51 protein-coding genes and 1 riboswitch (2 of these 52 only partly in view) are annotated in these 57,525 nt (G+C 75.1%); of the genes, 28 read left to right on the forward strand and 23 right to left on the reverse strand.

All coding sequences use genetic code 11. From position 1 onward, the window contains the following. Positions 1–1,711: the 3' portion of a polyribonucleotide nucleotidyltransferase gene (locus tag SK069_RS00545; protein WP_319952219.1), read on the forward strand. Its footprint begins 557 nt before the window's first position; the window shows 1,711 of its 2,268 coding nt (coding positions 558–2,268); its start codon lies beyond the left edge, outside the window; it ends in the stop codon at positions 1,709–1,711. Positions 1,712–1,776: 65 nt separating this feature from the next. Beyond that, positions 1,777–3,027, forward strand: coding sequence for a M16 family metallopeptidase (locus SK069_RS00550; protein ID WP_319952220.1), 1,251 nt, complete (start codon positions 1,777–1,779; stop codon positions 3,025–3,027). Between the two features lie 97 nt (positions 3,028–3,124). On the opposite strand, the gene SK069_RS00555 is transcribed toward SK069_RS00550, so the two are convergent. Next, positions 3,125–5,302: a hypothetical protein gene (locus SK069_RS00555; RefSeq protein WP_319952221.1), complete on the reverse strand. Its 2,178-nt coding sequence runs from the start codon at positions 5,300–5,302 to the stop codon at positions 3,125–3,127. A gap of 88 nt (positions 5,303–5,390) precedes the next feature. On the opposite strand from SK069_RS00555, the gene SK069_RS00560 reads away from it, so the two are divergent. Both SK069_RS00560 and SK069_RS00565 read left to right on the forward strand, forming a co-directional pair. Continuing rightward, positions 5,391–6,062 (forward strand): 4-hydroxy-tetrahydrodipicolinate reductase, encoded by a 672-nt coding sequence (locus SK069_RS00560; protein ID WP_319952222.1) that lies wholly within the window; start codon positions 5,391–5,393, stop codon positions 6,060–6,062. A 3-nt stretch (positions 6,063–6,065) separates the two neighbouring features. Continuing rightward, complete coding sequence (locus SK069_RS00565) at positions 6,066–6,593, forward strand: GNAT family N-acetyltransferase (protein WP_319952223.1); 528 nt, start codon at positions 6,066–6,068, stop codon at positions 6,591–6,593. Positions 6,594–6,662: 69 nt separating this feature from the next. On the opposite strand, the gene recD2 is transcribed toward SK069_RS00565, so the two are convergent. Continuing rightward, complete coding sequence (gene recD2, locus SK069_RS00570; protein WP_319952224.1) at positions 6,663–8,849, reverse strand: SF1B family DNA helicase RecD2; 2,187 nt, start codon at positions 8,847–8,849, stop codon at positions 6,663–6,665. 105 nt (positions 8,850–8,954) lie between these two features. Between recD2 and dapA the strand changes: the two genes are divergently transcribed. Further along, positions 8,955–9,806: a 4-hydroxy-tetrahydrodipicolinate synthase gene (gene dapA, locus SK069_RS00575; RefSeq protein ID WP_319952225.1), complete on the forward strand. Its 852-nt coding sequence runs from the start codon at positions 8,955–8,957 to the stop codon at positions 9,804–9,806. Between the two features lie 299 nt (positions 9,807–10,105). Further along, positions 10,106–11,779, forward strand: coding sequence for a ribonuclease J (locus tag SK069_RS00580; RefSeq protein WP_319952226.1), 1,674 nt, complete (start codon positions 10,106–10,108; stop codon positions 11,777–11,779). Between the two features lie 14 nt (positions 11,780–11,793). On the opposite strand, the gene SK069_RS00585 is transcribed toward SK069_RS00580, so the two are convergent. Together SK069_RS00585 and SK069_RS00590 are read right to left on the reverse strand one after the other, a co-directional pair. After that, complete coding sequence (locus tag SK069_RS00585; RefSeq protein ID WP_319952227.1) at positions 11,794–13,629, reverse strand: ATP-binding protein; 1,836 nt, start codon at positions 13,627–13,629, stop codon at positions 11,794–11,796. 7 nt (positions 13,630–13,636) lie between these two features. After that, positions 13,637–14,326: a response regulator transcription factor gene (locus SK069_RS00590; protein ID WP_319952228.1), complete on the reverse strand. Its 690-nt coding sequence runs from the start codon at positions 14,324–14,326 to the stop codon at positions 13,637–13,639. Between the two features lie 135 nt (positions 14,327–14,461). Between SK069_RS00590 and SK069_RS00595 the strand changes: the two genes are divergently transcribed. The 7 genes from SK069_RS00595 (at position 14,462) to SK069_RS00625 (ending at position 24,226) form a co-directional block, all read left to right on the forward strand. Next, positions 14,462–17,257: a DNA translocase FtsK gene (locus SK069_RS00595; RefSeq protein ID WP_319952229.1), complete on the forward strand. Its 2,796-nt coding sequence runs from the start codon at positions 14,462–14,464 to the stop codon at positions 17,255–17,257. Positions 17,258–17,352: 95 nt separating this feature from the next. After that, a complete protein-coding gene (locus tag SK069_RS00600; protein WP_319952230.1) occupies positions 17,353–18,183 on the forward strand; it encodes a helix-turn-helix domain-containing protein in 831 nt (276 codons plus the stop codon). Then, the gene (locus SK069_RS00605) at positions 18,180–19,484 is read left to right on the forward strand and encodes a competence/damage-inducible protein A (RefSeq protein WP_319952231.1); all 1,305 of its coding nucleotides are present in this window, start codon (positions 18,180–18,182) and stop codon (positions 19,482–19,484) included. Before SK069_RS00600 ends, SK069_RS00605 begins: the two co-directional genes overlap by 4 nt. A 249-nt stretch (positions 19,485–19,733) precedes the next feature. Continuing rightward, positions 19,734–20,813 (forward strand): recombinase RecA, encoded by a 1,080-nt coding sequence (gene recA, locus SK069_RS00610; RefSeq protein WP_319952232.1) that lies wholly within the window; start codon positions 19,734–19,736, stop codon positions 20,811–20,813. Beyond that, positions 20,810–21,391, forward strand: coding sequence for a regulatory protein RecX (locus tag SK069_RS00615; protein ID WP_319952233.1), 582 nt, complete (start codon positions 20,810–20,812; stop codon positions 21,389–21,391). Before recA ends, SK069_RS00615 begins: the two co-directional genes overlap by 4 nt. Positions 21,392–21,619: 228 nt before the next feature. Then, positions 21,620–22,741 carry an HtaA domain-containing protein gene (locus SK069_RS00620; RefSeq protein WP_319952234.1) on the forward strand — a complete coding sequence of 374 codons (1,122 nt, stop codon included), beginning with the start codon at positions 21,620–21,622 and terminating at the stop codon, positions 22,739–22,741. 69 nt (positions 22,742–22,810) lie between these two features. Further along, on the forward strand, positions 22,811–24,226 hold the full coding sequence (locus SK069_RS00625) for a MiaB/RimO family radical SAM methylthiotransferase (RefSeq protein ID WP_319952235.1): 1,416 nt from the start codon (positions 22,811–22,813) through the stop codon (positions 24,224–24,226). Positions 24,227–24,314: 88 nt separating this feature from the next. On the opposite strand, the gene SK069_RS00630 is transcribed toward SK069_RS00625, so the two are convergent. Further along, entirely contained in the window at positions 24,315–25,106 is a 792-nt protein-coding gene (locus SK069_RS00630) for an SDR family NAD(P)-dependent oxidoreductase (RefSeq protein WP_319952236.1), read from the reverse strand. A 142-nt stretch (positions 25,107–25,248) separates the two neighbouring features. Then, entirely contained in the window at positions 25,249–26,409 is a 1,161-nt protein-coding gene (locus SK069_RS00635) for an FIST signal transduction protein (RefSeq protein WP_319952237.1), read from the reverse strand. 22 nt (positions 26,410–26,431) lie between these two features. Here SK069_RS00635 and SK069_RS00640 point away from each other — a divergent pair, with 22 nt between their 5' ends. The 3 genes from SK069_RS00640 to dapD all read left to right on the forward strand — a co-directional run bounded on the left by SK069_RS00640 (position 26,432) and on the right by dapD (position 29,457). Next, a complete protein-coding gene (locus SK069_RS00640; protein ID WP_319952238.1) occupies positions 26,432–27,355 on the forward strand; it encodes a tRNA (adenosine(37)-N6)-dimethylallyltransferase in 924 nt (307 codons plus the stop codon). 143 nt (positions 27,356–27,498) lie between these two features. Next, a complete protein-coding gene (gene dapF, locus SK069_RS00645) occupies positions 27,499–28,386 on the forward strand; it encodes a diaminopimelate epimerase (protein WP_319952239.1) in 888 nt (295 codons plus the stop codon). A 57-nt stretch (positions 28,387–28,443) separates the two neighbouring features. Further along, complete coding sequence (dapD, locus tag SK069_RS00650; protein WP_319952240.1) at positions 28,444–29,457, forward strand: 2,3,4,5-tetrahydropyridine-2,6-dicarboxylate N-succinyltransferase; 1,014 nt, start codon at positions 28,444–28,446, stop codon at positions 29,455–29,457. Between the two features lie 33 nt (positions 29,458–29,490). On the opposite strand, the gene SK069_RS00655 is transcribed toward dapD, so the two are convergent. The 4 genes from SK069_RS00655 to dapE form a co-directional block, all read right to left on the reverse strand. Then, positions 29,491–30,789, reverse strand: a complete 1,299-nt coding sequence (locus tag SK069_RS00655; protein WP_319952241.1) for a pyridoxal phosphate-dependent aminotransferase — start codon at positions 30,787–30,789, stop codon at positions 29,491–29,493. A 55-nt stretch (positions 30,790–30,844) separates the two neighbouring features. Beyond that, entirely contained in the window at positions 30,845–31,522 is a 678-nt protein-coding gene (locus SK069_RS00660) for a hypothetical protein (protein ID WP_319952242.1), read from the reverse strand. Beyond that, positions 31,519–33,036, reverse strand: a complete 1,518-nt coding sequence (locus SK069_RS00665; protein WP_319952243.1) for an alkaline phosphatase family protein — start codon at positions 33,034–33,036, stop codon at positions 31,519–31,521. The genes SK069_RS00660 and SK069_RS00665 overlap by 4 nt, the downstream gene beginning before the upstream one ends. 156 nt (positions 33,037–33,192) lie before the next feature. After that, positions 33,193–34,275 (reverse strand): succinyl-diaminopimelate desuccinylase, encoded by a 1,083-nt coding sequence (dapE, locus tag SK069_RS00670; RefSeq protein ID WP_319952244.1) that lies wholly within the window; start codon positions 34,273–34,275, stop codon positions 33,193–33,195. A gap of 113 nt (positions 34,276–34,388) precedes the next feature. On the opposite strand from dapE, the gene hflX reads away from it, so the two are divergent. After that, a complete protein-coding gene (gene hflX / locus SK069_RS00675) occupies positions 34,389–35,717 on the forward strand; it encodes a GTPase HflX (protein WP_319952245.1) in 1,329 nt (442 codons plus the stop codon). Between the two features lies 1 nt (position 35,718). Beyond that, complete coding sequence (gene dut / locus SK069_RS00680) at positions 35,719–36,153, forward strand: dUTP diphosphatase (protein ID WP_319952246.1); 435 nt, start codon at positions 35,719–35,721, stop codon at positions 36,151–36,153. A 37-nt stretch (positions 36,154–36,190) separates the two neighbouring features. Here the strand turns inward: dut and SK069_RS00685 are convergent, their stop codons facing one another. The 8 genes from SK069_RS00685 to SK069_RS00720 form a co-directional block, all read right to left on the reverse strand. Then, positions 36,191–37,054: a hypothetical protein gene (locus tag SK069_RS00685; protein ID WP_319952247.1), complete on the reverse strand. Its 864-nt coding sequence runs from the start codon at positions 37,052–37,054 to the stop codon at positions 36,191–36,193. A gap of 101 nt (positions 37,055–37,155) precedes the next feature. After that, the gene (locus SK069_RS00690; protein WP_319952248.1) at positions 37,156–38,142 is read right to left on the reverse strand and encodes a glycine betaine ABC transporter substrate-binding protein; all 987 of its coding nucleotides are present in this window, start codon (positions 38,140–38,142) and stop codon (positions 37,156–37,158) included. Continuing rightward, complete coding sequence (locus SK069_RS00695) at positions 38,139–38,897, reverse strand: ABC transporter permease (protein ID WP_319952249.1); 759 nt, start codon at positions 38,895–38,897, stop codon at positions 38,139–38,141. Before SK069_RS00695 ends, SK069_RS00690 begins: the two co-directional genes overlap by 4 nt. Beyond that, positions 38,894–39,610: an ABC transporter permease gene (locus tag SK069_RS00700; protein ID WP_319952250.1), complete on the reverse strand. Its 717-nt coding sequence runs from the start codon at positions 39,608–39,610 to the stop codon at positions 38,894–38,896. Before SK069_RS00700 ends, SK069_RS00695 begins: the two co-directional genes overlap by 4 nt. Beyond that, positions 39,607–40,791: an ABC transporter ATP-binding protein gene (locus SK069_RS00705; protein ID WP_319952251.1), complete on the reverse strand. Its 1,185-nt coding sequence runs from the start codon at positions 40,789–40,791 to the stop codon at positions 39,607–39,609. The genes SK069_RS00700 and SK069_RS00705 overlap by 4 nt, the downstream gene beginning before the upstream one ends. A gap of 129 nt (positions 40,792–40,920) precedes the next feature. Then, complete coding sequence (locus SK069_RS00710; RefSeq protein ID WP_319952252.1) at positions 40,921–41,664, reverse strand: type 1 glutamine amidotransferase; 744 nt, start codon at positions 41,662–41,664, stop codon at positions 40,921–40,923. Then, positions 41,657–42,457: a class I SAM-dependent methyltransferase gene (locus tag SK069_RS00715; protein WP_319952253.1), complete on the reverse strand. Its 801-nt coding sequence runs from the start codon at positions 42,455–42,457 to the stop codon at positions 41,657–41,659. Before SK069_RS00715 ends, SK069_RS00710 begins: the two co-directional genes overlap by 8 nt. Beyond that, entirely contained in the window at positions 42,454–43,881 is a 1,428-nt protein-coding gene (locus tag SK069_RS00720; RefSeq protein WP_319952254.1) for a MurT ligase domain-containing protein, read from the reverse strand. The genes SK069_RS00715 and SK069_RS00720 overlap by 4 nt, the downstream gene beginning before the upstream one ends. A 103-nt stretch (positions 43,882–43,984) precedes the next feature. Here SK069_RS00720 and SK069_RS00725 point away from each other — a divergent pair, with 103 nt between their 5' ends. Further along, the gene (locus tag SK069_RS00725) at positions 43,985–44,755 is read left to right on the forward strand and encodes a peptidylprolyl isomerase (protein WP_319952255.1); all 771 of its coding nucleotides are present in this window, start codon (positions 43,985–43,987) and stop codon (positions 44,753–44,755) included. Between the two features lie 89 nt (positions 44,756–44,844). Here the strand turns inward: SK069_RS00725 and SK069_RS00730 are convergent, their stop codons facing one another. Continuing rightward, a complete protein-coding gene (locus SK069_RS00730; protein ID WP_319952256.1) occupies positions 44,845–45,393 on the reverse strand; it encodes a GNAT family N-acetyltransferase in 549 nt (182 codons plus the stop codon). 94 nt (positions 45,394–45,487) lie between these two features. Beyond that, a complete protein-coding gene (locus tag SK069_RS00735) occupies positions 45,488–46,141 on the reverse strand; it encodes a hypothetical protein (RefSeq protein WP_319952257.1) in 654 nt (217 codons plus the stop codon). A 77-nt stretch (positions 46,142–46,218) separates the two neighbouring features. Between SK069_RS00735 and SK069_RS00740 the strand changes: the two genes are divergently transcribed. Continuing rightward, positions 46,219–47,385 (forward strand): metallophosphoesterase, encoded by a 1,167-nt coding sequence (locus tag SK069_RS00740; protein ID WP_319952258.1) that lies wholly within the window; start codon positions 46,219–46,221, stop codon positions 47,383–47,385. Positions 47,386–47,391: 6 nt separating this feature from the next. Here the strand turns inward: SK069_RS00740 and mscL are convergent, their stop codons facing one another. Then, positions 47,392–47,754: a large conductance mechanosensitive channel protein MscL gene (mscL, locus tag SK069_RS00745; RefSeq protein ID WP_319952259.1), complete on the reverse strand. Its 363-nt coding sequence runs from the start codon at positions 47,752–47,754 to the stop codon at positions 47,392–47,394. A gap of 117 nt (positions 47,755–47,871) precedes the next feature. Here mscL and SK069_RS00750 point away from each other — a divergent pair, with 117 nt between their 5' ends. After that, the gene (locus SK069_RS00750) at positions 47,872–48,489 is read left to right on the forward strand and encodes a J domain-containing protein (protein ID WP_319952260.1); all 618 of its coding nucleotides are present in this window, start codon (positions 47,872–47,874) and stop codon (positions 48,487–48,489) included. 143 nt (positions 48,490–48,632) lie between these two features. On the opposite strand, the gene SK069_RS00755 is transcribed toward SK069_RS00750, so the two are convergent. Then, the gene (locus SK069_RS00755) at positions 48,633–49,097 is read right to left on the reverse strand and encodes a nucleoside 2-deoxyribosyltransferase (protein WP_319952261.1); all 465 of its coding nucleotides are present in this window, start codon (positions 49,095–49,097) and stop codon (positions 48,633–48,635) included. Positions 49,098–49,309: 212 nt separating this feature from the next. Between SK069_RS00755 and SK069_RS00760 the strand changes: the two genes are divergently transcribed. Further along, positions 49,310–50,206 (forward strand): DUF7065 domain-containing protein, encoded by an 897-nt coding sequence (locus SK069_RS00760; protein ID WP_319952262.1) that lies wholly within the window; start codon positions 49,310–49,312, stop codon positions 50,204–50,206. 62 nt (positions 50,207–50,268) lie between these two features. After that, the gene (locus SK069_RS00765) at positions 50,269–50,976 is read left to right on the forward strand and encodes a DUF3159 domain-containing protein (protein ID WP_319952263.1); all 708 of its coding nucleotides are present in this window, start codon (positions 50,269–50,271) and stop codon (positions 50,974–50,976) included. A 12-nt stretch (positions 50,977–50,988) separates the two neighbouring features. Here SK069_RS00765 and SK069_RS00770 read toward each other — a convergent pair whose 3' ends face one another. Then, positions 50,989–52,035: a DNA topoisomerase IB gene (locus tag SK069_RS00770; protein WP_319952264.1), complete on the reverse strand. Its 1,047-nt coding sequence runs from the start codon at positions 52,033–52,035 to the stop codon at positions 50,989–50,991. Positions 52,036–52,149: 114 nt separating this feature from the next. Continuing rightward, positions 52,150–52,305, forward strand: a riboswitch (cyclic di-AMP (ydaO/yuaA leader). Positions 52,306–52,310: 5 nt separating this feature from the next. Between SK069_RS00770 and SK069_RS00775 the strand changes: the two genes are divergently transcribed. The 5 genes from SK069_RS00775 to purU form a co-directional block, all read left to right on the forward strand. Continuing rightward, a complete protein-coding gene (locus SK069_RS00775; RefSeq protein WP_319952265.1) occupies positions 52,311–53,129 on the forward strand; it encodes an NlpC/P60 family protein in 819 nt (272 codons plus the stop codon). A 222-nt stretch (positions 53,130–53,351) separates the two neighbouring features. Beyond that, the gene (locus SK069_RS00780) at positions 53,352–55,295 is read left to right on the forward strand and encodes an acyl-CoA dehydrogenase family protein (protein ID WP_319952266.1); all 1,944 of its coding nucleotides are present in this window, start codon (positions 53,352–53,354) and stop codon (positions 55,293–55,295) included. A gap of 127 nt (positions 55,296–55,422) precedes the next feature. After that, positions 55,423–55,923: a hypothetical protein gene (locus SK069_RS00785; protein WP_319952267.1), complete on the forward strand. Its 501-nt coding sequence runs from the start codon at positions 55,423–55,425 to the stop codon at positions 55,921–55,923. Positions 55,924–55,993: 70 nt separating this feature from the next. Further along, entirely contained in the window at positions 55,994–57,016 is a 1,023-nt protein-coding gene (locus SK069_RS00790) for a spirocyclase AveC family protein (RefSeq protein WP_319952268.1), read from the forward strand. A gap of 61 nt (positions 57,017–57,077) precedes the next feature. Then, positions 57,078–57,525 carry the 5' portion of a formyltetrahydrofolate deformylase gene (gene purU, locus SK069_RS00795; protein WP_319952269.1) on the forward strand. Its footprint extends 440 nt past the window's final position, so the window shows 448 of its 888 coding nt (coding positions 1–448); it begins with the start codon at positions 57,078–57,080; its stop codon lies beyond the right edge, outside the window.

The following is a 57,525-nucleotide window of genomic DNA, read 5'->3' on the forward strand; positions in this document are numbered from 1 at the left end:
CGACGCGATCCTCATGGTCGAGGCCGGCGCGAACCTCATCCCCGAGGCCGAGATCCTCGACGCCCTGGACATCGCCCACAGCGAGATCCAGAAGCTCGTCGCCGTCCAGGTCGAGCTGCGCGAGAAGGCCGGCAAGCCCGCGATCGTCCACGAGCCGCCCGTCATCGACGAGAAGCTCCAGAAGAAGATCGAGAAGGCCCACGGCAAGGCCGTCCAGAAGGCCACCGAGGTCGTCGACAAGCTCGAGCGCCAGGACGCCGTCGAGGCGGCCAAGGCCGCGATCCTCGAGGAGTTCGGCACCGACGGCGAGGAGCCGGACGTCGACAAGCAGGTCCGCTCGATCGCCGCGGCGCTCGAGAAGGCCGCCGTCCGCAACCGGATCGCCGTCCAGAAGGTGCGCCCCGACGGGCGCGAGGCGACCGAGATCCGCCAGATCACGATCGAGACCGGCATCGCCCCGCGGACGCACGGCTCGGCGCTCTTCACCCGCGGCCAGACGCAGGCGCTCTCCGTCGCGTCGCTCGGCACGCTGAAGGAGGAGATGCGCGTCGACGGGCTCGGCCTGGAGACGAACCGCTACTACTGGCACCACTACAACTTCCCGCCGTTCTCCGTCGGCGAGGCGGGCTTCATGCGCGGCCCGAAGCGCCGCGACATCGGCCACGGCGCCCTCGCCGAGCGCGCGCTCGTGCCGGTCGTGCCGCCGATCGACGAGTTCCCGTACTCGATCCGCGTGGTCTCCGACATCCTCGAGTCCAACGGCTCGTCGTCGATGGCCTCGGTCTGCGGCAGCTCGCTGTCGCTGATGGACGCGGGCGTGCCGATCAAGGCGCCGGTCGCCGGCATCGCGATGGGCCTCATCAAGGAGGGCGACGACTACATCGTCCTCACCGACATCGCCGGCGTCGAGGACCACCTCGGCGACATGGACTTCAAGGTCGCCGGCACGTCGGAGGGCATCACCGCCCTCCAGATGGACATCAAGATCACGGGCGTGACGTTCGAGATCCTGCGCGACGCGCTCGCGCAGGCCCGCGACGCCCGCCTCGAGATCCTCGGCAAGATGGCCGAGATCATCGAGGGCCCGCGCGAGGAGCTCTCGGTCTACGCGCCGCGGATCCTCAGCCTGAAGATCGATCCCGAGAAGATCGGCATGGTCATCGGCAAGGGCGGCGAGACGATCCGCGGCCTGCAGGAGGAGTTCGAGGCCCAGATCGACATCTCCGACGACGGCACGGTCAACGTCTACTCGTCCTCGGGCGAGAAGGGCGACCAGCTCGTGCAGCGCCTGTCGGCGATGACCCGCGACGTCGTGCTCGGCGACGAGTTCGAGGGCAAGGTCGTGAAGACGACGACCTTCGGCGCGTTCGTCGAGCTCATCAAGGGCACCGACGGCCTGCTGCACATCTCCAACGTCTCCCCGGGCAAGCGCGTGGAGACGGTCGACGAGGTCCTGAAGCAGGGCGACGTCATCAAGGTCCGCGTCGCCGAGCTCGATCGCGAGCGCGGCCGGATCGGGCTGCGGCTCGCCGACGACCCCGACGTCGCCGGCAAGACGGTCGAGGAGCTGCAGGCCCTGTCCGCGGCGAAGTCGAACGGCGGCGGCCGTCGCGAGCGTCGCGACGGCGACGGCGGCGGCCGCGAGCGCGGTGGCCGGGACGGGGACCGCCCGCGGCGCCGCCGCGATCGCGATCCCGAGCGGTCGCGGTAGGACCGATGGCGGAGGAGCGCCCCGGCGGAGCCTCCGCCGCGACGGTCACCCGGCTCCCGTCCGGCGTGACCGTCGCCACCGAGGCGATCGACACCGCGCTGTCGGTCGCCACCGGCGTCTGGATCGGCACCGGCGCGCGCCACGAGCGCGACGCCGAGGCCGGCCGGGCGCACCTGCTGGAGCACATGCTGTTCCGCGGGACCCGGAGCTTCGCGTCGGTCGACATCGACCGGCGCTTCGACGCGCTGGGCGGCGACCTCAACGCGGCCACGAGCCGTGACGAGACGGCCGTCGTCGCGCGCGTGCTCGCCGAGGAGCTGCCCGACGCGTTCCCCGTGCTCGGCGAGATGGCGACCGAGCCGCTCCTGCAGGACGCGGACCTCGAGCTCGAGCGCCGGATCGTCCTGGAGGAGATCGCGATGATCGAGGACGACCCGGAGGAGCTCGTCTTCGAGCTGCTGCCGCGCGCCGTCTTCGGCGTCCACGCGCTGGGCCGGCCCGTGATCGGCAGCCCCGACGTCGTCGCGGGGACGAGCGGCGACGAGCTGCGGGCGTTCCACGCGCGCCGCTACGGCGCCGACCGGATCGTCGTCGCGGCCGCGGGCGCGGTCGACCACGAGCGCCTGTGCGCGCTGGCCGAGCGGCTCGTCCCGCCGGCCCCCGCGGCCGGCCCCGACGACCACGACCCGGGCGTCGCGGGCCCGAGCGCCCCGGCCGTCGTCTTCCGCCGCCGGGACACCGAGCAGGTGCAGGTGGCGATCGCCGGCCGCGGACCGGCCATGGGCGACGAGCGGCGGTTCGCGCTGCGGGTCCTCGACACGATCCTGGGCGGCACGCCCTCCTCGCGCCTCTTCCAGGCGGTGCGGGAGGAGCGGGGCCTCGCGTACGCGGTCTCGACGTTCGACGACCAGCACCGCGGCGGCGGGCTGGCGGGCGTCTACCTCGGCACCCGCGCCGAGAACCTCCGCGAGGCGCTGTCGGTCGTGGGCGACGAGCTGGGACGGATCCGCGAGGAGCCGGTCGGGGACGACGAGCTCGAGCGGGCCAAGCAGCACGCCCGGGCCCGCGTCCTGCTGGCGCTCGAGTCGACCCACGCCCGGATGCACGTGCTCGGTCGCGCGGTGCTCCACGGGCTGCCGCGGTTCGCACCGGCGGAGATCGCCGCGCGGATCGACGCGGTGACGGCGGACGAGGTCCGGGCGCTCGCCGCCGACCTCTTCGCGCCGGACGCCCTGAGCGCCGCGGGCGTCGGACCGGACGAGGACGCGTTCCGCGCCGCGCTGACGCCCGTCGCCGGTCCGCTGACCGTCGCCTGAGGCGGCCGTCGCGCGCCGCGCCCGTCGGTCGGGGCCACGCCCCGCGCCGCCGGGCGGCGGCCTCTGCGGCGGGTCCGCCGCACGACCGCGTCGACGGTCAGGGCGCGACGGGGCGGCCGACCGGCTGCAGGCGGAGCACCGTCACCGCCGTGAGGTGCAGCTCCGACCGTCGCGGCGGCCCGCCGATCCGGTGCTCGATCTCGCGGATCCGCAGCGGCGTGGCGCCGACGAGCAGCGCCGCGAGCCGCCGGAAGTCCGTGCGGACGTCGACGACGCCGTAGCCGGCGAGCACGAGGAAGACCGGCCGCCGCGAGGCGACGTCGACGAGCCAGCGCACGAGGGCCGGGTCGTCGAGGGGCGCGCGGTCCCGCTGGAAGGCCATCCGGCCCGCGCCGATCATGAGCACGTGGCGCTCCTGGCGCAGCGCCAGCGCGGGACCGAGCGCCGACCAGGCGCGCTCGCTCGGTCCCATGATCACGAGCGGGTCGCTCCCGGTGATCTGCGCGTCGACCGCCTCGACCTGCGCGGGCACCCCGTGGAACTCGGTCGTCGACAGCGCCGGCCACGCGTTGCGCAGCCCGACGGCGCCGGCCGCGAGGGCGAGCAGCAGCGTCGCCGCCACGACCGGCCGTCGCCGGTCGCCGGGCCAGTGCCAGGCGACCGCCACGGCGATCCCGGCCAGGACGGCCGCCACCGGCAGCGCGGCCGGGAGGAACCGGCGCGCGGTCCAGTACTGGTCGGGCTGCAGCACCTGCGGGTCCCCGGCGACGAGCCCGAGCGCGAGCGCCGCGGCGAGGAGCAGCGGGAGGGCGGCCCAGCGCCCGTCCGGCGTCCCGGCGCGCCCGAGCAGCAGGGCGACCGCGCCCAGCGCGGCGAGCACGAGCCCGGGCGCCGTGGCGTAGGTGCGGAAGATCTCGAGGCCCTCCGCCGGCGGCGCGACGGCCACGACGAGGCCGGCGAGCCCCACGAGCGCTGCGAGCGCGACCGGCAGGCGCCGCGCCGATGCGGCACGCACCACGCGCGCCGGCCAGGCGCCCGGCCAGGGAACGGCGGCGACGAGCAGGACGAGCCCGAGGGTCGCGGCGGCGATCACCGCGACGAGCGCGTGGCCGGAGACGCCGCCGAGGACGTGACCGACGCTCTCGTCGGTGTAGGCCCGGGTGATCGTCGAGGCGCGTGCCGCGGCGTAGGCGAGCGGCAGCGCGAGCCCGGCGGCGAGCAGGAGGACCGCCCGGCGACCGCGATGGCGCAGGAGCGCGGCGACGAGCACCGCGACGGCCACGAGCGGCCACGCGTCGGGGCGCAGCAGCCCGAGCGTGCCGAGGGCGGCGCCGGCCGTGACCGTCGCCGCGTGCGCGCGGCGGGCGATCGCGACCCAGCCGGCGAGGCCCGCCGTCAGCAGCACGACACCGGACGGGACCTCCGTCATCGGGTAGCGCGAGAAGTAGAGCAGCGCCGCGTCGGTCGCCACGAGCGTACCCGCCGCCACCGCCGCCACCCGCGCGAGCCGACCGCCGGCGAGCAGCGCGGCGGCGACCGCCACGAGCAGCGCGAGGACGATCCCCGCGAACGTGATGACCCATTGCCCGCCGCCGCCGGTGACCGTCGCGCCCGCCGCGAGCAGCGCCGGCGTGGCGTGGTAGCCGTGCGGGACGGTGGCGCCGCTGCGCGCGAGGAAGAAGCCGGGCAGGACCTTGTCGCGGTCGAAGCCGAGCTCGTCGCCGCCGAAGCGCGCCATCCCGGCCGCGACGTCCGGGTCGGGCTCCAGCTGCAGCGTCCCGGTGGCCCGCAGGTGCTCGCCGGCGAGGACGTAGAACCCCGCGTCGCGGCCGCCGAGGTCGAACGCGTACGCGGGGAGCGTCGCCGCGACCGCACCCGCGAGCGCGACCGCCAGCAGCGCGCGGCGCGAGACCCGCACGGCACCGGCGCCGCGCCCGCCGGCCCACGTGGCCGCGGCCACGAGCACGAGCGCCACCACGACGACGCCGACGACACCGAACCGGCGCGTGTCGGCGAGCGCCTGGAAGGCCAGCGCGGCGGCCGCCAGGGCAGTGCCGAGCGCCAGCGCGGTGCCGGCCGGACGCGGCAGTCCCGCCGTCCACCGCCCGGTCAGCCCGCGTCCGACCGCGAGCAGCAGCACGGCCACCGCCGCGGCGCCGAGCGGGCGGACCGGCTGCAGCGCGGCGAGCGCGCAGGCCACGAGCGCGACGAGGGCGGTCCGGGCGACCGGCCACGACGGGCCGGGGGCGAGGAGCGGGAGGAGGCGACGGACCACGGCGATCGGCGCAGTCTGCCGCACCGCCCGCCCCGGCCGCGACGCGACGCGCCGGTCCCGCGCGGGACGACCTGGCACGATGGCCGCCATGAGCAGCGAGATCCGCGTGGCCGTGGCCGGCGCCGCCGGCCGGATGGGAGCGACCGTCTGCGAGGCGGTGGAGCAGGCCGAGGGCCTCGTCCTCACCGGTCGCGCGGACCCGGCGCTGGGCACGTCGCTCGAGGAGGTCCTGCCGGGCGCCGACGTCGTCGTCGACTTCACGCGCCCCGACACCGCCCTGGGCAACGCGATCGCGTGCGTCGAGGCGGGCGTGCACGTCGTGATCGGCACGTCGGGCTTCGACGTCGACCAGCTCGCCGGCCGCGGCCCCGGCAAGGCGTTCTTCGCACCGAACTTCGCGATCGGCGCCGTCCTCATGATGCGCCTGGCCACCGAGGCCGCGCGGCACATGCAGCGGGCCGAGATCATCGAGCTGCACCACGACAAGAAGCTCGACGCGCCCTCGGGCACCGGCAAGCACACCGCGGACCTGCTCGAGGCGGCGACGGGGACCCGACCGCCGATCCACTCCGTCCGCCTGCCCGGCCTCGTCGCGCACCAGGAGGTCCTGCTCGGGGGTCGCGGCGAGACGCTGACCATCCGCCACGACTCGATCGACCGCTGGTCGTTCATGGACGGCGTGGTGCTCGCCGTGCGCCGCGTCGGCGACCTGCCGAGCTCGCCGACGATCGGGCTCGACGCGCTCCTCTTCGCGGACTGAGCCGTGGCGGTCGTCCTCGAGCCGGCCGGGCCGTCCGACGCCGCGGCACTCGCCGAGATCCAGGTCGCGGCGTGGCTGCGCGCCTACCAGGACGTCCTGGACCCGCTCGAGCTCGCGGAGCGCACCGACGTCGAGGCGCGCCGGGAGGCGTGGGCGACGGCGCTGAGGACGCCGGCCACGGGCGAGGCGACGGTCGTCGCGCGTCTCGGACCGCGCGCCGTCGGGCTCTGCGTCGTGCGCGAGGCCGGGACCGAGCCGGACCTGCCCGGCGTCCCCGAGCTCCGGGCGCTCTACGTCCATCCCGTGGCCCAGGGCGCGGGCGTCGGCGGGGCGCTCCACGACGACGCGCTGCGCCGGCTGGCAGGCGCCCGGGCCGTCGAGGCGACGCTGCGGGTCTTCTCCGCGAACTGGGCCGCCCGGCGCTTCTGGGCCGGACGCGGGTGGTCGCAGGACCAGGGCGCGCCGCCGCTCGAGACGGCGGGCGTGGCGACGGAGCGCTGGCGACGGCCGCTCGGCCCGGTGTCCGCCTGAGCGGTCCGTGATGGCCCGCCCGCGCGGACCGCGCCGCGGCCGGTCGCCCGCGCCGCGCCCGGACCGCCGTCAGCCGGCGAGGGCCTCGCGGATCCGGTCGGGCAGCGCCGTGAAGCGCGTCGCGCCGTCCACCCGACGCAGCGCGCCGGCGATCGCCCCGCGGTCGCCGACGACGACGCAGGCCTTCTCGGCCCGCGTCACCGCCGTGTAGAGGAGGTTGCGCGTGAGCATGTGGCGGTGCTCGGCGAGCACCACCACGACGACCACGGGCACGCTGGACCCCTGCGCCTTGTGCACCGTGCAGGCGTACGCGAGGTCCCACGTGTCCATCCGCTGCGTCGGGAGGCGGATGGTGCGCCCGTCGTCCATCGCGACCGTCGCCTCGCCGGCGTCGCCGTCGACGCGCACGAGCATCCCGAGCTCGCCGTTCATGACCTCGGCGTCGTGGTCGTTGCGCGTCTGCATGACGCGGTCGCCCTCGCGCAGGCCGTGCAGCGGGCCGCCGATCGCCGGCCCGTCGCCGGGGTTCAGCTCGTCGCGCAGCATCCGGTTCAGGGCCTCGACGCCCGCCGTGCCGCGGCGCTGCGGCGCGAGCACCTGCACGCCGCCGACGGCCGGCACGTCGTAGTGGCCCGGCAGGCGCGTGGTCACGAGCGTGCGGACCTCCTCGACCGCCGTCTCCGCATGGGGACGGTCGATGAGGAAGAAGTCGCGGATCGTGTCCTCCGGCAGGCCGGCGGTGCCGGTCGGCGGCAGCTCGCCGCGGTTGATCGCGTGGGCGGCGCGGACGATGAGCGAGCGCTCGGCCTGGCGGAAGATCCGGGTCAGCCGGACCGCCGGCACCTCGCCGGAGTCCAGGAGGTCCTGCAGCACCCGCCCCGGGCCGACCGGGGCGAGCTGGTCGACGTCGCCGACGAGGAGGACGTGGCTGCCCGGGCCGACCGCGCGCAGCAGCGCGACCGCCAGATCGAGCGACAGCATCGAGGCCTCGTCGACGACGAGCATCACGCCGTCGGCGATGGGCGCGTCCTCGTCGTGGGCGAAGCCCTCGCCGGGGACGTAGCCGAGCAGGCGGTGGATCGTCGTGGCCTCGGCGCCGGTCGTCTCGGCCAGGCGGCGGGCGGCCTTGCCGGTCGGGGCGCAGAGCACGGTGCGCCGCTTCGCGGCCCGCAGGGAGGCCACGAGCGCCCGCATCGTCTGCGTCTTGCCGGTGCCGGGCCCGCCGGTGAGGATCGAGAGGCGGTGCGCGACGGCGCTGCGCACGGCCGCCCACTGCTCGTCGCTCGGCGCGGGGTCGAGGTCGGCCGGCGCGTCGTCGGGCAGCTCGACGTCCAGCGACGGCGCGTCGGTGGCGAGCCCGGCGACGAGCGTCGCCAGGAGCGCCTCGTCCTCGTCGAGCTCGAGCGTCGCGATCCGCTCGTCGCGCTCGACGACGGCGCCCCGCTCGACGAGCCGCTCGACTGTCGCCGCGACGGCCTGCGGCACCCCGTCGCGCCCGAGCAGCCGGACGGTCCGCCGGACGAGCTCGGGGCGGGGGAGGTGGCAGTGGCCGTCCTCCTCGGCGAGGCGCAGCGCGTGGAGCGTCGCGGCCTGCCGGCGCGGCTCGCCGTCGGACGGCTCGCCCAGCGCCAGGGCGATCGCGTCGGCGGTGGGGAACCCGATGCCGCTGCGCTCGGTGAGCCGGTACGGCGCCGCCTGCAGCGCCGCGACGTCGGGCTCCTCGCCGAGCGCGCGGATCACCCGTCCCACGGTCGCCGCGTCGACGCCGTGCCGCTCCAGCAGCAGCCGCACCGCGCGCGGTCCCGCCTCGCTGCGCCAGTGCTCGACGGCCTCGGTGAGCTTCTCGCCCTGCAGGCCGCGGACGCGACGCAGGACGTCGCGCGGATCGGCGTCCAGGCGCGCCAGCAGGTCGTCGCCGAAGCGCTCCAGCAGCGACTCCGCCGACGCCGGGCCGACCCCGGGGATCCGCTGCAGCGTGCGCAGCAGCGCCTCGTCGTCCGGGTCGAGGCTCTCGAGGGCGCGGACGCGGAAGCGGACGCCGTGCTTCGGGTGCTGCTGGTGCTCGCCGGTCGCGCGGACGCGGTCGCCGGGCTCGAGATGGCCGATCGGCCCGACGAGGACCTCGTGGGTCCCCGCGGCCGCGTCCGGGCCCTCCCCGGCGACCGAGAGCGCGTCCACGACGGCGAAGGCCCCGTCGTCGCTCACGAAGCGGACGCCGGCGACCTCCACCTCGAGCGTCTCGTTCGCCGCAGCCACCCGGCGCAGGGTACGTCACCGCCCGGCGCGGGCCGCGCCGCGGCGCGTCCGCCGTCACCGACCCGCAACGCCGGCCGACCGTCCGCTCTGGGAGGATGAACAGCCGTGTCCGGGCTCGGGACGATCATCACCGCCGTCGTCACGCCGTTCGACGCCCAGGGGCGCGTCGACGAGGCGTCCTTCGTCGACCTGCTGGCGCACCTCGCCGCCAGCGGCTCGGACGGCTTCGTCGTCGCCGGCACGACCGGCGAGGGCTCGACGCTCAGCGACGAGGAGCATCTCGCGCTCGTCGAGCTCGCGATCCGCGAGAAGCCGGCCGGCACGACGATCATCGCGAACGCCGGCTCCAACGACACGCGCCACTCGATCCACCTGACCGAGCGGGCGACGGAGCTCGGCGCGGACGCCACGCTGAACGTCGTCGGCTACTACAACCGCCCGAACCGGGCCGGGATCGTGGCCCACTACGAGGCGGTCTCGAGCGCGACGGACAAGCCGATCGTCCTCTACAACATCCCGAGCCGCACGACGCTCAACATCGATCCGGAGCTCCTCGCCGAGCTCGCGCAGATCCCGCACGTCGACGCCGTCAAGCAGGCCAACAGCGCCGAGCTGCAGCTCGTCGACGGGCTCGAGGTCTACGCCGGCAACGACGACATCCTCGCCCGGACGCTCGACCTCGGCGGCGCCGGCGGCATCCTCGTCGCCAGCCACCTCGTCGGTCCGCAGCTCGCGGAGATGGCGACCGCGACGCCGGAGCGCCGTGCCGAGATCGACGCGACGCTCCGCGACCTCTACGCGATCCTCGGCATCACGGTGAACCCGATCCCGATCAAGGCCGCCCTCGCGCTCGCGGGCCGGCCGGTCGGCGGCCTGCGGCTGCCGCTCGTCGAGGCCGACGAGGACCAGCGGTCGGAGATCGCGCGCGTGCTCGACGGCCTGGGGCTGCTGGCCTAGCCCGTTCGATGCCGGATCGCCGCATCAGCACCCGCACCACGACCGTCGCGCACCGTCGCGCGACCACGGCGGCCCCGCGGACGGCGCGCGCATCGCGCGTCGATGGTCGCCGGCCGCGCGCGGTCGTCACCGGGACGCCACCCGCGCGCGTGCCCGATCGCCGACGCTTATCCGCGAGCCCGCGGACCGACGCACCACGACGGCGCCCGACAGGGGCGGCCGGAGGGGTCGCGTTCCGGCGCGGGTCGCACCACCCCGTGCGCGACCGTCGGTCGCGCCGACCGACAGGACCCCATCGCATGACCAACTCCGCCACGCTGCGCGTGCTGCCCCTCGGCGGCCTGGGCGAGATCGGCAAGAACATGACGGCCGTCGAGTACGACGGCAAGATCGTCGTGATCGACGCCGGCGTCCGGTTCCCGACCGCCGAGCAGGTCGGCATCGACCTCGTGCTGCCCGACTTCAGCGTGCTGAAGGACCGCGCCGACGACATCGAGGCGATCGTCATCACGCACGGCCACGAGGACCACCTCGGCGGCCTCCCCTACGTCATCAAGCAGCTCGGCGGCGCCCGCAAGGCCCCGAAGATCTACGGCCTGCCGCTGACGATGGCGATGGGTCGCAGCAAGCTCGACGAGCACCGCCTGCGCGAGGCCGAGCTCACCGACGTCAAGCCCGGCCAGACGGTGAAGACCGGGCTCTTCGAGCTCGAGTTCATCCACGCCACGCACTCGATCCCGGACGCCTGCAACGTCGCGGTGAAGACCCCGCTGGGCACGCTGCTCTTCACCGGCGACTACAAGTTCGACCAGACGCCGGTCGACGGCGGACCCGCCGACTTCCTGCGCCTCGCCCGCTTCGGCGAGGAGGGGCTGCTCATGCTCCTCGGCGACTCGACGAACGTCGACCGTCCCGGCTGGTCGCCGAGCGAGGCGCTCGTCGGCCCCGAGCTCCTGCGCGTCTTCGGCGGGCTGCGCGGCCGGATCATCGTCACGTCGTTCGCGTCGAACCTCCACCGTGTCCAGCAGGTCATCGACGCGGCGATCGAGCTCAACCGCAAGGTCTGCCTGCTCGGGCGCTCGATGCGCAAGAACGTGAACATCGCGAAGTCGCTGGGGCACCTCGACGTCCCCGACGGGCTGATCGTGCAGCCGCGCGAGCTCGAGCACCTGCCCGACCACCGCGTCATCGTCATGTCGACCGGGTCCCAGGGCGAGCCGCTGTCGGCGCTGCGGCGGATGGCGTTCCGCGATCACCCGCAGGTCCGGATCCGCCCGGGCGACACGGTGGTCTTCTCGGCGACGCCGATCCCGGGCAACGAGCGCGCCGTCAACGAGACGATCGACAAGCTGTACCAGGCGGGCGCCGAGGTGGTGACCCACAAGGACGCGCCGATCCACGCCTCCGGCCACGGCTACCAGGAGGAGATGAAGCTCATGCTGAACCTCACCCGGCCGAAGTACGTCGTGCCGCTGCACGGCGACTTCCACCGCCTGGAGCTCCACAAGCGCCTGGCGGTGAAGCTCGGGATCCCCGCCGACAACGTCTTCTGCGCGGAGAACGGCCTGCCGATCGAGGTCGACGCGAAGGGCGCCCGCTTCGGCAAGCCCGTCCCGTCCGGCGTCATGTACGTCGACGGCACCGACATCGGCGCGACGGCCGACGCCGCGCTGCGCGACCGCCGCTCGCTGTCGGCCGACGGCCTGTTCGTCGTCGTCGCGACGATCGGCGACGACGACGGCAAGTCCGTCGCGGAGCCGGAGCTGCTCTTCCGCGGCGTCCCGTTCGAGCACGACGAGGCGTTCCTGAAGGCCGTCCGCGACCAGGTCGACGCCTCGGTCGAGCGCGCCGCCGCCGACGAGATCCACGACCTCGACGAGATCCAGCGGATCCTCCACGACGACATCGCCCAGCTGACCTGGGAGAAGCTGAAGCGCCGGCCCGTCGTGCTGCCGGTCGTCGTCGCCGTCTGAGCGAGCGCGCCGGGTCAGGCGCCCGGCGCCGGCGGCCGGCCGTCCGGCGGCGAGGCGGGAGGATCATCGCCCGCGTTCGGCGGCGCGTCGGACGCCGTCGCGTCGTCCCCGCCGCCGTCGGGGCCGTCGAGCTCCCGCGCCGGCCCGCCGCCGTCCTCGGACGCGGGGGGCTCGCCGGCGTCGGAGGCCGGGGGCCCGTCGTCCGGCGCCGCGCCGCCGAGGCGCTCCTCGGGATCCCGGGCGCCACGGCGCGTCACGCCCGACGAGCGCAGGCGGCGACGGATGCCCTCCGCGGCGCGGCGCGGCGTCCGCAGGAGCCGCCCGTCGCCGCCCTCCTCGGCCGCGTCGCCCGCCGCGGACTGCTCCTCCGGCTCGTCGGGATCCGGCGCGTCGCCGCGGACGGCGAGGGTCACCACGAACCGCGCGCCGCGGCCGTCCTCGTGGGTCGGCTCGACGTGGACGTCCCCGCCGTGCCGCTGGGCCGCCGCGCGGACGATCGCCAGCCCGATGCCGGTCGAGCCGGCGCCCTCGCCGCCGCGGCGGACGAACCGCTCGAAGATCCGCTCGCGCAGCTCGTCGGGGATGCCCGGTCCGTCGTCCTCGACGATGAGGCGCGCCCGCGTCCCCGCGCGACGCAGGACGATCCGGATCTCCGTTCCGTCTGGCGTGTGGCGCAGGGCGTTGGAGAGGAGGTTGGCGACGAGCCGCACGAGCTCGTCGCGCACGCCGTCGAGCGTCACCGGCTCGAGGTCGAGCTCGACCTCGTGCCCGCCGAGCTGCGGCTCGAGCTCGTCGACGGCCTCGAGGATCGCGCGATCGAGGTCGACGGCGTCGCGGGCGGCCTCGCGGCGCGCGTCCATCCGGGCGAGCAGCAGCAGGTCGGCGACGAGCCGCCGCATCCGGCGCGCCGAGCGCAGGGCGGACTCCGCGGCCTCGCGGTCCTCGCCCTCGGTCGAGAGCGCGAGCAGCTCGAGGTTCGCCTGGACGGCGGTCAGCGGCGTGCGCAGCTCGTGCGACGCGTCGGCGACGAACTCGCGCTGCCGCTGCAGCGACTCGTCGATCCGCGCCTGCGAGGCCGCGAGCTCGTCGAGCATGTCCTGGAGCGTTACGGCGAGCTCGGAGATCTCGTCGCGCACGACCGGGACCGGCATCCGGGCCTCGAGGTCGCGCGTGCGAGCGATGTGGCGGGCCGCGCCCGTCATCCGCCGGACGGGACGCATCGCGCGCTGACCGACGGCGAGGCCGGCGAGCAGCGCCAGCAGGGTGCCGCCGATGACCCCGAACGTGAGCGCCGTCTCGACCCGCCGCTCGGTGCTCGCGACGGTGTCGTAGCTCCGTCCCACCTGGATGACGAGGGGGATGCTCGACGTGATGCCGACGAGCGACTGCAGCGGCCGGCCGTCGGCGTCGGTGATCGCCTGGTTGATCTGCCGGGTCTCGACCCGGAACGAGGCCACCGCTCGGTCCTGCCGTCGGGGCGGCCCAAGATCGATGCGCGGATTCGAGCTCGCCAGCCGCTCGAGCCGTCCCGACACCCGCCCCCAGACGGCCACGACCGTGCCGCGCTCGCCGCGCAGGTCGCGCAGGTTCGTGTAGACCCGATAGCGCAGGATGCCGTCCGAGCCCTGCTCGAACCCGACGCGCAGCTGGTCGCGGATCGCGTCGAAGCGCGCCGCGGTCTGCGTGGAGAAGTCGCCCCGGACCCGCTGGATCGTGTAGATCCCGCTGACGAGCGCGAACAGCAGCAGGATCAGGCCGGTCAGGCCGGCGGTCGCGACCGCGAGCCGCCACCGGATCGGCAGGCGGTCCAGCCACCGCAGCCAGCGGACGCGCTCGCCGGACGACGTCACGGGCGCGTCAGCGAGCCGCGCGCAGCACGTAGCCGGCGCCGCGGATGGTGTGCACGAGCCGCTCCTCGCCGCCGGACTCGAGCTTCCGGCGCAGGTTCGAGATGAAGACCTCGATCGTGTTCGTCGACGCGAGCGGGTCGTAGCCCCAGACCTCCTCGAGCAGCCGCTGCCGCGGCACGACGAGCTTCTCGTTGCGCATGAGGTACTCGAGCAGCTCGAACTCGCGCTGGGTCAGGTCGATGTCGCGCTCGCCCCGCCGGACCTCGTGGGTGGCGGGGTTCAGGACGAGGTCGGCGACGACGAGGGCCGCCTCGCCCCGCGGGGGACGCCGCCGCAGGAGCGCGCGGATCCGCGCGAGCAGCTCGTCCCGCTCGAACGGCTTGACGAGGTAGTCGTCGGCGCCGCTGTCCAGCCCCGCCACGCGGTGCTCGACCGCGTCGCGGGCGGTGAGGATGAGGATCGGCACGTCCCCGCCCTCCCGCAGCCGCTGCGCCACCTCGAGCCCGTCGATGTCCGGCAGCCCGAGGTCCAGCACCACGACGTCGGGCATGTACGTGCGGGCCTCGGTCAGGGCACTCTCGCCGTCGCGCGCGATCCGCGTCTCGTAGTCCTCGAGCCGCAGCGTGCGCCCGAGGACCCCGGCGATCTCCTCGTCGTCCTCGACGATGAGCACGCGCGCGCTGCGACCGCTGTCCATGCGCGGGATCGTAGAGCGTGGACATTCACGGACGCTCAAGCGATCGCCCGTCTGGACGGGCCCCGTGCCGGGCGCCGCGCACCGCGTGAGCGGCGGGAAGGAGCCGACGGCGCGGCGGCGAACGGGAGTCCGAGCATGAGCCGTAGCCGGACCCCTGCCCGAACCGCCGCATCGAGCCGTCGCTCGGCGCCGAAGCGCGCCGGGAAGGAGGCGCCGTCGGGCTCCCTGCGGTCGTGGCGCCAGCTCGAGCAGCGCCAGTTCGACCAGATCGGGCTCGGGCTCCTGGCGCTCTCGGTCTTCCTCGTCTTCCTCATGTACCTCGGCGCCTGGGGCGGCGCGATCGGCGACGGGCTCGTCGACGGGTTGCTGTCGCTCTTCGGGCAGGTCGCCTACATCGCGCCACCCGCCGTCGCCGCTGCCGGCCTGCTGCTCATCCTGCGGCCGCTGCTGCCGGCCATCCGGCCGTTCCGGACCGGGGCGCTGCTGCTGCTCTCGGCGCTCATGCTCCTCTTCGCCACCGGGACGTTCGGCCTCGGCGGCGGGACCGGGCGCGACGAGCTCTTCACCGCCGAGGTGGTGCGGCCGCGCGGCGGCGTCCTCGGCGACGCGCTGTACTGGGCGCTCTCGTCGGCGCTCGGCGACATCGGCGCCCACGTCGTGGGCGTGACGCTCCTGCTCGGCGGGGTGCTCCTGCTCACCGGCGCCTCGATCGCGTCGATGGTCTCGCGCACGGGGGAGGGGCTGCGGCAGACGACGACCGCCCTGCGCCGCGTCCCCTCCGGGACGACGAGCGACGAGCCGGCGATCCCGGTCGAGCGCCCGGCGCGTCGCCGGGCCGCTCCGCCCGCCGAGGACCCGACGTCGGGCCCGACCCCGCCCCGGCCCCGCCGACGCACCCCGGACGCCGCCACCGCGCCCGACGAGGACCGCACGGGCGAGGAGCCCGTCGTGCGCCGCGCGCGACCGGCCCGCGTCAGCGAGCCCGACGCGGGGACGGGCGAGGTGCGCGCGACCCGCGGGGCGCCCGACGACGCGCCCGCGACCCCCGAGCTCGACGGCGCCCGCCGCTACCCCGACCTCTTCGGGGAGGCGCCGCCGATGACCTTCGAGCCGCCCGCCCCCGTCCCGGACGAGCCGGAGCCCGCGGTCGACGAGGAGCCGCCGACGCAGATCGCGCCCCGTGCCGCGGCCCGCGCCGCCGCTGCCGCCGCCGCGGCCGCGGCCCGCGAGGCCGCCGAGCGGGACGACGAGGAGCCCGCGACCGCCGACGAGGAGCCGACGGAGCGCGACGCGCCCGCCGAGCGCCCGTCGCTCCAGGAGCTGCGCGAGCGCCAGCCGATGGGCGGATCGCCCGAGGGCGCGCCGGAGGACGGGTACGTCCTGCCCGACCCGTCGCTGCTGAAGGTCTCCGCCGCCGACCAGCTGCGCCCGGACACCGCCGGGCAGGAGGAGACGGCCGCGGCGCTCGTGGAGGCCCTGCAGCACTTCAAGGTCGAGGCGAAGGTCATCGGCACGATCGCCGGCCCGCACATCACCCGCTACGAGCTGCGCCTGGCGCCCGGCATCAAGATGTCGAAGGTCGCCCAGCTGAAGGACGACCTCGCCTACGCGCTGGCGGCGACCGACATCCGGATCCTCGCGCCCGTGCCCGGCAAGACCGCGGTCGGCGTGGAGGTCCCGAACAAGCGCCGTCGCGTCGTGCACCTCGGCGACGTCTACGACGATCCGCCCCAGGGCGAGACGCCGCTGACGGTCTGGCTCGGCAAGGACGTCTCGGGCGCCCCGATCCACGCCGACCTGGCGAAGATGCCGCACCTCCTCGTCGCCGGCACCACCGGCGCGGGCAAGTCGGGCTGCGTCAACGCGATGCTCAGCTCGATCCTCCTGCACGCCACGCCGGACGACGTGCGGCTCGTGCTCGTCGATCCCAAGCAGGTCGAGCTGAACCACTACGAGTCGGTGCCGCACCTGCTGACGCCGGTGATCACGAGCCCGAAGATGGCCGCCAACGCGCTGCAGAACCTCGTGCGCGAGATGGAGTGGCGCTACGGCGTGATGAGCGTCAAGAAGACGCGCAACCTGCCCGAGCTCAACCGGGTGCGGATCGACGAGGGCGACGAGCCCCTGCCGTACATCCTCTGCGTCATCGACGAGCTCGCCGACCTCATGATGGTCGCGCCGGCCGACGTCGAGGACGCGATCATCCGGATCGCGCAGAAGGCGCGCGCGGTCGGCATCCACCTCGTGCTGGCGACGCAGTCGCCGCGCGTGGACGTCATCACGGGCATGATCAAGGCGAACGTCCCGTCGCGGATCGCGTTCTCCGTCTCCTCGCAGACCGACTCGCGCGTCATCCTGGACCAGAACGGCGCCGAGTCGCTGCTGGGACGCGGCGACATGCTCTTCAACCCCGTCGGGTCGTCGAAGCTCACCCGCATCCAGGGCGCGTACATCGACGAGGCGGAGATCGCGGCGCTCACGCGCCACTGGGCGACGCAGGGCGAGCCCGAGCTCCGCGAGGACCTCCTGGAGGCCGCGGAGGAGGAGCCGGCGGACGACGCCGGCGGAGACGACCTCGACAACGACAGCGATCCGCTGCTCGCCGACGCGATCGAGCTCGTCGTCGAGATGGGCGCGGCGTCGACGTCGGGCCTGCAGCGGCGCCTGCGCGTGGGCTACACCCGCGCCGGCCGGCTCGTGGACATGATGGAGCGCCGGGGGATCGTCTCGGCCTTCGAGGGCTCGAAGGCCCGCCAGGTCCTCATCTCGCCGATGGACCTCCCGCGCGTGCTCGCGCAGGCGCGCGGCGATGCGTCCGCCGCCGCGTCGGCGGACGAGCCGACCGGGCCGAGCGCGCCGCCGACGGACGACGCCGGCGACGACGACGACCGCACCGGCGAGCACGCGGCGCTCTCCTCGGCGGGCGCGTGAGCGGTCCGCGGACGAGCTCGCCCGTCGCGGCCGGGCGGGCTCCCGCAAGGGGCCGGCCGAGCCCGGCGGCGGCGGGCCAGTAGCCTTCCCCGCCGATGGCGGAGATCGGTGCCACCCTGCGCGAGGCGCGCATGCGCGCGGGGATCGACATCGCCGAGGTCGAGGCGCGGACGAAGATCCGCGCCAAGTACCTCCGCGCGCTCGAGAACGAGGAGTGGAACCTGCTCCCAGGTCCCACGTTCGTCAAGAGCTTCCTGAAGACGTACGCTGAGGCGCTCGGACTGGACGCCAAGCTCCTCGTCGAGGAGTACAAGTTCCGCCACGAGCCCTACGAGGGCGGCGCCGCCGGGGCCGGTCCCCGACGCGGCGGCCCGCGGCGCCCCGGGAGCGGTGGCGGAGGCGGGGGCGCGTTCGGACCGCCGAAGCGCGCCGGGGCGCTGCCCCTCGTGCCCCTCGTCGTGGTGGTCGGCGCGATCATCTACGCCGTCTTCGCGCTGTCGCAGGGCGAGCGGGACGCCACCCCGCCCCCCACGACGACCGAGCAGGAGAGCGCCGCCGAGCAGCTGCGCCGCGAGGCGCGCGAGGAGCGGGCGCAGCGTCGCGAGCGCGCCGAGCGCCGCGAGCGCCGGCGCGCGGCGCAGATCGTGAAGCTCCGGATCGCCGCCGGCCCGACCCCGGTCGTGGCGTGCGTCGTGGACGCGACCGGTCGCCGGGTCCTGGACGATCGCGAGATCCAGGCCGGGCGCAGCGCCGGCGGGCTGCGGTCGCAGCGGTTCCTCGTCGCGATCCGCGGCGCGGGGGCGACCGTCACCGACGCGGGTCGCGTGCGCCGCCTCCAGGCGGCCGCCGACGGCGTCGTCGCCTACCGGATCACGAAGCGCCAGAGCGCCCGCCTCGAGCCCAGCGAACGGCCCACCTGCGAATGACCACCACCCCGAGCGCCGTCGTCGTCGTCACCGGGACGGAGGTCCTCGGCGGGTGGGTGAGCGACCGCAACGGCCCGTGGCTCGCCCAGCGCCTCGGGGCGATCGGCGTCCGGCACCTGTCGACGGTCGTGGTCGGGGACCGGCCCGGGGACCTCGTGCTCGCGCTCGAGCAGGCGCGCGACCGCGGGGTCCAGCTCATCGTCACCTCCGGCGGGCTCGGCCCGACCGAGGACGACCTGACCGCCGCGGTGGTCGCCGAGTTCCAGGGCCGCCCGCTCGCGCTGGACGAGGCGCTCGAGGGCCGGATCTGGACGATCATCGAGCGGCTCTCCCGTCGCTGGCCCGGCGTCGATCCCGACGCGCTCCGGGCCGCGAACCGCAAGCAGGCGCTCGTCCCGGACGGCGCGGACGTGCTCGAGCCGGTCGGCACGGCGCCCGGGCTCGTGGTGCCGCCCCCCGACGGTCGTCCGGGCCCGACGGTCCTCGTGCTGCCCGGACCGCCGCGGGAGCTGCAGCCGATGTGGGAGGCGGCCGTCGAGCGGCCGTCGCTGCGTGCGGCGATCGCCGGCGCCGAGGTCCTCGACGAGCGGCTCACGCGGATGTTCGGGATCCCGGAGGCGACGCTCGCCCAGACGATGATCCGCGCTCGCGAGCAGGGCATCGCCGTCGACGACCTCGAGATCACGACCTGCGCCCATCGCGGCGAGCTCGAGGTCGTCACGCGGGCCCGCCCGTCGCTCGTGCCCGACGCCGAGGCGTTCGAGCGCTTCCTCGACGCGGAGCACCCCGGGACCGTCTTCTCGACGGACGGTCGCGAGATCGAGCAGGTCGTCGGCGACGCCCTGCGGGAGCGCGGCTGGACCGTCGCCACGGCGGAGTCGTGCACGGGGGGCCTCGTCGCCGCCCGGCTGACCGAGCACGGCGGCTCCTCGGCGTTCGCGCTCGGCGGGGTCGTCGCGTACGCCAACGAGGTGAAGGAGGCGGCGCTCGGCGTGCCGGCCGCGCTCCTCGCCGAGCACGGCGCGGTCTCCGGCCCCGTGGCCGAGGCGATGGCGCGGGGCGCCCGCGAGCGCCTCGGCGCCGACGTCGCGGTGGCGACCACGGGCATCGCCGGTCCCGGAGGCGGGACGGAGGAGAAGCCGGTGGGCACCGTCTTCGTGTCGATCGCCGGGCCGGACGGGGCGACCCTCACGCGCCGCTATCGCGTGCCCGGGGAGCGACGCGACGTGCGCGAGCGCACCGTGACGGGCGCGCTGCATCTGCTGCGACGCGCGCTCGCCGGCGAGCGCGACGACGCCTGAGGCGCCACGGCCCGCGCCGATCGGCGTCGGCAGCCGGCGGCGCGGGGCCCGCGAGCGTCCCCGGCGCAGGACCGGCGCGGTCGCGGCACCGGATCGGTGCGAACGGGTGTTCCCTCCGCACGCGAACACCTGTACGGTCGAGCCTCCGAGATGTCCGATGGGGACGGGGATCGTGCCGGTCCGCGGTTCCGTCCGCCGCACCTCGGACAATCCAGTTCCGCCCACTCCTCCCGAAGGGTGACGTTCGTCATGGCCAAGGATTCCGACACCACCACCGCGAAGGCGCGCGACGCCGCCCTTCAGGGTGCCCTGCAGCAGATCGAGCGCCAGTTCGGCAAGGGCACCGTGATGCGGATGGGGGACGAGGGCGCGATCGGCCAGATCGAGGCCATCCCGACCGGCTCGCTGTCGCTGGACATCGCGCTCGGGATCGGCGGCGTGCCGCGCGGCCGCATCCTGGAGATCTTCGGCCCGGAGTCCTCGGGCAAGACGACGCTCGTCTACCACATCCTCGCCGAGGCGCAGAAGCGCGGCGGCGTCTGCGCGTTCATCGACGCCGAGCACGCGATGGACCCGGTCTACGCGAAGCAGATCGGCGTCGACGTCGACGAGCTGCTCGTCTCGCAGCCCGACTACGGCGAGCAGGCGCTCGAGATCGCCGACATGCTCGTGCGCTCCGGCGCGGTCGACGTCGTCGCGGTCGACTCCGTCGCGGCGCTGACGCCGCGCGCCGAGCTCGAGGGCCAGATGGGCGATACGACCGTCGGCCTGCAGGCCCGGATGATGAGCCAGGCGATGCGCAAGCTCACCGGCAACCTCAACCGGACCGGCACGACCTGCATCTTCACGAACCAGATCCGCGAGAAGGTCGGCGTGATGTTCGGCTCGCCGGAGACGCAGCCGGGCGGTCGCGCGCTGAAGTTCTACAGCTCGCAGCGTCTCGACATCCGCCGGATCGAGACGATCAAGGACGGCACGGACGCGGTCGCCAACCGCGTGCGCGTGAAGGTCGTGAAGAACAAGGTCGCTCCGCCGTTCAAGCAGGCCGAGTTCGACATCGAGTTCGGCAAGGGCATCTCGACCGCGGGGTGCCTCATCGACCTCGGCATCGAGCACGACATCGTCCAGAAGTCGGGGTCGTTCTTCTCCTTCGACGGCGAGCGACTGGCGCAGGGCCGCAACAACGCCAAGGCGCACCTCGACGCGCACCCGGAGATCGCCGCCGAGATCGAGCGACGCATCTACGAGAAGCTCGAGATCGTGCCCGCCACGGCCGGCGCGCCGGCGCCCGCCGGGGCGGAGACCGAGGAGCCGGCCGTCGCGGCGTGAGCCGGCGGTCGCCCGAGACGGCCGGCGGTCCGCCGGCCGAGCGCGGGCGGCGGACCCGGACGTCGGCCGCCGCCGACGCCGAGGGCCGCGCCGAGCGCGCGCAGGACGCCGAGGAGCGGGCCCTCCACGCGCTGGAGCTCGCGTACCGGCACCTGGCCAAGCGCGACCGCACGGCGGCCGAGGTGGAGCACCACCTCGCCCGCCGCAAGATCGGCCGTCCGAGCATCGAGCGCGCGCTCGCCGAGCTCCGGGAGCTCGGGTACATCGACGACGCGCGCTACGCCCAGCGCTACGTCGAGGACCGGCGATCGATCGACGGGTGGGGTCGCCAGCGGATCGCCGACGGCCTCCGTCGCGTCGGGATCGCCGAGCCGCTCATCGAGCAGGGACTGGCGCAGCCCGACGAGGACGGCGACGAGGGCCGGGCGCTCACGCTCCTGCAGCAGCGACTCCGCGGCGCGCCTCTCGATGACGACCGTGCGCGGGGAAAGGCGCTGCGTCTTCTGGCGACCCGCGGATTCGCGCTCGAGATCGCCTACGACGCGGTCCGTGCGTACGAGCGCGACCTGCGCGACTGACGCCGGCGCCGGCCACCGGTCGCGGCGCCCGACGACCGCCGCCCGGGCGTCGCCGCCACGAGGGAGGGCATGCCGGCCGTGAGGGCGGATCGAGCGCGACGAGCGTCTTAGGACGCCCGAATAATCGGCGTGTTAGGGTACCCGGCATCGCCCGTCGGACGGCTGCCGATCCGTCGGGCCCGACTCGCGGTCCTCGCGGCTGCGCGACATCCATCCAAGGGGTTCTCCATGCTCGGTTCCACCCGCGTGCGCCGCTCACCCGCGCTGCCGCTGCTCGCCCTCGTCGGCCTCGCCGCCGCCGCGCCGTCCGCCTCGGCGGCGCCCGAGTCCGTCACGAGCGGCAACCTCAACTGGTCGACGGTGCGGTCGTTCAACACCGCCGCGCCGGCGAACACCGAGCGGACCTACTGGGGCTACGTGCTCCGGTCGGGCAACTCCGCGATGGGGGCCCATACGGCGACGGTGACCACGTGGGGAGCGGCGTGGGGGTCCTCGCCCCTGCTGCCGGGTCCGGCCGACGGCTCCGCGCTGAGCTGGAACTTCCCGGTCGCCAACGGCGACTTCGATCCCGACACGAAGGTCGGTCGGGTGAACCTGCTCGGGCGGCTCGAGTCCGTGTCCCCGCCGTCCGGGAACCCGGGCGGCCAGGACTACACGCTCTCGATCGAGAACCCGACGGTCGTCTTCGACGGCTCGACCGTCGCGAAGCTCTACGCCTCGGGCGCCAAGGCGGCCGGTGCGGCCGGCACGGCTGCCACGAGCTACGGTCGCCTCCCGGTCTTCAGCCTCGACTTCGCCGCGACGCCGCCGGTCGAGAACCCGGACGGGACGACGACGGTGTCGTTCGTGCCGAGCGTCGCCACCGACATCTTCGGCGGGTACGCCGTCGGGAGCGGGCCCAACCGGACGCCGAACACGTTCGGCGGCTTCACGCTGACGTTCGAGAGCCAGCCGACCGCCGGGGGCGGCGGCACCGGCCCGCAGGGCGCGACCGGACCGGCGGGACCGCAGGGCGACACCGGTCCGGCCGGACCGCAGGGCGCCTCCGGTCCCGCGGGGCCCGCGGGGCCGGTCGGCCCGCAGGGCGCTCGCGGCCCCGCCGGCGCGGCCGGCAAGAGCGCGAAGGTCCGCCGGGTGACGCTCCGCGCGGCGCCGTTCCGCGGCACGCGCGCCCTCGCGGTCCAGCTGCGGTCGCGGCGCACCGGCAAGGTCGTGGGCACCGGCACGGTGACGCGGCGCGTCCTGCGGGTGAAGGTGCTCGAGGGCACGTCGCTGCGCGGCACCTGGACGCTGCGCCGGACCGCGAAGAAGGTCTCCGGGCGCCGGTCCGTCCGCATCGCCATCCGCTGAGCGCGCGCCGCGGCGGGTCGCGGCGCGCCGCGCCGCGACCCGTCGCCCGCGCTACCCTCCGGTGCTCGGATGAGCGCCGTCGAGACCCAGAAGCGGTACCACGTCACGACGTTCGGGTGCCAGATGAACGAGCACGACTCCGAGCGCATGAAGGGCATGCTCGAGTCGCTCGGCTACGCACCCGCCGAGGTCGCCGACGACGCGGACCTCATCCTCTTCAACACCTGCTCGATCCGCGAGTCCGCCGACTCGCGGTTCATCGCCCACCTCGGGCACGCCAAGCGGATGAAGCGCGAGCGGCCCGGCGTCGTGGTCGGCGTCGGAGGCTGCTGGGCGCAGTCGGTGAAGGACGAGATCTTCGAGCGGTTCCCGTTCGTCGACGTCGCGTTCGGCCCGGGCCAGATCAACCGACTCGCCGAGTTCCTCACGAGCGACTCGCTCAGCGCGCAGGGCTACTTCGAGTTCGAGGGCTTCCCGGCGCACCTGCCGACGAAGCGCGATCGCGCGTTCCAGGCGTGGGTGCAGATCGCCGTCGGCTGCAACCTCAAGTGCTCCTACTGCATCGTCCCGTCGACCCGCGGGCGCGAGTCGTCGCGCCCGTTCGAGCAGCTGCTCGACGAGGTCCGGGCGCTCGCCGCCGACGGCGTCCGCGAGATCACGCTCCTCGGCCAGAACGTCAACGCCTACGGTCGCGATCTGCGCACCGACGAGCCGCTGCCGGACGTCCTGCTGCCGTACGCCACCGCGGCGAAGCGGCCGACGAGCGTCGGGCAGGCCGGCCGGCCGCGGACCTTCGCCGAGCTCCTCCTGGCGGTCGCCGCGGTCCCGGGCATCGAGCGGATCCGCTACACCTCGCCGCACCCGAAGGACATCCGCGAGGACGTCGTCGCCGTGCACGCCGAGGTGCCCGAGGTCTGCCAGCACATCCACCTGCCGCTGCAGGCCGGCTCCAGCCGCGTGCTGAAGAGGATGCGCCGCACGTACGACAAGCAGCGCTACCTCGACCGCGTGGCGATGATCCGCGAGCGGTGCCCCGACATCGCGATCACGACCGACATCATCGTCGGCTTCCCGGGCGAGACGGAGGAGGAGTTCGAGGAGACGCTCGAGGTCGTCGACGCGGTCGCCTTCGACGGGGCGTTCACCTTCGTCTTCTCGCCCCGCCGCGGGACGGAGGCCGCCGAGATGGTCGACGAGTTCCTGCCGCACCCGGTGAAGGTCGCCCGGATGGAGCGGCTCGTCGAGCGCGTGCAGCACCACGCGCGGGAGCGGACGCGGCGGTTCGTCGGCCGCACGCTCGACGTCCTCATCGAGGGTCCCTCGCGCACCGACCCGTCGAAGCTGCGCGGGCGCACGACCCACAACAAGGTCGTGAACTTCACCGGCATCGGCCAGCCGGGGGAGACCGTGCCGGTCGAGATCACCGACGCCACGTCGCAGACGCTGAGCGGCGAGATGTCGCTCCTCAGCGCCCTGCGGGTCTGAGCCGCCCTCCCGCCGGGTCCTGCGCGCCTTCCCGACCCGCGTCCGCGCTCGCCCGGAGCCGGCGCGCGCGGGTTCGGCCGCGGAGCCCTCAGCGCTTCGCGCGCTGGGCGTCGGCCATCTCGCGACCGACACGACCACCGTCGATCCGGGCGGCGACCCGCCCGGGGACGCCCGGGGCGACGGCGTTGAGCACCGCGCTCGCCCGGACGCCGAGCGGCGCGACGTCGATCTCACCACGACCGCGGTCGATCGCCCGCAGCACCGCGTCGGCGACCTCCTGCGGCGTGTTCGTGCCGACGCCGCGCGGCAGCGACACCCCGGTGTCGGCGTACATGCCGGCGTCGGAGATGAACCCCGGGAAGATCGTGCTGACGCCGATCCCGTGCGGGCGCAGCTCGGGCCGCAGCGCCTGGGCGAAGCCCCGCAGGCCGAGCTTCGTCGCCGCGTACAGCGACGCGTCGGCGGTCGGGACCTTGGCCGACATCGACGAGACGTACACGTGGTGGCCCACGCCACGTCCCTTCATCGCCGGCAGCAGCAGGCGCGTCAGCGCGATCGGCGCGCGGAGGTTCACCTCGAGCACGCGGTCCAGGGCGTCGAGGTCGTAGTCGTCGAGGGGGCCGCTGCCCGGGAGCGCGGCGTTGTGGACGACGACGTCGGCGTCGACGTGCGCCTCGGCGATCCGGGCGACGTCGTCGCGGTCGCTGAGGTCGGCCGAGATCGCCTCCGCGCCGAGCTCCGCCGCGAGGGGCTCGAGGACCGCCGCCCGGCGGCCCGTGAGGACGAGGCGCGCGCCGCGACCGGCGAGGGCCCGGGCGATCGCGTGGCCGAGGCCCCCCGTCGCCCCGGTGACGATGACGGTGCGGTCGCGCAGCTCCATGGGCGCAACCCTACGTGGTCGTCGTTCCCCGATCTCCGCCCTCCTGCGCCGGGGCGTGCCGGGCGCCGCGGCCGCGGTCTGGTCGGGAAGCAGGACGGGACCCGGCCCCGTGCCCGGGCGTCCTGCGCCGGGGGCCGGGACCTCAGGTGAGGAAGATCCCCATCGTCGTCGTGAAGCCGTGGAGGAACGGGTGGCCGCCGACCGGGCCGATCTCCCCGGCGGAGATCATCCCGGCGAGCGGCAGCGGGCCGAGCTCGCGCTGGATCGCGTCGGCGTCGTGGTGGGCGTGGCCGAACATGTCCTCGCCGCGGCCGTTGCACGTGAAGGCGAGCGCCCCGGCGATTGCCGCCGAGCCGGCCGCGGCGCGACGCAGCCGCAGGGCCTCCTCGAGGTCGCTGCTCGCCGACTCCGGGTCGCGGACGTGGAGCTGGGCGATCTGGCCGACCTCGACCGGCGCCCCGATGGCGATCGCGCCGGCCTGCGGGTCCGCGCCCGCGAGCCCGCGGACGACGAAGTCGCCCGCCCCGTACTCCGGCCGACCCGGGCCGACGACGAGGCCGAGGAGCAGCCCGTGGCGGATCCGCGCCTGCTCCTCGGGCCCGAGCGCGTCGACGGTCTCGCGCAGCGCCTCGATCGCGGGCCGGCCCGCGAGCTCGCGGATGATCCCGCCCTCGCCGGCGGTGACCGCGAGCTCCGGGCCGATCGGACGCGCGCCCTGTGACACGAGGGGCAGCATCTCGAGGCCCGTGAACCGGACGAGCAGCCCGGCGGCGTCGCTCGACGCCGTGCCGCGCAGGAGCGGTCGGCCGTCGGGCGGGACGGTCGAGGGCACGCCGCCGACCAGCGGCACGCCGGGCAGGTGCTCGTCGAACGCCCGGAGCGTGCCCTCCAGCGGCAGGTGGGAGGAGTCGGCCAGGAGCACCATGGCCGAGCCCGGCACCGGATCCGGCAGGCCGACCAGCGCGAGCCCCTCGTCGACGGGGCGCGTGCGCAGCTCGAAGACCTCGACGTCGCCGCCCTCGCCGACGGAGATCGTCCAGATCGCGATGCCGTCGACGCCCTCGTGCTCCTGTCCGCCCGCGACGAGGCCGCCCGACGTGCAGCCGGCGAGCTCGCGGGGCAGGAGCTCGCGGGCCACCTGCTCGAGGACCTCGTCGGGCCCCTCGAGGTACGCGCCGGAAAGGAAGACGAGCGCGAGGTCGCACGGAGCGTCGCCCAGACCGGTGCGCGCCTGGCGCGCCGCGAGCGTCGTCCCGGCCACGCGGTCGGGCGCCGCGGAGAAGCCGGTGGCGACGACGGGCATTCGAGGCACCATACTCGCGGCCGTGACTGCGCCAGCCGTGCTCGCGATCTTCGGTCCGACCGCCGTCGGCAAGACGGCGGTCGCCGTCGCGGTGGCCCGGGCGCTGCGGTCGGCGGGCCACGACCCGGTCGCGATCTCGGCCGACGCGATGCAGCTCTACCGCGGCATCGAGACCCTCACCGGCGCCCGCGACGCGCTGGAGCAGGACGAGCTGGAGCACCGTCTCGTCGCGGTCCTGCCGCTCACCGAGGAGACCTCGGCGGGGCGCTACGCCCGGCTCGCGCACGCCGAGATCGACGCGGCGCTGGCGGCGGGGCGGGTGCCGCTGGTCGTCGGGGGGACCGGGCTCTACCTCCGCGCGGCGCTCACGACGCTCGCGCTCCGGCCGCCCGCCCCACCGGCGGTCCGCGCCGCGCTGGAGGAGGAGCTCGAGCGGGAGGGCCCGGAGCACCTCCACGCCCGGCTGACCGCCGCGGCGCCGTGGGCGGCCGAGCGGATCGCGCCGAGCGACCGCTCGCGGCTCGTGCGCACGCTCGAGCTGCACGAGATCGGCGCGCTCGAGCGGCCCGAGGACGGCGCGCCGAACCACCTGTGGACCGACGACGTCCGGCACCCGACCCGGCTCGTGGGGCTCGTCCGCGACCGCGACGCGCTGCGGACCCGGATCGACGCCCGGATCGACGCGATGCTCGCCGCCGGCGCCGCGGACGAGGTCCGGGCGGCCGCGGCCGCCGGCGCCGCCTCGACGGCCCGCAAGGCCCACGGCTTCGAGCCGCTGCTGGCCGGCGACGAGGACCGCATGCGCCGCGACACGAAGCGCTACGTCAAGCGCCAGCTCACGTGGATGCGCAAGCTGCCGGGGGCGGAGCTCGTCGACCTCGACGCGTCCTCCGACGTCGACGCCGTCGCACGGACGATCGCCGCGCCCTGGCTCGCCGGCCGCTGAGCGGCTGGCTCGACGACCGCTGAGCGCGTCGGGCTCGCGGCGGCGCCGCTCCCCGCCGCACCCTCCGCCCGGTCCGCTGCGGGCCGCGCGACGGTGCCTCGGGCGGGCCGAGCGGCGACGGGCGCGCAACTACACTGCCGCCGATGCGGTTCGAGAAGTGGCAGGCGCTCGGCAACGACTACCTCATCGTCGAGCGCGAGCGGCTGCCGTTCCCGCTGACGGCCGCGCGGGCGCGGCGCCTGTGCGACCCGCATCTGGGACCCGGGGCCGACGGGGTGCTGGAGCTCGCGCCGCCGACGGCCCCCGGGACGGTCGCCGCGCTGCGGATCCTCAATCCGGACGGGTCGGAGGCGGAGCTCTCGGGCAACGGCGCCCGCGAGGCGATCATGTACCTCGTCCGGCGCGGGTGGACCGACCAGCGCCAGTTCTCGATCACGACCGTCGCCGGGGAGATCCGCCCGACGGTCCTCTCCGACACCACGTGCCGCGTCGACATGGGCCGCGCGTCGCTCGTCAGCGACGACCTGCCGGGAGGCGCGCCGGACGGCCGGGGGACGCTCACCGCGGACGTGGTGGGCGGCGGGCCGCGCGACTGGGCGTTCCAGCACGTGAAGATCGGCAACCCCCAGTGCGCGATCGCCGTCGGGTCGATCGACGAGCTCGAGGCGCTCGACCTCCCGGCGATCGGCCCCGCCATCGAGCGGCATGCGCGGTTCCCGAACCGGACGAACGTCTCGTGGTACGCCGAGCTCGAGCCCGGGCGCATCCGGGCCCGGATCTTCGAGCGCGGCGTGGGGGAGACGATGTCGTCGGGCACCGGTGCGTCCGGCGCCGCCGTCGCGTACGCGCTGGCGGGCGGGGGACGCGGCGAGGACGGCGAGGGCGAGCAGGTGACCGTCGTCCTCGACGGCGGCGAGCTCGTCGTCGACGTCGGCGAGGACCTGCACGTCGACCTCACCGGCTGGGCGGTCCCGGTCTACGTCGCCGAGGCGACCGACGACCTGCTGCGCGATCTCGCGGCCCTGGACTGAGCGGCGGAGCGCCCGCCCGCGGGGCGTCCGCCGACGGCCCTTCACTAGATTGGCCTCGTGAGCGAGACGCAGCAGCAGAACGGTGCCTGGGCGATCGGCCTGGCGACCATCGCCGAGGCCGACGGCCGGGTGCTCGACAGCTTCTTCCCCGCGCCGCGCCTCGGGCTCGACGCCGCGGCGATCGCCGCCACCGGGCATCCGGGCGGCAGCGGGACGCACGAGGTCTCCTTCGCCCGGGCGACCGAGTCGGCGGGCGGGGCGCTCGCGGCGTCGATCGGCCGCGACGCCGGTCGCGGCGTCCGCACGATCGCGATCGCGACGGTCATCGAGGACCTCGCCGCCGCCCCGCGGGACGCCCACGACGTGTACCTGCGCCTGCACCTGCTCTCCCACCGCCTCGTGCGGCCCCACGGCCTCTCGCTCGACGGGCAGTTCGGCCTGCTGAGCAACGTCGTCTGGACGACGGCGGGTCCGTGCGCGGTCGAGGGCTTCGAGGACGTCCGCCTGCGGCTGCGGGCCGAGGGGCGCACCGTGGCGGTGACCTCGATCGACAAGTTCCCGCGGATGACCGACTACGTCGTCCCGAGCGGGGTGCGGATCGGCGACGCCGACCGCGTGCGGCTCGGCGCGCACCTCGCGGAGGGCACGACGGTCATGCACGAGGGCTTCGTGAACTTCAACGCCGGGACGCTCGGCGCGTCGATGGTCGAGGGCCGGATCTCCGCCGGCGTCGTCGTCGGCGACGGCTCGGACGTCGGGGGCGGCGCCTCGATCATGGGCACGCTGTCGGGCGGCGGCAGCGAGGTCATCTCGATCGGGGAGGGCTGCCTGCTCGGCGCGAACGCCGGGATCGGCATCTCGCTCGGCGACGGCTGCGTCGTCGAGGCGGGGCTCTACGTCACGGGCGGCACCGTCGTCGCGCTGCCCGACGGCACGACGGTGAAGGGCCGTGAGCTCTCCGGCAAGGACGGCCTGCTCTTCCGGCGCGACAGCCAGAGCGGCGCCGTCGTCGCGCTGGAGCGCTCGGGCTCCTGGGGCAGCCTCAACGCGCAGCTGCACGCCAACGACTGACCCGGAGCCCGTCCCGTCGGACGGGGCGGGTCCTCAGGCGGCGGCGAGCGTCTGGAGCCGCTCGCACGCCCGGGCGCAGTCCTCGAGCGTCGGCACGAGCGCCACGCGCACGTGCCCGCCGCCCGCGGGGCCGAAGAAGCCCCCGGGCGCCACGACGACCCCGTGGGCGAGCAGCGCGGCGGCGAACGTCGCACTGCCGTCCTCGTCCGGCGCCCCGTCGGTGAGCGTCGCGGCGAGCGCGCGCACGGCCGGGTCGCGGAGCGTCGCCACCGCCCAGCCGCGATCGCGCCAGCCGTCGGGCAGCGCGAGCCAGCGGAAGAACGACGCCGGTCCGCCCGCGTCGCGCAGGCCCAGCGCGTCGAGCCCCGGCTGGAGCACCGCGAGCTTCGCGCGGTAGCGGTCGCGGACCTCGTCGACGTGGGCCTCGTCGCCCCAGGCGGCGACGGCCGCCCGCTGGATCACCGCCTGCGGCGCGACGCCGACGCTCGGTCGGTAGCGCTTCAGGGCGTCCACGAGCGCCGCGTCGCCCGCGACGAAGCCGGAGCGGTAGCCCGGCATCGACGAGCGCTTCGACAGCGTGTTGACGACGAGCACGCCGTCGAGGCCGTCGCCGTCGTCGGCGATCTGGAGAGCCGAGTCGGGTGCCCCGCCCGTGAACCACAGCTCGCTGTAGGCCTCGTCGCTGGCCAGCACGACGCCGTGCGCGCGGCAGCGGGCCGCGGCCTCTGCGTACCAGCCGCGGTCGGCGACGGCCGCCGTCGGGTTGTTCGGGTAGTTCACCCAGAGCAGGACGAGGCGCGACCACTGCTCGTCGGTGATCGCGTCGAGATCGGGCAGGTAGTCGCGCTCGGCGCGCAGGGGCAGCTCGAGCACCTCGGCGCCCGCGAACCGCGCGCCGCGCTCGTAGACCGGGTAGGCCGGCTGGGGGACCGCGACGAGGTCGCGGCCGCCGTCGCGGTCGACGAGGACCTGCGCGAGGCCGAAGACGAGCTCCTTGGAGCCGAGCGTCGGCAGCACGTGCCGGTCGGCGTCCAGCCGGGTGCCGAAGCGGCGCCCGGCCCACTCCGCGATCGCGACCCGCAGCTCCGGCAGGCCGACGGCCAGCGGATAGGTCGAGATCGCCTCGTCCTCGACGGCCTGGACGAGCGCGCGACGGACGAGCTCCGGCGTGGGCTCGCGCGGCTCCCCGACGCCGAGGTCGATGAGGGTCGGCGTCTCGGCGCGCCGCACGACCTGCGCCCGCGCGGTCGAGAGGCGCGCGAACGGGTACGTGCCCGACGCGGCGAGCAGGGGGTTGCGCGGCAGCGGCGGGACGGGCTCGGCGGCGGTCACGGTCGCGCCGACGCTACCGGCCGACCCCGACGCGGCGACGGGCGGTGCGCGCCGCTCACCAGGGCGCGCCGCCGCAGCGGCCGCGGGCCTTCGCGGCCGAGCGCCGCGCACGGGCGGTGGCGCGCAGGGCCGTGCGCCGCGCGCGGTGCACGCGCCGCAGCGTCGCGGGCGTCCGATGGCGGCGCCGCGCGGTGCGCGCGGAGCGCAGGCTCCGGCGGCTGCGGGCCGCCGCGCGCTCGTCGCGCTCCACGCGGCGCGCCGCCGTCGTGCAGCGCGCCGAGACGTCGACCGTCGCGTCGACGTTCGTCGCGTACTGCCGCTCGTCGTTCGCGCTCGCCACGAACGCGCAGACCGACTGCACGCCCGCGCCGGCGGGCCGCGCACGACCGGTGGCGCTGGCGCGCAGCGCGGTCCCGGCCCGCGGCTGGGGCGCCAGCGGCTCGTCCAGCAGCGTCACGCCGTCCGTGCCCTCGAACGACCCGCCGCAGATCGTCGCGAGCTTCACGCGCACGCGGACCGGACCGTCCGTGCCGGTCAGCGCGTCGGGATCGGCCGTGACGGTCGCGGTCACCGCCAGCGGGCGATCGCTCCGGGCGATCGCCGGCGCGTCGACGGCGATCGCGACGGGCTCGAACGGGTCGCCGAGCGCCGCCGGGGCGACCGCGAGCAGCGCGAGCCCCGCGATGCCCGCGAGGCAGGCCGGGCGGCGGCCGCGACGGATCGTGGCGCTCACGGCCGCAGCCCCATCCGGGAGGGGTTGCGGAAGATCCGTCCCGGCGTCGCGGGCCGGTACCGGAAGCCGAGCCGGTCGAGGTACCCCGACGTGTAGAGCTCGGCGAGGTCGTGCGGCTTCGCGCGCTCCGGTTCCGGCTCGGCGGCCCGCCCCGCCGCCCGCGCGGCGGTGTCCCGGTCGGCGGGCGCCGCTCGTCGAGCCCCGATCGCGTTGCCGGCCATGACGCGCCGCGCCGAGGGCAGCGCCGGGAGGTCGAGGCGGGGCTTGGCGGCGAAGTCGAACGACAGCCCGATGTTGCGGGCGAAGCGGTCGCGCTTCGTCAGGGGCGAGAGGCCGAACCGGTAGCGGATGAGCTTCAGGATCGACTCGAAGCCGTAGATCCCGTGGTCGACGTGGCGACGGCGCGCCCACGGCGAGACGGCGACCGCCGGGATCCGGAAGCCCATCTGGCCGAAGTCCTGGGCGACGTCGCGGCTCGCGCGGTCGTCGGCCACCCGCGGCGGCCGGACGTGGTCGAAGAAGCCGCCCCACTCGTCGTAGACGATGAACAGCGCGCCCCGCTTCCACTGGGGCGAGCTCATGAACGCGTGCACGACGTCGGCCATGAAGGCCTGGCCGACGCGCACGTCGCCGTGCGGGTGCTCGTCGCCCGAGGTCCCCTGCTCCTCGCCGTTGAAGGCCGGATCGACGAACGACACGCGCGGGAGCGTGCCGCTGCGGCACCGCTCGTAGTACTCGGCCATCGGACCGGAGCGCGCGAGGCCCGGCACGCCCCAGAGGGCCGAGACCGGGATGTCGCTGAAGAAGTAGCGGCTGCTGATGCCCTTCGCCTGGAGCGCCGCGAAGATCGTCGAGTCCGGCAGGCCGATCGGCGTCGCCTGCTGGAGGAACGGGAACGCGTTGTTCTTGCGCCCGTAGGACTGCGCGGCGTGCATGAAGTACCGGTTCGGGTACGTCGAGGCCAGCAGCGAGCAGAAGAACCGGTCGTACGCGGTGAACGCCTCGGCCGCGTGGGGGATGAACGGCAGGTCCGGCTTCTCGTAGTAGCCGATCGAGAAGGTGTCGCTGTCGGCCTGCAGGAACCCGTCGTTGCGCCCGCCGTCGAGCTGGACCCGCCCGCCGTCCCAGGAGTGGTCCGGGTCCAGGTGGCGCAGCCCCTGGAAGTCGGGCGCGAGGCGATGCGTCTCGTGCGTGCGCCCCTGCTTGTCGCGGAAGGTCAGGCCCGCCTGTCGCCCGTCGGCTCCGGGCAGCCAGCCGAGGTAGTGGTCGAACGAGCGGTTCTCCATCATCAGCACGACGAACGTGTCGATCGGGAGGTTTCGCGCCGACGGCAGCGGCTGGGTCGTTCGCCGGGTCGCCTCGGCCATCACGACGTCCGGGGCGAGCGTCAGCCCGAGCCCCGCGAGGCCGGCCGCCGTCGCGGTCCGCTCGAGGAACTCCCGCCGCGAGTGGTACGCGTCGTGGTGCTCGGCCTCGAGCCGCTCGGCCTCGTCGGGATCGTGCACGTCGGGCATCGGCTGGTCGTCCCCCTGGTGGTCCGCCGGCGTGGACCGGTCGTGCCCGGGACGATCTCCGAGTCGCGGGGACGCCGCAAGGCCGCGGACGCGCCAGGTTTCAGGGCTGCAACGTCGGGACGGCGTGCGTCCCTCCCCGCGACGGAACGGCGGCGCTCAGGCGCCGGCGCGCACGAGCGCCGCGAGCGTCTCGTAGCTCTCGACGAGCGCGTCGATCCGGACGAGCTCGTCGCGCTTGTGCGCGTAGACGGGGTCGCCGGGCCCGTAGTTCAGCGCGGGCACGCCGGCGAGCGCGAGCTCCGCGACCGGCGTCCATGCCTGCTTCGGGGCGACCGCGCGCCCGGTGCGCGCGATGAGCGCGCGCGCCAGCGGCTCGTCGACGTGGACCGTGCCCGACGGCGCGTTGCCGATGATCCGCAGGCTGCTGCCGGGCACGTCGCACCAGGCGCGCAGCCGCGCCTCGGCGTCCGCGGCGGCGACGCCCGGCGGGTAGCGGTAGTTCACGTGGGCGTGGGCCTCGTCCGGGACGACGTTGTCGGCCACGCCGCCCTGCAGGCGGGTGACCCCGACGCACTCGGCGTACTCCAGGCCCGAGAACTCGTGGCGCACGATCGGAACCTCGGCCAGCCGGGCGATCGCGGCGGCGGCCTTGTGCAGCGCGTTGTCCCCGAGCCACGGTCGGGCGCTGTGCGCCGCGACCCCGTGGAAGGTCCAGGTGGCGTTGAGGTTGCCGAGGCACCCGCCCTGCACGCCGCCCGCGGTGGGCTCCATCACGACGGCGAGGTCGGCGCCGCGCAGGCCCGGCTCGCGCTCCAGCAGCGGCGTCAGCGCGGTGTCGACGAACGGCAGCTCCTCCCGCCCGAAGAGCACGACCCCGACGTCGCAGGCCCGGCCGTCCTCGGCGTGCAGCCCGTCGCGCAGGAGCTCGACCATCACCGCGCAGGCGCCCTTCATGTCCGTCGCGCCGAGCCCGTGGACGGCCCCGTCGGCGATCCGCCCCGGGCGGTTGCCCTGCGCCGGGACCGTGTCGAGGTGCCCCGCGAGGAGCACGAGGGGACGGTCGCCGCGCGTCCACGTCCCGGCGAGCAGGCACGTGTCGCCCGCGTCCCGGACCGGCACGCCGGCGTCGCGCAGGCGCCGCGCCGCGAGGTCGATCGCCGGCTGCTCGGCTCGCGACTCCGAGGCGACGTCCACGAGCTCGAGGGTCGCGGCGGCGAGGCGGTCGGCGAGCGTCGTCACCCCGTCGAGCCTACGCGTCGCGACCCGCCTGCGCCCGCGGGAGGCGGGCTCGAACCGGGGCCGGCGCGCGCACGTCCCGCACGCCGCGGACCGGGCGTGCGACACTGGTCCCAGTGACGAAGCGGCAGCGCGGCAGCCAGCGATCGACCCATCCGCACGACCTCGACGAGCAGCGGGCGGCGGCCGATCAGCGCGCGCTGATGGTCGGGGTGCTCGAGCACGGCGACGACCTCGGCGAGCTGCGGGAGCTCCTGCGCACGGCGGAGGTCGAGGTCGTCGGCCAGCTCGTCCAGCACCGCGACGAGCCGCACCCCAACACGTACCTCGGCGAGGGCAAGCTCGACGAGCTGAAGGAGCTCGCCCACGAGCTCGACGCGACGCTCGTGGTCACCGACGACGAGCTCTCCCCGCGGCAGGAGCGCAACCTCGAGGGCCGGCTCGGGATGCCGGTGCTCGACCGCACGGCGCTCATCCTCGACATCTTCGCCACCCACGCGCACAGCGCCGAGGGCAAGCTCCAGGTCGAGCTCGCCCAGCTGCAGTACAACCTCGCTCGCATGCGCGGCCTCTGGAGCCACCTCGACCGCCTCGGCGTGGGCGGGGTCGGGACCCGAGGCCCCGGCGAGACGCAGATCGAGACCGACCGCCGGCTCGCCCGCGACCGGATCTCGAAGCTCCGCCGCCGGCTCGAGGACGTCAAGGGGACCCGCGCCGTGATGCGCGCCGAGCGCGCGCGCTCCTCGCACGTCCCGAACGTCGCGCTCGCGGGGTACACGAACGCGGGCAAGTCGACGCTGCTCAACGCGCTCACCGGCGCCGAGGTCGGCGTCCAGAACCGCCTGTTCCACACGCTCGACCCGACGACGCGGACGCTGCGCTGGAACGGCCGGACCTACCTGCTGACCGACACCGTCGGCTTCATCCGCAAGCTGCCGCACCACCTCGTCGAGGCGTTCGGCGCGACGCTGGAGGAGACGGTCATCGCCGACCTCCTGCTCCACGTCGTCGACGCGAGCCAGGACGACGAGCAGTTGCGCGCCGTGATGGGCGCCGTCGAGGACGTCCTGAAGGACATCGGCGCGCTGAAGGACGGGGTCGGCGCCAACGGCGTCGCGCCGCTGCTCGTGCTGAACAAGTGCGACCTGATCGACGACGCGCGGCGCGAGGAGCTGCGGGTGCGCTTCCCGGGTGCGGTGCAGGTCGCCGCCGCCGAGCGCGAGGGGCTCGGGACGCTCGCGGCCCGGATCGAGCGCGAGTTCGAGGCCACGCTGCGCCCCGTCGAGCTGCTCGTGCCCTATCCCGCCGGCGCGGCCCTCGCCGAGCTGCACGAGCTGGCGGGCGACCTCGAGCAGGAGCACCGCCCCGACGGCGTGCTCGTGCGTGCGCGCCTGCCGCGCCAGCTCGTGGCCCGGTACGAGAAGTACCGGGTCGAGCACGTCTGACATGGAGACGATCGCCTTCCGCCGGCTGCGGCCCGACGCGGTCCTGCCGGTGCGCCAGCACGCCGGCGACGCCGGGCTCGACCTCTGCGCCGCCGAGCCGGTGTCGCTGGCGCCGGGAGAGCGCGCGCTCGTCCCGACCGGGCTCGCCGTCGCGATCCCGGACGGCTGGGCCGGGCTCGTCGTGCCGCGCTCGGGCCTGGCCATGCGCCACGGGATCGCGGTGGTCAACAGCCCCGGGACGGTCGACGCCGGGTACCGCGGCGAGCTCCGCGTGCTGCTGCTCAACACCGACCGCGCGACGCCGTTCACCGCGGCGGCGGGCGAGCGGATCGCGCAGCTGCTGCTCGTCCCGGTCGCGCTGCCGGCGCCCGTCGAGGTCGACGATCTCGGCACGAGCGACCGCGGCACCGGCGGCTTCGGGTCCACGGGCCGCTGAGCGCCGGCAGCCGGTCCGCGGACGCGCCCGGCGCCGGTCAGGCGGCGGGGTAGGGGACGAAGCCCGGTCGCTCCGGGTGCAGCGCGGCGGCGGTCAGCGGCGCGTAGTGCTCCCGCACGAACCCCGGCGGGTCCGCGAGGATCGCGCGCAGCAGCGCGTCGCCCGCGGCCCCGGGCGGCCCGTCGAAGCCGAGCCGCCGGCCGCAGTCCTCCAGCAGCTCGGGCTGCGTCATCGCCCGCAGGGTCCGGTCCTGCGCCGGCACGGCGGCGAGCGCGACCGGCGCGCCGTCCACGCCGTACGAGCCCCGGTGGACGTAGGCGAGCGGGTCGGGGTGCTCCTCGCCGTCGTCGGTGACCGCCACGGCACCGGTGAGCCGGCCCAGGTCGTAGCCGAACTCCGTGAACGTCAGCCGCTCGACCTGCGGGGCGGTGAGCTCGAGGACGGTGATCCGGACCCGCGTGCCGGGCGAGGGCACGAGGTCGCCGGCGAACGAGCCGTAGCCGGTCGGGAAGGGACAGGCGACGACGTCGTGGTCGGCGAGCGTCGCGGGGGACAGCCGCGCGTCGGCCACCGGGACGCCGACGAGCTTCGTCGCGAGACGCTGCGCGGAGCCGTTGGCGCCGATCGCGACGACGGCGTAGCGGCGGTGGGGGTCCAGCGGGCGATCGGGCTCGACCACCCCGTCGCGCAGCACGGCGGGCGCGTCGACGCGCTCCCACGGGTAGCCGTGGGCCTGGGCGATGCGCTCGTCCAGCGGGGCCTCGAGGATCGACGCCATGAGCGGCACGATCCGCTCGAGGAACGGCGGCAGCAGGGCGAGCAGGTCCTCCGTCGGCGTCCGCAGCCGCTCGCGCAGCTGCTCGTCGCGGATCGGCGGCCACTCGGTCTCGCAGCGCGGCATCCACGCAGTATCGGGCGTGCGCCGGGCGGAGCCCGCGGGAGCCCGACGGTCGCGGGGTCGTGGCGTGCGCCGGGCGACCACGGGCCGCCCGGCGCGGGCGATCACTTCGCGATCAGGCCGAACTGCTGCAGGTACTCCCGCGCGGCCTGCTCGGGCGTCTCCTTGTCGAGGTCCACCCGGGCGTTCAGCTCCTGGATGACGGAGGCGTCGAGCTTCGCGTTCACGGCCTCGATGATCTTCGTCAGGTCGGGGCCGGCGGCCTTCGCGGTCGCGTCGCGGACGAGCAGCGTCGAGTTGTAGGGCGGGAACATGCCCTTGTCGTCCTGCAGGAGGACGAAGCCGTCGCGCTTGTTCTGCGGATCGGTCGTGAAGACGATCGACACGTCGGCCTGGCCGTCGCTCAGCACCTTGCTGCGCTGGCTCAGCTCGACCGGCACGAACCGCTTGAACTTCAGCCCGTAGACCTGCTGCAGGCCGAGGAGGCAGTCGAGGCGCTGCCGGCACTCCGGCGAGCCGTAGAGGCTGAGCTGGCCGGCGACCTTCGACAGGTCGGAGATCTTCGTCAGGCCGTGCTTCTGCGCGGTCGCCTTCGTGACCGCGACCTCGTTGGAGGAGGTGAACGGCGTGGGCGGCTCGGCGACGATGCCGTCCTTGGCGAAGTCGCGCTTCACCTGCTCGTACGCCGCGCCGGCGTCCTTCGGCAGGTCCTCGGTCTTCACGTCGAAGAACGACAGCAGCGCGGTGCCCGTGTACTCGGGGTACGCGTCGACGTCGCCGCCCTTGAGCGACTTCAGCGCGGTCTGCTCGTCGCCGAGGTTCAGCTCCTTGCGGACCGTGTAGCCGCCGGCCGCGAGCGCCTGGGCGTAGACCTCGCCGAGGACCTTCTGCTCGGTGAAGTTCTTCGAGCCGACGGTGATCGTCGTCTTCGCGTTCGCGTCGTCGCGCTGGATCGCGGCCGCCGGCGCGGCCGTCGTCGCGCCGCCGCCGGTGTCGCCGCCGTCGTCGTCGTCGTCGCCGCAGGCCGCCAGCGCGACCGCCGCGATGATCAGGGACAGCAGCAGGACGAGCCGCAGGTGCGGGGTTCTCATGGGGTGGTGCCCTTTCGCAGGAGGATCGGCGCGCGCGGCCGCCGGACGAGCCGGGTCCGCGCGCGAAGAGGAGCCGGCGTGGCCGCGCGCTGCGCCGCGCCGAGGGAGAGCTCGGCGACGATCGCCAGCAGCGCCACGACGATGGCCGCCGCCAGCCGTCCGGCGTCGCCGTAGACCGCCTGGCTGATGATCGGGTCGCCGAGGGTCACGTACCCGGCGACCGGCGCGATCGTCGCCGTCGCGATGACGTTCACCGTCGAGGTCCGCAGGCCGGCGAAGATCAGCGGCAGCGCGAGCGGGAGCTCGACCTGGCGCAGCACCTGGCGCTCCGTCAGGCCCTGGCCGCGCGCGGCGTCGAGGACCTCGGGATCGACCTGGGTGACGCCGACGTAGGCGTTCGTGAGGATCGGTGGGATCGCCAGCAGGGTGAGGGCGAGCGCGACGTTCGTGAAGCCGACGCCGAGGAAGGCGACGAAGAGCGCGATGAGCACGAGGCTCGGGACCGCGCGCCCGACGTTGCTGACGGTGATCGCGAGGAACCCGCCGCGGCGGCGATGCCCGAGCGCGAGACCGAGCGGCAGCGCGACGGCCGAGGCGAGGAGGATCGCCGTGACCGTGAGCAGCAGGTGCCGGCCCGTCAGCTCGAGGAACTGGCCGGGGCCGCCGATCTCGGCGCCGCCCGTGCGCGATTCCTGGGCGTGGAAGAGCAGCTCGATGGCGTCCCCGAAGACCCCGAGGTCGGCGAGGACGGTCATCGCGCGACCCTCGTCCACGGCGTCAGCACGCGCTGGCCCGCCAGCACCGCGAGGTCCAGCACGATCGCCAGCAGGACGCAGAGGCCGCCGGCCACGAGCACGTTGCTCTTGAAGTTCAGGTCCGCGTAGAGCGGATCCCCGAGCCCGCCGGCGCCGGCGAAGAACGCCAGCGACGCGAGGCCGACCGTCGTCGTGGCGGCGATCCGCAGGCCGGCCGCGATCTCCGGCACCGCGAGCGGCAGCTCGACGCGCCAGAGCACCTCGCGGTCCGTGAGCCCCATCCCGCGCGCCGCGTCGACCGCGTCCGCCGGGACGCCGTCGAGGCCCGCGATGACGTTGCGGAAGATGATCAGCAGCGTGTAGGAGACCAGCGCGATCTCGGCGGTGAGGAACCCGCGGCCCGTGAGCGGGAGGAGCAGGAAGAAGAGCGCGAGGCTCGGGATCGTGTAGAGGATGCCGGTCACCTGCACGATCGGCGCGACGAGCCACCGGCGCCGGTGAGCGAGCAGGCCGAGCGCGAACGCGATCGCGAACCCGATCGCGAGCGCCACGACCGTCAGCAGCACGTGCCGCAGGAGCGGATCGACGTACCGGTCGAGGTTGTCCGCGATCCAGTCCGGGCAGACGCCGTCGCGCGCCACGCACGAGCCGGCGTCGCCGGAGCGATCCCGGACGAAGCCCTCGCCCGCCTGGGCCAGGGGCGCGGCGATCACGCGGCGGGCTCCGGCTCGGCCGGGGCGGGGGCGGGGGCGAGCTCCCGGGCGACGGCGTCGCTGGAGAGCACGCCGACGACGGCACCGGCGTCGTCGACCACCGCGGCGTACTGGACCGCGTGGGCGAGCACCGTGCTGAAGGCGTCGCGCAGGACGTCGTCGCGCGAGACGATCGCCACCGGGGACCCGGCGGCGGCATCCACGCGCTCCGCCGCGAGGTCGTCCTCGTCGAGCCAGGCCACCGGGCGGCCGTCGGGGTCCACGACGAGCGGGTAGGGGACCTCGGCGTCGCCGAGCTGCGCCCGGACCCATGCGCTGGGGTCGTCGTGGCGCACGAGCGCCGGGCGCTCGAGCGGCAGGTCCCGGACGCGCCCGAGGGCCAGGCGCTTCAGGGCCCGGTCGGCCCCGACGAAGCGCTCGACGAACTCGTCGGCCGGGGCGAGCAGCAGCTCCGCCGGGGTCGCGTACTGCGCGAGGTGGCCCCCGGGGCGCATCACCGCGACGCGGTCGCCGAGCTTGATCGCCTCGTCGATGTCGTGGGTGACGAAGACGATCGTCCGCGGCTGGGCCCGCTGCAGCCGCAGCAGCTCGTTCTGCAGCCGGTCGCGCGTGATCGGGTCGATCGCGCCGAACGGCTCGTCCATGAGCATCAGCGGCGGGTCGACCGCCAGGGCCCGCGCCACGCCGACCCGCTGGCGCTGGCCGCCGGAGAGCTGGGTCGGGTAGCGGCCGGCGAAGGTCGCGTCCAGGCCGACGAGGTCGAGGAGCTCGGTCGTGCGCGCCGCGATGCGGTCGCGCGACCAGTCCAGCAGCCGGGGCACCGTCGCGATGTTGTCGGCGACCGTGCGGTGGGGGAAGAGGCCGGTCTGCTGGATGACGTAGCCGATCTCCCGTCGCAGCTCGGCGGGCTCGCGCTCCGCCGTCGGACGGCCCGCGATGAGGATCCGCCCGGAGGTCGGCTCGATCATCCGGTTGACCATCCGCATCGCCGTGGTCTTCCCGCAGCCCGACGGCCCCACGAGCACGAGGATCTCCCCGGCCGGCACGGTGAGCGAGAGGCCCTCGATCGTCGCGGCGTCGGCCCCGGGGTAGCGCTTGACCACCTCCTCGAAGCGCAGCTCGGCAGCAGGGGTGGTGGCCGCGGCTGGGCGATCGCCGGCGGGAGCGGGAGGGACGGTCATCGGTGGCCGGCGCGGGGGACGGCCCACGCCGCGAGCGAGCCTAGCGCAGCGACAGGCGCCGCGGCCCCAGATTGACGTATTGCCGATCAGGAATCAGGTGAGGACCGGCGCTCCACGCGCGTACGGTGCCTACCGGCGCCCGGCGGCGGCGCGCGCGCTCGCGTGCCCGGCGTCCTCGAGCCGGTCGTCGAGCGGCGCGAGCTCCCCGGGCGCGATCCCGAGCGCGGTCGCGATGAGCCAGTCGGCGAACCACGCGTTCTTCGGCAGCAGCGGGCCGTGGAGGTAGGTGCCGATCACCGCGCCCCGCACCGCGCCCTCCGCGCCGCTGCGGCCGTCGTTGCCGTGGCCCGACAGGACGCGCCCGAGCGCGGGCTGGCCGTCGCCGAGCACCGTGCGACCGCCGTGGTTCTCGAACCCGGCCAGGACGCGCGGGCCGCCGGCGCCCGGGAGGTCGACCTCGATCGCGACGTTGCCGATCAGGCGTCCCTCGCCGCGGTCGGTGTGGAGGTCCAGCAGCCCGATGCCGGGCAGGCGCCGCTCGGCGTCCAGCGCGTAGTGGTGGCCCAGCAGCTGGTAGCCGCCGCAGACCGCCAGCAGGGCGCCGCCGCGGTCGGCGTGGGCGTGGACGGCATCGCGCTTCGTGGCGACGAGGTCCTCGGCGCACAGCGCCTGATCCCGGTCCTGACCGCCGCCGAGGTACAGGAGGTCGTGCGCCTCCGGGTCCAGCGCGTCGCCGAGGCTCACCGCCGTGAGCGCGAAGGCGATGCCGCGCCAGGCGCAGCGCCGCTCGAGCAGCAGGAGGTTGCCGCGGTCGGCGTAGATGTTCAGCAGCTCGGGGTACAGCGCCCCGACCCGCAGCGTCCGCTCAGGCATCGCTCGGCTCCTGCTCCTCGACCGCCGCGAGCACGACGACCGCGCTCGCGACGTGGTCCTCGGTGGCCGGCACCTCCCGGCGCTCGAGGACGCGCAGGCCGGCGTCGCGCGCCTCGTCCTCCAGGCGGTCGGCGGGCAGCACGTCGAGCGCGATCCGGTCGCCGGAGACCGTCCGCTCGCCGTCGCGTCCGACGATCTCGCGCACCCGCTCCAGCACGATCCGCCCGTCTCCGGAGACCGTCACGGCGACGGGCCGGCTCGCGTAGACGGTGCCCTCGTGGTCGCGCATGTCGGGAGCGACGGTCAGCGCGTCGCCCGCGTCGAACGGCTCGACGTCCTCCACGAGCGCGATCGCCGCTCGCGCGCCCGGCGCGAGCAGCCGCGGCAGCGCCCGCAGCAGGCCGCGCCGGCCGGCGGTCCCGAGCAGCTGGATCGTCTGCATCGGCGCGAGCACGAGGCCGAACCGCTCGGCGAGCCGCGGTGCGGCGGCGTCGCCGACGGTGGCACCCGCCGGCAGGCTCCGCAGCGCGGCCCGCCGGCGGAGCTCGGCGACGAGCACCGGGTCGATGTCGAGGCCCAGCACCTCGTGACCGGCGCCGGCGAGGTCGAGCGCCACCCGACCGGTCCCGCACCCGAGGTCGAGGATCCGCCCGGGGGAGCGGTCGGCGGCCATCGCGCGCCAGAGCTCGAGGTCGGCGCGGTAGCCGCCGCACTCCAGGTCGTGCCAGCGGACGTGGTCGAGGTCCGCGTCGCGGACCGGGCCGGCGTCCGCCGCGGGATCGGGCGGGCTCACGCGAAGGACCCCCGCGCGGCGCCGCGGCGGACGAGCTCCTCGCGCAGCTCGAGCATCGCCGTGTACGTCGGGATCGCGTGCAGCGGCGCGTCGGCGGACGGCAGCGCGGCCACCGCGGCGTCGAGGGCGCCGGCGACGTCGTGCTCGACGACCGCGATCCGATCGACCGGCACGCCGGCGTACTTCCAGCGGACGGCCATCTCGGCGGCCCGGGTGCCGCCGCAGGTCACGCGCCGCACCTGGGGCGCGAGCCGCTCGAGGTCGGCGTCCCAGACCCACGACACGTCGCGGCCGTCGGCGACGCGGTCGTTGAGGATCGCGAGCAGGTCGACCGGCTCGTCGGCCAGCGCGAGCGTCCGCGCCACCTCGTTGGCGCCCGCCGGGTTCTTCACGAGCAGCAGCTGCAGCGGATGGCCCTCGACCTCGACCGTCTCCGCGCGCCCGAAGGCCGCGCTCGTGGACTCCAGCCCGGCGGCGATCGTCGTCGCGGGGACCCCGAGGACGTGGCACAGCGCCGCGGCCCCGAGCGCGTTGTAGACGTTGTAGAGGCCCGGGAGGCGCAGCGCGACGTCGACCTCGGCGTCGTCGATCCGCAGCCGGATCACGGAGCCGCGGGTGCCGTCCAGCACGACCCGCTCCGCGGTGACCTGCGGCTGCGGGCGCGCGTGCCCGCACCGCGGGCAGGCGTAGTGCCCGAGGTGACCCACGAACGTCGCGGCGTAGTCGTAGGCCGACCCGCAGACGCGGCACGTCGTCGCGTCCGCGGCGTGCTCGAGGCCGGGCAGCGCCACCGACGTGTCCTGCACGCCGAAGTAGCAGGCCTCGCGCCCGAGGCCGAGGTCGGCGACGGCGGGGTCGTCCGCGCCGAGCACGAGCCGCACGCCGGCGTTGGCGGGATCCTCGACCATGGCGCGCCAGCGGTCGACGATCGTCTCCAGCTCGCCGTAGCGGTCGAGCTGGTCGCGGAAGAGGTTCGCGAGCAGCAGGGCGCGGGGGCGGAGGTCGCGCACGAGGCCCGCGAGCCAGAACTCGTCGACCTCGAAGAGCCCCGTCGAGCCGGTGGGACGGCCTCGGCGCCAGTCGCCGATGAGCGTCGCCGCGATGCCGCCCGCCATGTTCGCGCCCTGGCGGTTGTGCACGAGCGTCTCGCCGTGGCGCTCGAGGATCGACGCCACGAGCGCCGCGGTCGTCGTCTTGCCGTTCGTCGCCGACAGCACGACGGAGCCGTGCTCGATCCGCCCGCTCATCGCGGCGATCGCGTCCGGCCGCAGGCGGGTCAGGAGCTTGCCCGGCAGGCTCGTGCCGCCCCGGCCGGTCGCCCGCGCCGCCCGTCCCGCGAGCCGCGCGAGGCGGACCGCGAGGCCGAGCGGGACCGGGCCGCGGCGGGGTCCGGGGGAGGGAGGGGGCTCCAGGGCGGTGCTCACGCGCGGTGGAGTATCCCGGAGGCTCCGGGCCGACCGCGCCCGGACGGGGCGCAGACGCCGCCCGCGGCGCGAGGGGTCCGCGTGGCGCCGTATGCTCGCCGCCGTGCCGACGACCGCGCGCCCCGCCCACGCCGTCCGCGCCGCGCTGCTCGTCGGCGTGCTCGCCCTCGGTGGCGGACTCGCCGCCTGCGGCGACGACGACGAGCCGTCCGGCTCGACCGCGACGACCGCGGCCACGACGACGGACGCCACGACGGAGACGGCGACGACCGAGACCGCCCCGGCGACGACCGACGACGCGGCGGCCGCCGACGGCTGCCGGTCCGTCGAGCAGCCCGAGGCCGACGACGCGAAGACCTCGGTGGCGGAGCCGCGCCCCGCGCGCCTGTCGGGGGCGTGGCGCGTGACCTTCACGACGAGCTGCGGCAGCTTCGTCGTCGAGCTCGACACGAAGCGCCAGCCGAAGACCTCGGCGTCGGTCGCCTCGCTCGTCCGCAAGCGCTTCTACGACGGGCTCGGCTTCGTCCGGATCGTCCCCGGGTTCGTGATCCAGGGCGGCGACCCGCTGCAGAACGGCACCGGCGGCCCGGGCTACTCCGTGACGGAGGAGCCGCCGTCCGACGCCGCCTACACCGAGGGCGTCGTCGCGATGGCGAAGGCCGCCAACGAGGCCCCGGGCACGTCGAGCAGCCAGTTCTTCGTCGTGACCGGCGCCGACTCGCAGCTGCCGCCGGAGTACGCGATCCTCGGCAAGGTCGTCAAGGGCCTCGACGTCGTGAAGCGGATCGAGGGCGTCGGCACGAGCGACCCGTCCGGCGACGGCCCGCCCGCCCAGCCGGTCGTCATCGACCGCGCCGTCCTGCGGCGCGGCTGAGCGCGGTCCGGCGCCGCGGCGGAGGTCCGCCCGGCGCACGAGGCCGTCGACGGGCCGGTGCGACCGCGGTCGCGGGGCGGCGCCGGCCGTCAGTCGGCCGCGATGGCCCGGGCGATGCGCTCGGGCCGCTCCCAGCGCAGCTCGTAGACCTGGCGGTCGCCGTCGTCGTGCACGACGGCCAGCCCGGCGGCGCGCAGCACGCTGTGGCTCGCCGGGTTGACGAGGTCGGTGTCCGCGCGCAGGCCGCGAAGCTCGCGCCGGCCGCGGGCCCACGCCACGATCGCCCGGACGGCCTCCGTCGCGTACCCGTTGCCGCGCCGCTCGGGAGCGATGGCGAACGTGATCAGCGCGACGCGGTCGCGGTCGGGGGGCGAGAGGAACGTGAAGTCCCCGATCACGACCCCCTCGCCGTCGAGGACGAGCTGGTACTGGGTCCAGGGACCGAGCGCGTCCGGGTCGTCGAGGGACGCGCGGCCGTCGACCACCTGCGCGGCGATCAGGGTCTCGTCCAGCGGATAGCCGGCAGCCCACGGTCGGTCCGGGTCCTGCAGGCCGTGGAGGAGCGCGTCGAGGTCTGCGGGAACCATCGGACGAACCGTCAACCGCGGCGTTCGCAGCGTGCCGTGAGGGTCCGTCACGCCCCGAGGCTACCGGGCGCGCCCGGCCAGCGGTGAGAGTTTCCGGGCGGGACGTCCGTGGAGTCCCACAGGGCGGCGGTCGCCCCCGCGACCGTCAGCCGCGGCGACGCGACGCGCGGTTCGTGGGCTGGCGCATCTGCTGCGCCGCCTCGGCCCGCTTGGCCTGCGCGCGCCGCTGCCGTCGTCGCCCGAAGACGACGAGCCCGACGAGCGCGGCGACGAGCACCATGATGCCGAGCACGATCAGCGAGGCGGTGTCGAGGCTGCCGGGGATCGGCAGGGAGACGAGCCAGACGAGCCCGGTCGCCACCGCGCCGAGCAGGACGAGCAGCAGGATGATGAGCAGGACGCCGCGGGCTCGCCGCCAGCCCCCGGAGCCCGGCGGCGGGACGAGCAGGCCGGCGAGCCGCAGCAGGAAGAGCTGGCGCCGGCTCGGTGCCTCCTGCCCGAGGCGCTGGGCCGCCGCGGCGAGGTCGTTCGACCGCCGCTCGGCGAGGGCGAGCGCCGCCTCCGCCATCCGGCGGATCTGCGGGCGCTCCTGCGGTCGCGCGGCGGCGAGCGCCTGCTGGAAGAAGCGCCGCGCGGCGGGCGCGTCGTAGCGCTCGGCGGCCCGGCTGCCGAGGATCGCCATCGCGGCGGCGCGGTTGCGCGTCTCGCGCTCCAGCTCCTCGTCCGAGCGCTGCTCGAGCGCCTGCATGGCCGCGAGGCCACCCCGCTGCTCGATCTTCATCTGCCGCTGCTTGGCCATCCGGAGCGCGATGCTACTACCGCGTCGCTCCGCGATCGGGCCCCGTCCGCCCGGCCCGATCGTCATCGTTGCGCGGGATGCGCACGCTCGTGGTCTCCGACCTGCACCTCGGGTCCCGTGGCGGGCGCGACGTGCTGCGCCAGCCCCCGGCGCTGCGGGCCCTCGTGGCGGCCGCGGCGAAGGCCGACCGGCTCGTCCTCCTCGGCGACCTCGTCGAGCTGCTCGAGGGGCGGGTGAGCGGTGCGCTGGCCGAGGCGATGCCGGTGCTCGAGCGGCTCGGCGGCGCGATGACCGGCGGCGAGATCCTCGTCGTGCCCGGCAACCACGACCACCTGCTCGTCCGTGGGTGGCTGCGGGAGCGCCGGGCGGCCGAGCGACCCCTCGGCGCCGCGACCCAGGTCCCGGCGGACGCGACGGAGGTGCTGGCCGAGGTCGTCGGCGCCCTGCGTCCGCCGGACGGGCGGATCCGCGTCCAGTACCCGGGGGCGTGGCTCGGGCGCACGATCTACGCCCACCACGGCCACTACATCGACCAGCACCTCGCGGCCGGGCCGCTGGCCCGGATGAGCCGCGCCGCCGCGGAGGAGGCCGCCGGCCCCGCGGACGGCTACGAGCTCGGGCGGATGGCGTCCGTGGCGGCGGCGTCGCTCGTCGTGCGGGACCTCCCCGACGGCTTCGAGGAGGGCGTCGAGCGGATCGGGGGCCTCGCGCGCGCGCTCGGGAAAGCCCTGCTCGCCGCCGGCGACGCCGGGCGCGGACGCGTCGAGCGGATCGCCCCGCTGGGCTCCGACCTCCTGCACCGGCGGCTCGAGGCGGGCGGGCTCCCGGCGATGGTCCGGGTGGCCCGCGACCTCGGGGTGCTGCCGCGGGCACGGCACGTCGTCTTCGGCCACGTGCACCGGCTCGGGCCGCTGTCGGCGGAGGAGGGCCTGGGCGCCTGGCACCCGGAGGAGGACGGGCCGTGGCTGTGGAACAGCGGCTGCTGGGTCCACGAGCCGCTCATCGTCGGCCCGGCGGAGACGACGAGCCCGTTCTGGCCGGGCGGCGCGATCTGGCTCGACGGCGAGCGGACGCCGGAGGTCGTGCGCCTGCTGGAGGACGTCCCGCCGGGCGACGTCGTGGCGCAGTCCGCGCGCAGCGCGGCGGGGGGCACGGCCGGGACGGAGGAGGCCGCGGAGGACCCGGACGTCTACGACGCCGACGGCGAGGCCGAGCTCCTCGACGACGAGCCCGGCCCGGCCTGACGGGTCTCAGCGACGCGCGAGCGCGTCGCGGATCTCGGTCAGGAGGACGACCTCGTCGCTCGGCGGGGTGACCTCCTCCTGCTTGCGCAGGATCCTCGTGACCGCGCGCAGGAGGAAGAAGAGCACCGTCCCGATGAGGACGAAGTTCACGAGCGCGGTGAGGAAGACGCCGACCTTCACGTCGGTGTCGCTGATCGAGATGACGATGTCGTCGAAGCTCGGCTTGCCGACGATCGCGGCGATGATCGGCATGATGATGCCGTCGACGAGCGCCTTGACGAGCGCCGCGAAGGCCGTGCCGAGCACGAACGCGACGGCCACGTCGACGAGGTTGTCCTTGAAGAGGAACGCCTTGAGCTCTTTGAGCATGGATCGAGATGGGGTGGGGGTCGGTCGGTCGCGCCGGGGACGCGGTCGGCGTCTCCTTCGGCGCGGCGGGCGCGGTCCCTGCCGTCGGCGCGTCACGCGGTGCGCGAGGATGGAGCGGTGAGCAGCGCGGCGCAGCCGGGCGGCGCGATCGACCCGCACGAGGTCCTCGGGGTCCCGCCGGGCACCGACGAGGCGGGGGTCACGGCGGCCTACCGCCGGCAGGCCAAGCGCTGGCACCCCGACGCGCGCGGCGGGGGAGGTCACGACCGGATGGCGCTGCTGAACGCCGCCTACGCGCGCCTGCGCCACGAGCGGCCCGCCTCGGCGGCGCGCGCCACGACGCCGTCCCGGGCGCCCGATCCGCTCGCCGGGGCGCTGCACCGCACCCTCGGGCCGGAGCTCGGCGCCACGGTCGCCCCCGCCGAGGAGGTGCTGCTCGTCGTGCCGGTCGCCGTCTGGGCCAGCCCCCAGGCGCTGCTGGCGGTGACCGACCGGCGGCTCCTCTGGCTCCTCGACGACGCCCCGGTCCACCGCGTCCGCGAGCTCGCCCTCGGCGACGTCCGCGAGGTCGCCGTGCGGCCGCCGCGACCGTGGCGCCGCCACGCGCAGCTCGTGGTCGTGGACCGTCGGGGCCGCCGCACGACGTTCGGCGAGCTGCCCCTGCTCACCGCCCGCGCGATCGCCCGCCGGGCCGCGCCGCCCGACGACTCGACGGACCGCCGCCCCGCGGACTAGGATTCGCGCCCGCTATGGACGACTGGTCGCTCTTCATCAGTGTTCTCCTGGGCGTCGTCACGTTCGCCTACGGGATCAACCTCGCCCTCGGCGCGATCTGAGCCGGTCCGGCGCGGCCTCCTGCCGCGCCCAGGGACCGCCGGTCAGCCGGCGAGGTCGTCGCGCAGCCGCTCCAGGAGCGCCGGCGTCGACGGCGCGATCGTGCCGCCCGACGCCTCGATGAGCGCCGCGACCTGCAGGTTCAGCGGCACGCCCGCCTCGCCGGCCTGGCGCAGGTCGCTGCGGACGCCGTAGCACCGCAGTCCCAGGCCGCACGCGTACCCCACCTCCACGACGGTGCCGCTGTCGGGCTCCTGACCGTCGAGGTGGGCCACGAGCAGCGCGGAGGAGCGGATCGCCTCGGCGTTCCGGCGCCCGACCTCCAGCGCGAACGCCCGCTGCCGGCCGGCCGCGGCGGCGGCCTCGAACTCCTCGGCCGTCGACAGCGCCCACGGGTCGACCGGCTCGACGAGCTCCGCCAGCGCCGGCAGCAGCTCCGTCGCGTACCAGCCGCGCGTCGTCTCCGAGAACCCGAGCGGGGAGGCGACGTAGCAGCGCGGGCGGGGCATCGTCCGAGCCTAGCCTCCCGGGCGTCCGGCGCCGCGCCGCCGCGCCTCGGCCGGCCTCCTCCGGCGCACCCGCGCCCTCGACCCGTCGCGGTCGGGCGCGCTAGGCTCGCGACCACGGCATCGAACATGGTGTTCGGTCGCGCTGTCCAGCGACCTCCGTGCTCGTGCCGGCGACGGCGTCGCGCCGCCGCGACCACGACCGAAGGACGACGATGAGCACCACCGCAGCCGAAGGCACCGACTGGGGGCCGCTGAGCGCGCCGGCGAGGACGGACCACCCGGGCGTCGACACGCCCTGGCGCGACAACATCTTCATCTGCCTCTGGGACCCGGAGCGGGACGTCTCGGCGATCCTCCACACCTCCTCCTCGCCGAACGCCCAGGGCCGTCGCACGCGGTTCAGCGCGCGGCGCGGCCACACCGCCGTCGAGGTCATCGAGGAGCCCGAGCCGGGCACCTGGTCCACGCCCTCGATCCAGGTCGACGGCGGGCCGACCTTCGCGGTGTCCTCGCCGGAGCTCGCAGCCGAGCTCACGACGACGCCGCTCTTCGCGCTCGGCGACTTCACCGGCGACCAGGCGCCGGAGGCCTTCTCCGCCGACACCTCCGCGCCGATCGCGCACTACCAGCGCGCCGCGCGCGTCCGCGGGCGGATCGTCGTCGCGGGCGAGGAGGTGGAGATCGACGGCCTCGGGTTCCGCGACCGCACGTGGGGCTTCCGCGACGAGTCGGCGAACCTCAGCGAGTACTACGGGCACATGTGGGTGTTCCCGGAGTTCGCGCTCAACGCGATGAAGCTCCGCGGCACCGACGGCCGCGAGATGACGCTCGGCTTCTACCTCGACGCGGACCGGGCGGTCCCCGCGAAGGAGATGTCGATCGTGCGCGACGCCGCCGGGCTCCTCGCCTCGTGCCGGGTCGAGCTCGTCGACGGCCGCGTCCTCGACGTCGAGGCGACGAAGCGCCACGGGACGTTCTGGTGCCCGATGGGCTGGACCCGTCCGGGCCCGGTCCTCTCGGCGTACGACGAGATCGGCGCCCTGCGCACCCAGGACGGCGTCGAGGGCTACGGCCTGACCGAGCAGGGGATGGTGCGCCGCATCGGGTGACGCCGGGCGGGACCCGCCGCGCCCGGCGGCGTCGCGGGCCCCGCCGGGTAGCCTCCGCAGCCGTGCCCGAGCCCGAGCCCGCAGCGCACCCCGAGCCGACGGTCGTCCCGCCGGGCCCGGGCGCCGACCCCTCGCGCACCGCCGCCGCGCAGGGCGTCCCGACGTCGATCGGCGACGCCGTCGGCGGGCCGCTCGGGATCGCCGAGTCGGCGCTGCCGGCCGCGGTCTTCGTCGCGGCGTACACGATCTCCGGCCAGGACACGACGGCGGCGGCGATCGTCGCGGTCGGCCTGGGCGTCGTCCTGACGATCGCCCGGATCGTGCGCGGGCAGACGCTGCAGTTCGCGATCTCGGGGCTGATCGGGATCGCCCTGGCGGGGTTCATCGTCTCCCGGACCGGGCGGGCGGAGGACTTCTTCCTCCCGGGACTCCTGGCGAACGTCGGCTACGCGGCGGCGTACCTCGTGTCGATCCTCGTGCGCTGGCCGCTCATCGGCGTCCTGGTGGCGCTCATGACCCAGCAGGACTCGAGCTGGCGTCGCGACCCGGAACGGGTCCGGGTCTTCACCCAGGCCTCGTGGATCTGGGTCGGGCTCTTCCTGCTGCGCCTCGCCGTCCAGCTGCCGATGTACCTCGCGGGCGCGCTCGTCGCCCTCGGCGTGGCGCGGGTGGCGATGGGCATCCCGCTCTTCGCGCTGGGGCTCTGGCTCACCTGGCTGCTCGTCCGCCGGGTCCCGAACCTCCAGGGCCCGGCTCCGGGCGCCGCCTGAGGCGCGCGCGCCTCAGTCGCCGAGGCGCGCGAGGGCGGGGGAGTCCTCGCCCTCGTCGCGGAGCAGATCGCGGACGGCGTCCTCCAGCGCGATGCGCCCCTCCGGGTCGACGAAGGCCTCGGGACCGCCGAGCTCCTCGACCCGCGCCCCGATCGTCCAGCCGCTCTCATAGCGATCGAAGACGCGGGGGTCGACGTAGGACGCGCGCGCGACCGCGGGGGTGTTGCCCAGGAAGAAGGCGACCTCCTTCACCGTGTCGCTGATCGCGCGCCGCCGCGCCGTGCGCGAGCGCGCCTCGTCCTTCATGGCGACGCCGAGCGCGGCGAGGACCGTGCCGTTCCACGTGCGGAAGTCCTTCGCGGTGCAGTCCCCGGCGTGCTCGTGGAGGTACTCGTTGACCTCCTCGGGCCGCACCGGCACCCACCGGCGACCGTCGCGGTAGGCCAGCAGCCGATCGCCGCCGGTGCGCCGGCGCTTCATCCGGCCGACCGCGTCGTGGACCTCGTCGTCGGCGATGACCTGCAGCCGCCGCACCCCGCCCTTGGCGGCGTAGTCGAAGACGAGCTCGTCGTCCTCGAGCACGACGTGGCGCTGCTCCAGCGTCGCGACGCCGTAGGTCTCGTGCTCCTCGGCCGCCTGGTCGGAGCCGATCCGGAAGAACCCGAGGTCCAGCAGGCGCACGGCGCACGCGAGCGCGCGCTCGCGCGGGACGTCGTCCAGGCGGAGGTGCTCGAGCAGCGTGGCGCGCAGCCGGGGGAGACCGGCGGCGAACTCGAGCATCCGGTCGAACTTCTCGCGGTCACGCCGGGTCCGCCACGCCTCGTGGTAGCGGTACTGCCGGCGACCGGCGGCGTCGGTGCCGACGGCCTGGAGGTGCCCGCGCGGATCGGGGCAGATCCAGACGTCCTTCCAGGCGGGCGGCAGGACGAGCTGCTCGATCCGCTCGAGGGTCTCGGGGTCGGTGATCCGCTCGCCGTCGGCGTCGCGGTAGAAGAAGCCGCGCCCGGCGCCGATCCGCCGGATCCCAGGGCCTGAGGGGTCGCTCCGTCGCAGCCGCACCTGGCGCTGCTACCCCGTCGTCGCGGCGCCGACGCGCCAGGCCGAGCGGCGGGGTGCCAGACCGGGCGGTTGCAGGGGGAAGGAGACGCGACGCGCGCGCCGACGGCCCTGCTACGGTGCTCCGAGCCGAATCGCCGGGGGAGTGTCCCGGCGAGCGGGGGATCCACTGCGTCGCGAGGTGCGACGCTGGGGCAAATCCACGTCGTTGGAGGCGCTGCTCTTTCTGCGCCAGCCCGTCAGCTAACCCCGTAGGCCGACGAAAGAGAGCAGCAGACGTGCACGTCCTCACCCGCGCCGGCGTCCTCGCCGGGCTCCTGTCCCTGGCGATCGCCGCCCCAGCCGCCGCCCAGTCGGCCTCCGGCGGTGTCGGCACCGGCACGACGACGACCCCGCCGGCCGGCGCCACGGACGGCACCGGCAGCACCGACGACGGGACGAGCGCCGCGGGAACGACCGGCGCGGTCTCCCAGACGGCGCCGGTGAAGCTCACCCGCTCCCAGACGAAGAGCGTCCAGCGCCGCGTGAAGGTCCGGGCCGACGGGCAGCTCGGCTCGCGGACCCGCTCCGCGCTCAAGCGCTACCAGCGCAAGAAGCGGCTGAACCGCACCGGTCGCCCGAACCTCGAGACGCTGAAGGCGATGCGCCTCGGCTTCGCGAAGAAGATCGAGCGCAAGCTCACCGTCCACAGCGCGACCACGACGGACGGCTCCGCGACGCCCGCCCCCGCCGGCGACCTGTCCGCGGCGATCGCCGCCGCGCGCGAGGCGATCGGCACGCCGTACGTCTCCGGCGGCAACACGACCAGCGGCTTCGACTGCTCGGGCCTCACGGTCTGGGCCTTCAAGCGCGCCGGCATCTCGCTGCCCCGCACGAGCTTCGACCAGTACAAGCAGGGCGTCGCCGTCGACCGGGCGAGCATCCAGCCCGGCGATCTCGTCTTCTTCGACAGCGCCGGCTCGGGCGCCTCGCACGTCGGCATCGCCACGAGCGCGACGACGGCGATCTCCGCCACGACGAAGGGCGTCATGGAGCACTCGTTCGCGAGCGGCTACTGGGACGACCACTACGTCGGCGCCCGGCGCGTGACCGGCTGACCCCCGGCGGCGCGAGCGCGCGCCGCCATCGACTCCTCGCGACCGGCCCGTGCCGGATCGCGCCCGCCGCGGGCCGCCCATCGGGCGGCCCGTCGTCGTGGGCGGAACGCCGGGCGAGGGCCCCGTCCTACCGCCGGTCGGGTTCGGTGGAGCCGTGGTTGCGGGTGCGCTACCCTGGGTATTGACTGACCAGTCAATCCACCTCCTCGGAGACCTGAAGCCATGACCAACGCCCCGACCAGCGAAGAGTCCCGCAAGTTCGTCGAGGAGGCGCGCGAGCAGGACTGGAAGCTCCCGTCCTTCGGCAAGGAGCTGTACCTCGGCGACTTCCGCCTCGACCTGATCCACCCGCTGCCCGTCGAGGACCCGGAGGCCGAGGCCGCCGGCGCGAAGTTCCTCGCCGAGTTCCGCGAGTTCCTCGAGACGAAGGTCGACCCGCTCCAGATCGAGCGCGACGCGAAGATCCCGGACGAGGTCATCCAGGGCCTGAAGGACCTCGGCGCGTTCGGCATCAAGATCCCGAAGAAGTACGGCGGTCTCGGCCACTCGCGCATGACCTACGGCCGCGCCATGTCGATGGCCGGCACCTACCACGGCGCCCTCGGCGCCCTGCTCTCGGCCCACCAGTCGATCGGCGTCGCCGAGCCGCTCGTCATCGCCGGCACCGAGGAGCAGAAGCAGAAGTGGCTCCCGAAGGTCGCCAAGGACCACATCTCGGCCTTCCTGCTCACCGAGCCCGACGTCGGCTCGGACCCCGCCCGCCTGCAGTGCTCGGCCGTGCCCACCGAGGACGGCTCCGGCTACATCCTCAACGGCCGCAAGCTCTGGGCGACGAACGGCGCGATCGCCGACATCGTCGTGATCATGGCGCGCATCCCGAAGAGCGAGGGCCGCCGCGGGGGCGTCTCGGCGTTCGTCCTGGACTACCACTCCGAGGGCGTCTCGGTCGAGCACCGCAACCAGTTCATGGGCCTCCGGGGCATCGAGAACTCGGTCACGCGGCTCGAGAACGTCTTCGTGCCGAAGGAGAACCTCATCGGCGGCGAGGGCGAGGGCCTGAAGATCGCCTTCCAGACGCTGAACACCGGCCGCCTCTCGCTGCCGGCCATCTGCGCCGGCGCGACGAAGTGGGCCTCCCGCGTCGTCCGCGACTTCGGGACGGAGCGCGCCCAGTGGGGCAAGCCGGTCGGCCAGCACGACGAGGTCGCCTCGAAGATCGCGAACATCCACGCGACGGCGTTCGGCATCGAGGCCGTCGTCGAGGTCGCCACCCGCCTGGCGCACACGAAGCGCTCCGACATCCGGATCGAGGCCGCGGTCGCGAAGCTCGTCGGCTCCGAGCTCGCCTGGAAGGCGATCGACGACGCCGTGCAGGTCCGCGGTGGCCGCGGCTACGAGACCGCCGAGTCGCTGGCCGCCCGTGGCGAGCGCGCCGTCCCGATGGAGCGGACGCTGCGCGACATGCGCATCAACCGCATCTTCGAGGGCTCGACGGAGATCATGCACCTGCAGATCGCTCGCGAGGCCATCGACCAGCACCTGCAGATCGCCGGCGAGCTCATCGAGGGCGACGGCGGTCCGGCCGAGAAGGCGAAGCTCGCGGCGAAGGCCGGCGGCTTCTACGCGAAGTGGTTCCCGCAGCTCACCGTCGGCGACGGTCAGAACCCGCGCAGCTACGACGAGTTCGGCGAGCTCGCGACGCACCTGCGGTTCGTCGAGCGCAACGCCCGCAAGCTCGCCCGCGTGACGTTCTACGCGATGGGCAAGAACGGCGCGAAGCTCGTGGACCGCACCGCGATCCTCGGCCGCATCGTCGACATCGGCGCCGAGCTCTTCTCGATCTCCAGCGCCGTCGTCTACGCCGAGCACCTGAAGAAGCAGCGCCCGCAGGACGCGGCGGCGATCGAGGAGCTCGCCGACGCGTTCTCCCAGCAGTGCCGCCGCCGCGCGAAGGCGCTGTTCGCGGAGCTCAAGGACAACGACGACGACCAGACCCGCAAGGTCGCCAAGGGCGCCCTCGAGGGCCGCTACTCCTTCATCGAGGAGGGCGTGATCGCCGCGGACCCGGAGACCCCGCTCTTCGGCGACCCGGAGAACTACCGCCAGCCCGAGGTCGACGTCGAGAAGACGGCGAAGCTCGGCCAGGGCCAGGCCGTCGAGGCCTGAGCCACCGCTCGCCCGCGTCGCCGGCGTCCGCCGGCGACGCGCCGGACGGCTCGACCGTCCGCCCGCACGGCGCCCTCCGGGGCGCCGTCGTCGTTCCGCGCCGACGACCCGGGGCTACACTCCGAACATGGTGTTCGACAACGGTGCGCAGCGCGACGCCGAGCGCCGCGGGGTCGCCGGAGGCCTCGCCGAGATCGTGGGCTGGTTCTCCAGCGTCCGCTGGGGCGCCCGACACCAGGCGCGCGCGTCCTCGCTGCGCTTCCTCGAGGAGCTCGAGGTCGCCCGCGCGCCGATCGCCGAGGCCCTCGCGACGGCGGGCTGGGAGCCGCTGCGCCGCAGCGTCCCGTTGCTCCCCAGCTGGGAGCGGACGAAGCCCGAGCTCGCCGGGGTGCTCGCGCGTCGCCAGTGGTCCGACGTCGTGGCGGCGGCCGAGGCGGTCGACCGCGTGCGGGCGCTGGTCGACGCCGGTCGAATCGGCGCGCTCGAGGAGCTCGACCGCCAGGCCCTGCGGGACGCCGTCGCCACCGTGGACGCCGCGCTGACCTCCCTGCCGGCGCAGCGGATCTTTCGCGACGACGACGGGTTCGCTCGCTGGCGGCTCGACCCGACAGACCGTCGGGACCAATAATCCAAACACGGTGTCCGGCAATTGGTCTAGCATGCGGTTCGCACGCCAGCGCGAGCCCGAAGGAGCCCCAGTGAGCAGCACCGTTCCCCTTCCCCCGTCCGCCGTCCCCACCGCCGAGGCGACCCGCGCCGGCGGGCCACGGCCCGAGGAGCCGCAGGACCGCACCGGCGTCATCGCGATCTGGGCCGTCATCGGCATCGGCGTCCTGCTGCTCGTGACGCAGGGCTGGGGGCGCTGGATCCTGTCGGGCGAAGAGTTCCGCGCCGTCGACGTCACCGGTCCGGACGTCTACGCCGACTGGCGTCAGGTCGCGCTGCGCATCGTCGAGGCCCTGAGCGTCGTGGAGATGTCGCTGCTCGTGTACCTCGTGATCGTGCGGCCGCGCCTGCGGCTCGGGCACTTCACGCTCGACGCGAAGATCACCATCGGTCTGCTCATCGGCAGCTTCACCGACGGCATCCTCAACACGCAGGAGTACCTGTTCGCGTGGAACCAGCACTCGATCAACCTCGGGTCGTGGGCGTCGTTCATCCCGCTCAACGACCCCGAGCACCAGTCCCGCTACGCCGAGGCGCTGATCTGGGGCATCCCGCAGTACACCTACTACTGCATCACGGTGGCGATGATCGCCTGCGCCTGGATCGGCCGGATGCGCGAGCGCGACCCGTCGTTCTCGAACGTCCGCGCGTACGCGACGGTGTTCGCGGCCGCGTTCGCCTTCGACTTCGTGCTCGAGAACGTCCTCATCCGCGTGGTCGAGGCGTACCACTACGCGAAGACCCCGTCGGAGCTCACGCTCTGGGCGGGATCGCAGTACCAGTTCCCGCTCTACGAGTCGGTGCTCGTCGCCAGCCTCGGCGTGGCCTTCACCGCGCTGAAGCTCAGCGCGATCGACCACCCGAAGGGGCTGTCCTTCCCCGAGCGCGGCGTCGAGCGACTGCCCGAGAGGATCCGGACGCCGGCGCGGTGGCTCGCGGTGATCGCGTTCTGCTTCTGCTGCCTCTTCTTCATCTACCACGTGCCGTTCCAGCTCTTCGGGCTGATCGGCGACTCGATGGCCGACCTGCCGTCGTACATGACGCCGAACGACTGAGCCACGGACCGCACCGCGGGGCTCGCGGGGGCGCGGCGCCCGTGCGAGGATGCGCGCGCCGATGTCCCAGCCTGCCGCATCCGCCTCGCCGCCCGCCGTCGCCGACGTCGGGCGGCTGCTCGTCCGCTGCCCCGACCGGCCGGGCATCGTGGCCGCGGTCTCGGGCCTCCTGCACGCCCACGGGGCGAACATCGCGCAGTCCGACCAGTATTCGACGAGCCTCGAGGGCGGGACGTTCCTCATGCGGGTGGTCTTCCACCTCGAGGAGCTCGGCGCGCGGCGCCCGGCGCTGGAGGCCGAGCTCGCGGAGGTCGCCGACCGCTACGCGATGCGCTGGACGCTGCACGACGCGGCCGTGCCCAAGCGCGCCGCGATCCTCGTCTCGCGCGAGGACCACTGCCTCATGGACCTCCTCTGGCGCCACCGACGCGGCGAGCTGGACCTCGACGTGCGGCTCGTCGCCTCCAATCACCCCGACCTGGGGGAGGACGTCGGCGCGTTCGGCCTGC

Origin of the sequence: Patulibacter brassicae (assembly GCF_033949425.1) — a bacterium.
GTDB classification, from domain to species: domain Bacteria; phylum Actinomycetota; class Thermoleophilia; order Solirubrobacterales; family Solirubrobacteraceae; genus Patulibacter; species Patulibacter brassicae.

What these genes read in the sequence shown, in the direction of transcription:
- SK069_RS00560 (WP_319952222.1), top strand. Translation starts at nt 5,391, where the DNA reads ATGAGCAGCGAGATCCGCGTGGCCGTGGCCGGCGCCGCCGGCCGGATG.
- SK069_RS00580 (WP_319952226.1), top strand. Translation starts at nt 10,106, where the DNA reads ATGACCAACTCCGCCACGCTGCGCGTGCTGCCCCTCGGCGGCCTGGGC.
- SK069_RS00590 (WP_319952228.1), bottom strand. Translation starts at nt 14,326, where the DNA reads ATGGACAGCGGTCGCAGCGCGCGCGTGCTCATCGTCGAGGACGACGAG.
- SK069_RS00595 (WP_319952229.1), top strand. Translation starts at nt 14,462, where the DNA reads ATGAGCCGTAGCCGGACCCCTGCCCGAACCGCCGCATCGAGCCGTCGC.
- SK069_RS00600 (WP_319952230.1), top strand. Translation starts at nt 17,353, where the DNA reads ATGGCGGAGATCGGTGCCACCCTGCGCGAGGCGCGCATGCGCGCGGGG.
- SK069_RS00605 (WP_319952231.1), top strand. Translation starts at nt 18,180, where the DNA reads ATGACCACCACCCCGAGCGCCGTCGTCGTCGTCACCGGGACGGAGGTC.
- recA (WP_319952232.1), top strand. Translation starts at nt 19,734, where the DNA reads ATGGCCAAGGATTCCGACACCACCACCGCGAAGGCGCGCGACGCCGCC.
- SK069_RS00620 (WP_319952234.1), top strand. Translation starts at nt 21,620, where the DNA reads ATGCTCGGTTCCACCCGCGTGCGCCGCTCACCCGCGCTGCCGCTGCTC.
- SK069_RS00625 (WP_319952235.1), top strand. Translation starts at nt 22,811, where the DNA reads ATGAGCGCCGTCGAGACCCAGAAGCGGTACCACGTCACGACGTTCGGG.
- SK069_RS00630 (WP_319952236.1), bottom strand. Translation starts at nt 25,106, where the DNA reads ATGGAGCTGCGCGACCGCACCGTCATCGTCACCGGGGCGACGGGGGGC.
- SK069_RS00635 (WP_319952237.1), bottom strand. Translation starts at nt 26,409, where the DNA reads ATGCCCGTCGTCGCCACCGGCTTCTCCGCGGCGCCCGACCGCGTGGCC.
- dapF (WP_319952239.1), top strand. Translation starts at nt 27,499, where the DNA reads ATGCGGTTCGAGAAGTGGCAGGCGCTCGGCAACGACTACCTCATCGTC.
- SK069_RS00665 (WP_319952243.1), bottom strand. Translation starts at nt 33,036, where the DNA reads ATGCCCGACGTGCACGATCCCGACGAGGCCGAGCGGCTCGAGGCCGAG.
- dut (WP_319952246.1), top strand. Translation starts at nt 35,719, where the DNA reads ATGGAGACGATCGCCTTCCGCCGGCTGCGGCCCGACGCGGTCCTGCCG.
- SK069_RS00685 (WP_319952247.1), bottom strand. Translation starts at nt 37,054, where the DNA reads ATGCCGCGCTGCGAGACCGAGTGGCCGCCGATCCGCGACGAGCAGCTG.
- SK069_RS00690 (WP_319952248.1), bottom strand. Translation starts at nt 38,142, where the DNA reads ATGAGAACCCCGCACCTGCGGCTCGTCCTGCTGCTGTCCCTGATCATC.
- SK069_RS00695 (WP_319952249.1), bottom strand. Translation starts at nt 38,897, where the DNA reads ATGACCGTCCTCGCCGACCTCGGGGTCTTCGGGGACGCCATCGAGCTG.
- SK069_RS00705 (WP_319952251.1), bottom strand. Translation starts at nt 40,791, where the DNA reads ATGACCGTCCCTCCCGCTCCCGCCGGCGATCGCCCAGCCGCGGCCACC.
- SK069_RS00710 (WP_319952252.1), bottom strand. Translation starts at nt 41,664, where the DNA reads ATGCCTGAGCGGACGCTGCGGGTCGGGGCGCTGTACCCCGAGCTGCTG.
- SK069_RS00735 (WP_319952257.1), bottom strand. Translation starts at nt 46,141, where the DNA reads ATGGCCAAGCAGCGGCAGATGAAGATCGAGCAGCGGGGTGGCCTCGCG.
- SK069_RS00740 (WP_319952258.1), top strand. Translation starts at nt 46,219, where the DNA reads ATGCGCACGCTCGTGGTCTCCGACCTGCACCTCGGGTCCCGTGGCGGG.
- mscL (WP_319952259.1), bottom strand. Translation starts at nt 47,754, where the DNA reads ATGCTCAAAGAGCTCAAGGCGTTCCTCTTCAAGGACAACCTCGTCGAC.
- SK069_RS00755 (WP_319952261.1), bottom strand. Translation starts at nt 49,097, where the DNA reads ATGCCCCGCCCGCGCTGCTACGTCGCCTCCCCGCTCGGGTTCTCGGAG.
- SK069_RS00760 (WP_319952262.1), top strand. Translation starts at nt 49,310, where the DNA reads ATGAGCACCACCGCAGCCGAAGGCACCGACTGGGGGCCGCTGAGCGCG.
- SK069_RS00780 (WP_319952266.1), top strand. Translation starts at nt 53,352, where the DNA reads ATGACCAACGCCCCGACCAGCGAAGAGTCCCGCAAGTTCGTCGAGGAG.
- SK069_RS00785 (WP_319952267.1), top strand. Translation starts at nt 55,423, where the DNA reads ATGGTGTTCGACAACGGTGCGCAGCGCGACGCCGAGCGCCGCGGGGTC.